Here is a 50,483-nt window from a genome sequence, read left to right on the forward strand (position 1 = left end):
GTGCTTGAACCCAACACCTACGTCACCGGTAACTACTGTTCGCGAGCAAGCTCGCTCCTACGAGAAGCCGTGCCCGTCCAGCTATCGCCCGAATCCACGACACCACGCGCCGAGCGCGGGGTTTTCCGTTAGAATCGCCACCACCCGGAGCCACGGAGCGGTTTCAGCTCGGCTGATGTCTGCCCGTCCGGGATTGCCGAACGCCCAGCGTTCATTCGATTACACCGCACCGGAGGCGGATGGCCTGTGTAGCCGTCACGCCCGTGGCTGATATGCAACAAACCCTGCGAATCACCGAGATCTTCTACTCGTTGCAGGGGGAAGCGCGCACCGTCGGACTGCCGACCGTGTTCGTGCGCCTGACCGGCTGCCCCCTGCGTTGCCAGTACTGCGACTCCGCCTACGCCTTCAGCGGCGGCGAGATTCTCAGCCTGGACGCCATCCTCGAAACCGTCGCCGGCTACCGGCCGCGCTACGTCTGCGTCACCGGCGGCGAGCCGCTGGCGCAGCCCAACTGCCTGCCGTTGCTGGAGCGCCTGTGCGACGTCGGTTACTCGGTGTCCCTGGAAACCAGCGGTGCTCTGGACATCTCCGGCGCCGACCGCCGCGTCAGCCGGGTTCTCGACCTGAAGACCCCGGGCTCCGGCGAAATGCGGCGCAACCGCTACGAGAACATCGCCGAGCTCACCGGCAACGACCAGGTGAAGTTCGTCCTCTGCTCCCGCGAGGACTACGATTGGGCGGTATCCAAGCTGATCGAGTACCGCCTCGACGAGCGCGCCGGCGAGGTGCTGTTCTCGCCGAGCCACCACCAGCTGGCGCCGCGCGAACTGGCCGACTGGATAGTCGCCGACAACCTGCCGGTGCGCTTCCAGATGCAGCTGCACAAGGTCCTCTGGAACGACGAACCGGGCCGCTGAGGCGCCGACGCGAAAGGTAATCACATGACTCAGAAGAAAGCCGTCATCCTGCTCTCCGGCGGGCTCGACTCCGCCACCGTGGTCGCCATGGCCAAGGCCGATGGCTACGCCTGCTACAGCATGAGCTTCGACTATGGCCAGCGGCATCGCTCCGAGCTCCAGGCCGCCGAACGCGTGGCCCGCCAGCTGGGCGTGGTGGAGCACAAGGTCATTGGCCTGAACCTGAATGGCATCGGCGGCTCGGCCTTGACCGACAGCAGCATCGCCGTCCCCGAGGCGCCGGGCGTGGGCATCCCGGTCACCTACGTGCCGGCGCGCAATACCGTGTTCCTTTCGCTGGCCCTGGGCTGGGCCGAGGTGCTCGGCGCGCGGGATATCTTCATCGGCGTCAACGCGGTGGACTATTCCGGCTACCCGGACTGCCGACCGGAGTTCGTCGAGGCCTTCGAGCGCATGGCCAACCTGGCGACCAAGGCCGGGGTGGAGGGCGACGGTTTCCGCATCCAGGCGCCGCTGCAGTTCCTGTCCAAGGCGCAGATCATCCAGGCTGGAGTCGCGCGTGGCGTCGACTATGCTCTGACGGTGAGCTGCTACCAGGCGGACGCCGCCGGCCGCGCCTGCGGCAAGTGCGACAGCTGTCGGCTGCGCGCTGACGGCTTCGCGGCGGCGGGGATGAAGGACCCGACGCCCTATTTCTGAAAATATTTTCCTATAGGTGTTGTTTTTGCGTTAGAAATCAGTATTATACGCCTCGCGTTGGGTCGTTAGCTCAGTTGGTAGAGCAGTTGGCTTTTAACCAATTGGTCGTAGGTTCGAATCCTACACGACCCACCATATCGCAAAGCCCCTGGCCATAGGCCAGGGGCTTTTTCTTTTGCCCGGCGAAAACTCAGAACGGCCGGCTGCCGCTCAGGCTGATGCGCTTCAGGCGCCGCCGCTCGCTGGCCGGGAAGGCGCTGCGGCCGTGCAGGGTGGCCTGGTTGTCCCACCAGACGATGTCGCCCACCTGCCACTTGTGCGTATAGGTCAGCTCCGGCTTCTGCAGGTGGGCGCGCAGGCGCTCGATCAGGGCCTTGCCCTGCTGCGGGTCGTGGCCGGGAATCTCCACTTCGGTGTGCACGCTGAGGAAGAGCACGCGCTTGCCGCTTTCCGGATGGGTGCGCACCAGCGGGTGCTCGGTGCCCTGGATCGGCTCGATGTCCGGGGTGCGGTAGGTGACGAAGCCGCCGGAGTAGCCGTTCTTCAGGCGCACGAAGGGGTTGTAGTTGATCAGCCGCAGGTCGTCGATTTCCGCGCGGCTGGCGGCGTCCAGGCTCTCGTAGGCCAGCGCCAGGTTGGTGAAGTGGGTCTCGCCGCCCTGGTTCGGTACTTCCAGCGCATAGAGGAAGGAGCCGGAGGAGGGCACCGGGGTCCACTGATGGTCGACGTGGGCGGGCAGCGCGAAGTTGCCCAGCTCGCCGTCGCCGGTGTTGGCCACCTTGACGATGTCCGGGGCCTTGCCGTCGGCGCCGGAGGACAGCACCGGAATGTCCGCCGGCGGCTGGAACACCGCGCCGAACTGGGTGGCGAAGCGCAGGTACTGCGCATCGTCGAGTTGCTGGTCGCGGAAGACCAGGATGTGGTGCTCGCGGTGGGCGCGCTTGATCGCCAGGATCTGCTCCGGGGGCAGCGGCCGGCTGGCGTCCAGGCCGCGTACTTCGGCGCCCAGCGGGGCGTCGAGGGGGACGATGGCGAAGGCCTCGGGGGTGATTTTCAGGGCGGCGGATTGGCTCATGCTTGGGTGCTCCGTATCAGGCTCTTGCTGTGCTTTCAGACTTTCTTGACGGTCCGGCTGCGCTGCCCATCGATCCCCACCGGCACTTCGCCGGCCAGGGTCACACGGCGCACGATGCGCGGCTGGGTGCCGTAGTCGTCGACGGCGTAGTGCTGGGTCGCGCGGTTGTCCCAGATGGCCACGTCGCCGGCCTGCCAGCGCCAGCGCACGGTGTTCTCCAGGCGGGTGACGTGGCTCTGCAGGACCGCGAAGAGGTGCTGGGAGTCGTGCTGCGACAGGCCTTTCAGGCGCTTCACGAAGTGCCCCAGGAGCAGGTTGCGTTCGCCGCTGACGGGGTGCACGCGGACCACCGGGTGCTCGGTCTCGTAGACCGTGGAGGTGAACACCTTGCGGTAGTGCTCCAGGCGCGCCGGGTCGGCGTTGGGCTTGGTGGCGGCGTAGTCGTACTCGTTGCTGTGTACCGCCCAGAGTTTGTCGGCCAGGGCCTTGAGCTCGTCGGTGAGGTCGTCGTAGGCGGTGGCGGTGTTGGCCCAGACGGTGTCGCCGCCGGCCTCCGGGGCCACCACGTTGCGCAGGATCGAGGCCTTCGGGTAGGCCTCGACGAAGGTCACGTCGGTGTGCCAGGAGTTGGCCCGGCGGCCTTCGGCGCCGTCCAGTTCGAGCAGGTACTCGGTGCCGTCGCGAACCGGCACCGTGGGGTGCGCCACCGGTTCGCCGAGCAGCTTGGCGAAGGCTTCCTGGCCCTGGTCGTCGAGCTGGGTCTGGCCGCGGAAGAAGATCACCTTGTGCTTCACCAGGGCGGCCTGGATGGCCTCGACCGTGGCCGCGTCCAGGCTACCGGAGAGGCTCAGCCCGCGGATTTCGGCGCCGATGCGCCCGGCCACCGGGTGGATGTCGAGCTGGACGGTGGGTTGTACGGCGTGTGCTGCGTTGCTCATGTGGTTTTCCTCATTGCTGTAGGTGGTACTGCAAGGGCCCGCGCGGCGTAGTGCCGCGCGGTGAGTGGGATCAGAAGTCGTAGCGGACCGAGGCGCCCAGGGTGCGCGGCTGGCCCACCGAGGCGGTGTAGGAGCCGTTGATGCTGGCGAAGGCGGCCAGGTAGTAGTCCTTGTCGAAGGCGTTCTTCAGCCAGATCGAGGCGTCCAGCTGGCCGTCGCCGAGGTCGTGGCGTACGCCGACGGAGAAGTTCGCCAGGCCGTAGCCGGGGATCTTCGAGAGGTCGGAGTCGTCCAGCGTGCCCTCGGCCTCGGAGCGGTACGAGTAGCCGGCGGTGACGTAGGGCTCGAAGCGGTTGGCCATCTGCCACTTGTATTCGCCGTTGAGGTTGGCGATCCATTTCGAGGCGCCGACCACGCGCTTGCCGGTGAGGTCGCAGGTGGCCGGGGCGCCGGCCTGGGTGCTGATCTCCGCCGGGCACGGGGCGTCCTTGAACGACAGGTAGGTGACGTCGTTGTAGGAGCCGTTGAAGTTCAGGGTCAGGCCACGCAGGGGCAGGGCGGTGGCTTCGAACTCCAGGCCGCGCGAGCGTACGCTGCCGGCGTTGGAGAGCACCTGCACCAGGCTGGTGGAGCCGGCCGGCTGGTAGTAGGTGGTGGCCTGGTAGCCGTGGATACCGGTCCAGAAAATGTTGGCGTTGAGCTGCAGGCGGCGGTCGAACAGGGTCGACTTGATCCCCAGCTCGGCGTCGTTGGCGCGCTCCGGGCCGACCAGCAGCGAGTCCGCCCCGGCGGTCGGCGCGCTGGCCACGGCCAGGTTCACCCCGCCGGACTTCTCGCCGTGGGACAGCGAGGCGTAGCCCAGCAGGTCGTCGGTGAACTGGTAGCTCAGGCTGAGCAGCGCCGAGGGGGCGAAGCTGTACAGGCTGAGGTCGCCGGAGTCGTAGGCGCCCAGTTGGCCGTTGCGCACCGCGGCGGCGGCGCCGCTCACGGCCGCGCCGCCGACCGGGGCGAAGCGCTGCACCTTGGCGTCCTTCTCCTCGTAGGTGCCGCGCAGGCCGGCGGTGAAGTCGAGCTTGTCGGTCAGATGCCAGGTGCTCTGGGAGAACAGCGCGAAGCTGTCCGTTTCGATCTTGCCGTTGGCCTTGCTGGAGGTGTTGTTCAGCGCGTTGAGGTTGCTGCCCAGCAGGTAGCTGTCGGCGACCGGGCCGTAGTCGGTGAAGGTCTTGTTGCCGAGGTTCTGGTTGAACGCGTAGGCACCGACCACGTAGTCGAAGGCGCCGCCGGTGGGCGATGCCAGGCGGATTTCCTGGGAGAACTGGCGGTCGCGCACCGCCACCCCGGTGTTGCGGATCGCCGAGACGTTGAGCTGTTCGTCGTTGGCCGGGGTGAAGTTCCAGAAGCGGTAGGCGCTGATGGAGGTCAGGGTGAAGTCGTTGGCCAGCTTCCAGTTGGCCTCCACCGAGCTGCCGCCCTGGTGCACGCTGACGTGCTGGCGGCCGTCGATGTTGACCTTGTGCCGGTCCGGGTCGGCGATCGGCGAGGCGCCGACCAGCGCGGCGCGCTGCCAGAAGCGAGGCGCGGCGCCGTAGACGACCATGCTGCCGTAGCTGGAGTCCTCCTCGTTGTACTCGTTGATCCAGCGCAGGCTGAAGTCTTCGTTCGGCTTGTACAGCAGCTGGCCGCGGATGCCCTGGCGCTCGCCGCCGTTGAGCTTGTTGCCGTCGTGGACGTTGGTGATGTAACCGTCGTCGCGGGTGCGGTAGGCCGAGACGCGCCCGGCCAGCTCGTCGGTGAGCGGCCCGGAGATGGTGCCGCGCCCCTGGAAGTAGCCTTCCTGGCCGCCGGAGACCTCGATGGTGCGCTCCGGGGTGAAGGTCGGCGCGCGGGTGCTGATGTTCAGCACGCCGGCGGTGGTGTTCTTGCCGAACAGGGTGCCCTGCGGGCCGCGCAGCAGCTCCAGCTGCTCGATGTCCAGCAGGTCGAACACCGCCATCCCCGGGCGGCCCAGGTAGACGTTGTCCAGGTAGATCCCGGCGGAACCTTCCAGGCCGTCGCTGGCCGGGTTGTTGCCGATGCCGCGCACCGCGATGCTCGACTGCCGGGCGTGGATGAAGGCGACGTTGACGCTGGGCAGCACCTGCTGCAGGTCCTGCACCTTGCTGATGCGCTGGCTTTCCAGGGTGGCGCCGTCCAGCACGGTGAGCGGGGTGGGCACTTTCTGCGAGTCTTCCTCGCGGCGCCGGGCGGTGACCGTGACCTTGCCCAGGGCGGCGGCCTGGCTGGTGTTTTCGCTGGTGCTCGGTGTGCTGTCCCGGGCCTCGTCCTGCTCGGCGGCCAGCGCCGGCAGCGCGCCGCCCAGGGCCAGCAGCAGGGCCAGGGCGTAGTCCGGGACGAAGCCTCGGCTGCGGCCGGGGCGGAGGGGGAACTGCGGGTACTGCGGGGTACTTCGGCTCATCGAATCTTCCTTGCATCAGGCTCTGCCCGGCCAAACGCGGGCAACAGGGGGCCGCGCCACGCGGAATGTGGCGAAGGCGGCTCTCTCGAAATCGCTGGGCGCCGCGTCGGGCGCCGGGGCTCAGCGGCTACAGCTGAGCGGCGGAAGCATTCGTGCCGGCAGCAGGCGCGGGGCGAAAGGGTGCAAGGCCATCGGGAGGCTCCTGGTCGAGGGGTATATTCTTATTTCTTAAAAGAATAAATTTAAGTTTTATTCTTCGTTGACGGAATAAGAGCTTGCATTTAAAACCAGCGCATCCCCGACGGCAAATGCCTTCGTCCAATATTTTCAATGCCGGTAAAGCATCATGGATCTGCGCCAACTGCGTTACTTCATCGCCCTCACCGAACACCGCAGTTTCGTTCGCGCGGCCGACGCCATGGGCATCACCCAGCCGGCGTTCAGCCGCAGCATCCAGGGTCTGGAGCAGGAGCTCGGTTGCCAGCTGGTGGACCGCGGCAGCAAGGAGCTGCGCCCGACCCCGGAAGGCCAGGTGGTGCTGCAGCACGCCCTGCGCCTGGTGCAGGGGGCGGCCAACCTGACCCAGGAAATCACCCAACTGAACAAACTGGACGCCGGCGAGCTGCGCTTCGGCAGCGGGCCGGCGCCGGCGCAGAAGCTGGTGCCCGACGCGGTGGCGCGGCTGATCCAGCGTCACCCGCGCCTGCAGATCGACGTGCAGGTGGACAACTGGGAGCGCCTGTCGCGCAGCCTGGTGCGCGAGGAGATCGAGTTCTTCATCGCCGACATCCGCCATTTCGAGGCCGACCCCGGCTTCCAGACCCGCCCGCTGCACCCGCGCCGCGGCCTGTTCTTCTGCCGCCCCGGGCACCCCCTGCTGAGCAAGGACAGCCTGTCGACCAACGACCTGTTCGCCTACCCGCTGGCCTCGGCGCGGATGCCGCCGGGCATCCGCAAGCTGCTGGCCAACCTCAGCGGCAAGAGCGACTTGCAGGCTAACATCCAGTGCGAGCACCTGGGCTCGCTGGTGCGCATCGTCAGCCAGACCGACGCCATCGGCGTGGGCAGCGAGGACGGCCTGCGCATGGCGCTGGCCAACGGCGAGGTGGAGCGCCTGCACCTGCGCAACCTGCCGCAGAACATCGACAGCCTGCAGGCCCGCTGCGGCATCGTCAGCCGCACCGGCTACCGCCTTTCGGCGGCGGCGCGGGCGCTGATCGAGACGCTGGTGGAACTGGACGCCGAGGAGCAGAGCGCGGTGGCGTGAGGTGTTTGCGGGGAGGGTGAGGCGGCGGATAACCGCGAACGGTTATCCGCCTGCGGTGGGCGTGGCGTAGGGCGAATAACGCTCCGCGTTATCCGCCGTTTGGCCTTGGTTCCTGGCGGTGCCGGGGGTGACCTGGGCGTTTCCGCGATTGAACTCCAGGCTGCTACGGCCTCAATTACTGCACCTGCGCCACCGGCTGCGCCGCGGCGAGCTTGGCAGCGGCGGCCAGGTAGTCCGGGCGGGCCCAGTCGGCGGCCTTGAAGTCGCGGCGGATCAGGCCGTACTGGTGGGCGGCCTGGATCGAGGCGTCCAGCTGGCCGAGGAAGCCGGCGTCCAGTTGTGGCGACAGGGCGTCGGCCAGCGGGCGGCCCTTGTACTCGGTCTGCAGGATGATTGGCGGGTAGCCGGCCTGGGTCGACACCAGGTCGATGAAGGCCGCGTGGTTCTGCTCGGCGCCGGCCCAGGCCAGGGCCTGCAGTTCGACCTTGAGCAGGCGCTGGGTGATTTCCGGATGGGCGTCGACGAAGGCGCCGTTGCCTACCAGCACCGCCTGCAGGGTGCCGGCGCCGCCGAGGTCGCGGGTGCTCAGGGGGATTTCCGCCAGGCCCTTCTCGCGCAGGGCGAACAGGCCGGCCAGGCCCCAGGTGGCGTCGATCTGCTTGGCCGCGAGGGCGGCGAGGGCGGCGTTGAAGTCCAGGCTGATGACCTTCAGGTCCTTCTCGGTCAGCCCGGCGCTGGCCAGGGCGTTGTCGAACGACAGCTGGCTGGCGGTGCCGCGGAAGATGCCGACGCGCTTGCCCTTGAGGTCGGCCAGGGTCTTGATCCCGGAGCCCGGCTGCACGCCCAGGTAGTGGTTGACCCCGCGCCCGGTGGCGGCCAGCAGGCGGGTGTCGAGGCCGCTGGCCTTGCCGATGATCGCCGCCAGGTCGCCGAGGTAGGCGAAGTCCACCTGGCCGTTGGCGAAGGCTTCGTTGATCACCGGGCCGGCGCCCTTGAAGTAGGTCCACTTGATCTGGATACCGTCGTTGGCGAATTCCTTCTCCAGCAGCTGGCGGGTGTAGAGCACGTCGACGATGCCGCCGCCGGAGCGGTTCTGCCCGGCGCCGACATCGGGCACGGCGATGCGGATTTCCTTCGGCGCCTCGGCCGCGCTGGCGAAGGGTACGTAGGCGCCGAGCAGCCCGGCGAGCACGGGCGCGGCGAAGAGGGACAGCAACTGGTGGGTGAGGGCCTTCATGGCGCCTGCCTCCTGCGGGGGATGGGAGGGGCACTAAGGCAGGTTGCGGAAGCTAAATAAAATAATAAAAACTTATTTTTTAATTACTTTAAGGGATAAGTCAGGCGCCATCCGCGTTGCCGGGGCGGATGCGGGAAAAGCATAAAAAATATTCGCCGAATGCATTGGCTGCACGGGGGGCGCTTCCCTTAAATGGGCTTTCTTAGCTCATAAATGCATTGAATGGTTTTTTCATATTCCAATGAAGAATATTTCTAAGGCGCTCGCCTTGCCTGTGCAGGTCTCCCCGCCGCTCGCCGCCCGCCAGCGTTTCGCGCAGCTGTTCCCGCGCCTTTTACCCTGGCTGTTGCCGCTGGCGCTGTTCCTCCTCTGGTGGCTCGCCGCCGAGCGGCGGTGGATGTCCGAGCAGATCCTGCCGGCGCCCGCGCTGGTCTGGCAGAGCGCTCGCGAGTTGCTCGCCGGCGAGCTCTGGCAGCAGCTGTGGGTCAGCCTGCAGCGCTTGACCTGGGGCCTGCTGGCCGGCATCGCCAGCGGCGCGCTGCTCGGCGCCTGGTTGGGCTTCAGCCGCAGCGCCGAGCGCTTCGTGCTGCCGACCTTCCTGGCCCTGGCGCAGGTGCCGACCCTGGCCTGGATTCCGCTGTTCATGCTGTTCTTCGGGATCGGCGAGCTGCTCAAGCTGGTGGTGCTGGTGAAGGCGGTGATAGTGCCGGTGGCGCTGCATACCCTGGTCGGTGTGCGCGACGCCCAGCCCAAGCTGCGCGAGGCCGCCGCCGTGCTGCGCCTGCCGCCGCCGCTGCTGGTGCGTCGACTGCTGCTGCCGGCCGCCTTGCCGGCGTTCCTCACCGGCGTGCGCCTGGCCCTGGCCCAGGGCTGGACCTCGCTGCTGGCGGTGGAGCTGCTCGCGTCCAGTGAGGGCATCGGCTACCTGATGGTGCAGAGCCGCCAGCTGTTCATGCTCGACGTGGTGTTCGTCTGCATCCTGGTCGTCGGCCTGGTGGGCGCAGCCATGGACCGTGGCGTCCAGGCCGTGGAGGGTCGCCTGGTGCACTGGCCGCAGCAGGCCGCCGGCGAGTTTCGCCGCAGCGCCCGTGGCCAGGGCTGGCAACGCCTGCAGCCGTGGCTGCTGCCGCTGGCGCTGATCGCCCTGTGGCAGGCGGCCAGCAGCGGCCAGTGGGTCGACCCGGCGATCCTCGCCAGCCCCGCGGCGGTGCTCCAGGCCACCTGGCAGGGGCTGCTCGACGGCAGCCTGGCCGCGGCCATGCTGGCGAGCCTGAAACGCTCGCTGCTGGGCCTGCTGCTCGGCGGCGGCGCCGGTTTCCTGCTGGGCCTGGCCCTGGGCCTGTGGCGCCCGGCGGAGCGCCTGCTCGGCCCGTCGTTCTCGGCGCTGCGCCAGGTGGCGATCTTCGCCTGGGTGCCGCTGCTCACCGCCTGGTTCGGCCTGGGCGAGGCGGCCAAGGTGGTGTTCGTCGCCCTGGCCAGCTTCTTCCCGCTGCTGCTGGCGACCCAGCGCGGCATCGCCAGCCTGCCGCCGCAATTGGGCGAGGCGGCCCGCGTGCTGCGCCTGTCGCCGCGGCAACGGCTGACCCGGCTGGTGCTGCCGGGGGCGGCGCCGTCGATCTTCGCCGGCCTGCGCCTGGGCCTGATCTACGCCTGGCTGGGCACCATCGGCGCCGAATACTTCATGCCCTCGGACGGCGGCATCGGCAGCCTGATGATCGGCGCCCAGCAGCTGTTCCGCATGGACCAGGTCAGCGCTGGGATGCTCCTGGTCGGCCTCACCGGCGCCCTGCTCGGCGCCCTCGGACAACGCATCGAAGCGCGCGCCACGCGCTGGAGACACGCATGAACGCTTTCACATCCCAGCCGCTGGTGAGCTTCCGCCAGGTCGGCAAGAGTTTCCCGGTGGACGGCCAGGAGCTCGAGGCCATCCAGCGCTTCGACCTGGACATCGCCGAGGGCGAATTCATCGCCATCGTCGGCGCCAGCGGTTGCGGCAAGTCCACCCTGCTGCGCCTGCTGGTCGGCCTGGACCGCGAGTACCGCGGCGAGATTCGCGTCGGCGGTGCGGCCATCGAGGGCATCGGCGGCGAACGCGGCATCGTCTTCCAGGAGCACCGGTTGTTCCCCTGGCTGACGGTGGAGCAGAACGTCGCCCTGGGCCTGGTCAACGAGCCGCTGAGCGAGGCGGGGAAGGCGCGCAAGGTCGTCGACTACCTCGAGCTGGTCGGCCTGTCGGCTTTCCACCGCGCCTATCCGCACCAGCTCTCCGGCGGCATGGCCCAGCGCGTGGCCATCGCCCGTGGCCTGGTGGCGAGCCCGCGCATCCTGCTGCTGGACGAGCCCTTCGGCGCCCTCGACGCGCTGACCCGCCAACAGTTGCAGGAAGAGCTGCTGCGCATCCGCGAACGCGAGCGCATCACCACCCTGCTGGTGACCCACGACGTGGAGGAGGCGCTGTTCCTGGCCGACCGTGTGGTGGTCATGGCGCCGCGCCCCGGGCGCATCAAGCGCATCGTCGAGGTGCCGCTGGCGCACCCGCGCGAGCGTGGCAGCTTCGATTTCCTGCGCCTGCGCGAGGAGCTGTTGCACGAGCTGACCGGCGACGGCGATTACCTCGCGCCGCAGCCCAAGCGCGTGGAGAACCTGCCGTTCGAGTTCATCGCCTGCTGAGCGCTGTGCATTCCCGGTAGGAGCGAGGTTGCTCGCGAACGGTTCGCGAGCAAGCTCGCTCCTACGTGAAACCTCCCAACCCACCCGAGTTTCGACATGAGCAAACGCCCCAACTTCCTGGTGATAGTCGCCGACGACCTCGGCTTCTCCGACATCGGCGCCTTCGGCAGCGAAATCGCCACGCCGCACCTCGACGCGCTGGCCAACGCCGGCCTGCGCCTGACCGACTTCCACACCGCGCCGACCTGCTCGCCGACCCGTTCGATGCTGCTTACCGGCACCGACCACCACATCGCCGGCATCGGCACCATGGCCGAGGCGCTGACGCCGGAGCTGGAGGGCAAGCCCGGCTACGAGGGCTACCTCAACGATCGCGTCGTGGCCTTGCCCGAGCTGCTGCGCGAGGCCGGCTACCAGACGCTGATGTCCGGCAAGTGGCACCTGGGCCTGAAGGCCGAGCTGGCGCCCCACGCGCGCGGCTTCGAGCGTTCCTTCTCGCTGCTGCCCGGCGCCGCCAACCACTACGGCTACGAGCCGCCCTACGACGAGAGCACGCCGCGCATCCTCAAGGGCACGCCGGCGCTGTACATCGAGGACGACCAGTTCATCGACCAGCTGCCCGAGGACTTCTATTCCTCCGACGCCTTCGGCGACAAGCTGCTGCAGTACCTGAAGGAGCGCGACCAGGCGCGGCCGTTCTTCGCCTACCTGCCGTTCTCCGCGCCGCACTGGCCGCTGCAGGCGCCGCAGGAGGTGGTGGACAAGTACCGTGGGCGCTACGACGCCGGCCCCGAGGCGCTACGCCAGGAGCGCCTGGCGCGGCTCAAGGCGCTGGGCCTGGTGGCGCAGGACGTCGAGGCGCACCCGGTGGTCGCCATCAGCCGCGAGTGGGAGGCGCTGAGCGACGAGGAGCGGGCCAGGTCGGCGCGGGCCATGGAGGTCTACGCGGCGATGGTCGAGCGCATGGACTGGAACATCGGCCGGGTGGTCGACTACCTGCGCCGGCAGGGCGAGCTGGACAACACCTTCGTCCTGTTCATGTCCGACAACGGCGCCGAGGGCGCGCTGCTGGAAGCCTTCCCGAAGTTCGGCCCGGACCTGCTGGGCTTCCTCGACCAGCACTACGACAACAGCCTGGACAACATCGGCCGCGCCAACTCCTACGTCTGGTACGGCCCGCGCTGGGCCCAGGCGGCCACTGCGCCGTCGCGGCTGTTCAAGGCCTTCACCACCGAGGGCGGCATCCGCGTGCCGGCCTTCGTGCGCTTCCCGCAGCTGTCGCGCCAGGGTGTGATCAGCGAGCAGTTCGCCACCGTCATGGACATCACCCCGACCATTCTCGACCTGGCCGGCGTGCGTCACCCCGGCAAGCAGTGGCGCGGCCGCGAGGTCGCCGAGCCGCGCGGCAAGTCCTGGCTGGGCTGGCTGTCCGGCGAGACCGAGCGCGCCCACGACGAGAAGACCGTGACCGGCTGGGAGCTGTTCGGCATGCGCGCCATCCGCCAGGGCGACTGGAAGGCGGTGTACATCCCCGCGCCCATCGGTCCGGCCAGCTGGCAGCTGTACGACCTGGCCAAGGACCCGGGCGAGATCCACGACCTGGCCGAGGCGCAGCCGGGCAAACTGGCCGAACTGATCGAGCACTGGAAGCAGTACGTCAACGAAACCGGGGTGGTGGAGGGCGTCTCGCCGTTCCTGGTGAAATGAGGCGCCAAGCGCCAACGACCAAGCCCCGGACAGCGATGCCCGGGGCTTTTGTTTGTGCGCCCGTAGGAGCGCGCCATGCGCGCGAATCGCGGGCGCGGCCCGCTACAGTGCATCAGGCTGGGTCCCCGCGTTCGCGGGGATGACAGTGGTGGCACCGCAACCCCTGGCCGTCACTCCCGCGAACGCGGGAGCCCAGCGTCTTTGGTGGTGGGCTCCCGGTGAGGTCAGGTGGCAGCGTTGTCCGCGATGATCGGTCAGAACCCCTCGGCCTTCAGCGTCCGCTGCACCGAGGGACGTTCGCGGTAGGCGGCGCTGAAGCGGGCCAGTTCGCGCAGCTGTTCGAACTCGCCGCCGATGCGGCCGATCCAGCCGGCGAACACGCCGAGGTAGGCGTCGGCGATGGTGAAGCGCCCGCCCACCAGGTAGTCCTTGCCGGCCAGGTGCCGGTCGATCGGCTCCAGGGCCTTGAACAGCTGGATGCGGGCCTGGGCGCGGATGCCCGGGTGCGCCTGTTCGTCGGCCGAGTAGCGTTCCGGGCGGTTCAGCGGGCGGAAGGCGGCGCTGTGCAGTTCGGTGGCGAAGTAGCCGAGCCAGGACTGGATCTGCGCGCGCTCGACGCTGCCCTGCTCGGCGAACAGCGGGGTGCCGGGGCGCAGGTCGGCGAGGAACGGCAGGATGGCGACGTTCTCGGTGATCAGGGTGCCGTTCTCCAGCTGCAGTGCCGGCACCCGGCCCAGCGGGTTGACCTTGAGGATGCTGGCGTCGGGCGTGCGCAGGGTCACGCTCTCGACCGGGATCGGCAGCTCCAGTTCGTGCACCAGGACGTGGGCGGCGAACGAGCAGGCGCCGGGGGCGATGTACAGGGTGGTCATGCAAGGGCTCCTTGGGGGGGGGATAAAAAAAGGCCGCTTTCCCCTGCCTGAGTTGAAGAAAGCGACCTTGAAGACGTGGGGTAACGCGATGAAACTCGGTCAGCGGGCGGTGATCACCGCCAGTTTGGTGATGCCGGCCTTCTCGATGGAGGCCATGGCCTTGGCCACCTGGCCATAGTTCACGCCCTCGTCGGCCTGCAGTTGCACACGCAGTTCGGGTTCCTTGGCCTTGGCCGCCGCCAGGTTGCCCTGGAGCAGTTCCGGCTGGATCTCATCCTTGTTGATGAACCACTTGCCGGCGCCGTCGATGCTCACCACCAGCGGGTCTTTCTGCTCCGGCGGGGCCACCGACTCGGTCTTCGGCAGGTTGATCGGGATGGCGTTGGTGAGCAGCGGCGCGGTGACGATGAACACCACCAGCAGCACCAGCATCACGTCCACCAGCGGGGTCACGTTGATCTCGGAGAGAACCTCGTCGCTGTCCTGGGTCGAGAAGGCCATCTCAGCTCGCCTCCTTCACGTTCTTGCCGGCCGCCGGCTTGCGCGCTGCGGCGGGGTGCACGATGACGCGGAAGGCGCTCTTCTGCGCGAGGCTGTAGAAGTCGTGGGCGAAGTCGTCGAGGTCGGCCGCGGTGAGCTTCAGGCGGCGCAGGAAGTAGTTGTAGATGAGCACCGCGGGGACCGCGACGGCGATGCCGACGCCGGTGGCGATCAGCGCCGAGCCGATCGGCCCGGCCACGGTTTCCAGGCTCGCCGAGCCGGCGGCGCTGATGCCCTTGAGTGCTTCCATGATGCCCCACACGGTGCCGAACAGGCCGATGAAGGGCGAGGTGGAGCCGATCGAGGCGAGCACCGCCAGGCCGGATTCCAGGGAGCGCCGCTCGCGCTGGATCTGCTGGCGCAGGGCGCGCTCCAGGCGGTCCTGGTGGTTGATCGACTGGGCCAGGTCGTGCTGGTTGCCGTCCGGCACCTGGATCGCGGCGAACCCGGCCTGGGCCACGCGGGCGCCGGCGCCGGGCTGCTCGGCGGACTGCTCGCCGGCCGATTCGAGGCTGGTGGCGCCCCAGAACTGCTTCTGGAAGCGCCGGTCCTGGCTCTTCTGGCGGCCGAACTGGATGCCCTTGACCAGGGCCAGGCTCCAGGTCAGGACGGAGAAGCCGGCCAGCAGCCAGATCACCGCGCCTTCGACGGATTCCACGGGGTTGAGGGGCAGACTCATGGTGTTATCTCCTGTGCGATCGGGTCGCTAATCAATTCAGCTTGAAGTCGATGGGCACGCTGACCCAGCCGTCCTGGGCCACGTCGCCGCGTTTGGCGGGTACGAATTTCCAGCGCTGCACGGCCTTGATCGCCGCCTGGTCGAGGGCCTCGCGGCCGCTGGAGGTCTGGATCTGGATCTCGCTCGGGCCGCCGCTGGCCAGCACGTGGACGCGCAGCAGCACCGTGCCTTCCCAGCCGCGTCGCTGCGCCAGGGCCGGGTATTCCGGCGCCGGGTTGTGCAGGTAGCCGGCGTGGGCCGACGGCGGCGTCACCGGGGCCGGCGCCGGCGGAGCCGGGGGCGCGGGCGGTGTTGGTGGGGCTTCCGCCTTGGGCGGCGCCGGCGGCTGTGGCACCGGCTTGGGAACGGGCTTGGCCACCGGTTTCGGCTTGGGCTTGGGCACGGGTTTGGGCGGCGGCGGTTTCACCGCGTTTTCGTCCACCACGGGCGGCGGCGGTTCTTCCACCACCGGCGGGGTCGGCTCGGGCGGCGGCGGTTCCACCACCGGCGGAGTGGGGGCGCTGAACTCGATGGTCATGGGCGGTACCTGCGGCGGCACCTCGGGCAGCTTCGGCGTCGGCTGCTGGCTCAGCCAGTAGGCCACGGCGCCGTGCAGGGTCAGGATCAGCAGGCCGAGCAGTACGGCCTCGCGACGGCTCAGCGCCGACGGCTTCGCCGGTACGTGGCGTACCAGTTGCAGCGGCGGGCGCAGCGGCCGGCCCAGCTCGACCATATCGCCGCCGGGCGCTGAGCGCCGGAGCAGCTCCTGCGCGGTGGCGTGCTGGGGATTGGCCATTGACGATCTCCTCGGTTTCCAGCGTGCTTGGCGCCTGCAAGTGGCGCGGTGTTCGGGCTGGATGATTGGCGGAGCGTCTTAGTTGTTAAAGTAATTGTTTGCCTTATTTAAATCTCATTTAGGAATAAGAGACTCGCCGGCATCGCTGCAGCCCGCGTGGCGCAAGGCCTTGCCGGGGCTGTGCCAGGTCCTCATGCCTGGCCGGCATGCAAAATATGCCCGCAGGGCAGGCGCGTGAGGCCCGCTGCAGAGCCTTCGCGACAGCCGCCGTCGCATCCGGTCAAGCCCTCGGCGGCCGGCTCCCTAGACTCGGGCCAATGGATGCGCGCCCGTCGGACGCGCCCGTCGCCGAGGAGCCGCCATGCACACCGAAGCCATCGCCTTCCCCGGGGCCCACGCCCAGGCCCGCGCCGAACTGGCCTGCGCCTTTCGCTGGGCCGCGCGCCTGGGCCTGCACGAGGCCATCGCCAACCACTTCAGCCTGGCCGTGTCGGAGGACGGCCGGCGCTTCCTGATCAACCCCTACGGCCGCCACTTCTCGCGCCTGCGCGCCGGCGACCTGTTGTTGCTGGACGCCGACGACCCCAGCGCGCTGGACCGCCCGGACGCCCCCGACATCACCGCCTGGGCCCTGCACGGCGCGCTGCACCGGCGCCATCCGCACGCGCGCTGCATCCTCCATGTGCATTCGAAGTACGCCACCGCGCTGGCCTGCCTGGCCGATTCGCGGCTGCCGCCGATCGAGCAGAACTCCATGCGCTTCTTCGAGCGCGTGGTCATCGACGAAGGCTTCGACGGCATGGGCCTGGGCGATGAGGCCGAGCGGGTCAGCCGCCTGCTGGGCGACAAGCCGATCCTGCTGATGGGCAACCATGGCGTGCTGGTGGCGGCGCCGAGCGTGGCCCAGGCCTTCGATGACCTCTACTACTTCGAGCGCGCCTGCGAGGTGTATCTCACCGCCCTGGCCAGCGGCCGCCCGCTGCGTGTCACCAGCGACGCGGTGGCGCGCAAGACCGCGCAGCAGTGGCTGGACTACCCGGACTTCGCCCAGCGCCACTTCGCCGCGCTGCAGGACATCCTCGAACGGGAAGAGCCGGACTACCGCAGCTGAGCCGGCAGCCGGTCGTGCGCCAGCGGCTGGCGCATGACCGGCGCTTCCAGGCTTTGCGAGCGGTCGCTGCTCGGCGGGCAACCGAAGCGCGCGCGGTAGGCGCGGGAGAAGTGCTCCATGGAGCCGAAGCCGGCGCTGGCGGCGACCTGGGCGACGCTCATGCGCGTCTGCTGGAGCAGGTTGTGGGCGCGCGCCAGGCGCAGCGACAGGTAGTACTTCAGCGGCGTCAGCCCGGTGTGCTGCATGAATTGCCGTTCCAGCTGCCGGCGCGACAGGCCGACCCGCGCCGCCAGTTCCTCGCAGCCCAGCGGCTCCTCCAGGTTCTGCTCCATCAGCGCGATGGCCCGCCCCAGGCGCCCGGCCTGGGCGTGCAGGCGGTGCTGGAAGCCGCTGATCTGGCTGGCCTGGGGTTCGCGCACGCGCTCCACCAGCATGTGCATCGCCACCTCGCGAGCCAGGCCGGCGCCGGCCACGCCCTCCAGCCAGCCCAGCAGCATGTCCAGCACGGCGGTGGCGCCGGCACAGGTCAGGCGCTTGCGCCCGGCCGAATAGAGCTGCGCGCGGGCCTGCACGCGCGGGTAGCTTTCCTGGAAGCCCTGCAGGTTGTCCCAGTGCACCGCGGCGGGGTGGCCGTCGAGCACACCGGCGGCGGCGAGCAGTTCGCTGCCGGTCTCGATGCCCATCAGCACCGCGCCGAACGCCGCCTGGCGCTTGAGCCAGGCCTTGAGCGCGGTGTCACGGGCGTGGCGGTGCACGTCGAAGCTGGCGATCACCGCGCAGACGTCGAACTCGCCCGGCTCGCCGATGCCTTGCTGGGCGGCGGCGAGCAAACCGTTGCTGGCCGGCACCGGCTTGCCGTCGAGCGACAGCAGGGTCCAGTCGAACAGCTTGCGCTGGGCCAGCCAGTTGGCGATCGACAGCGGCTCGATCAGCGCCGCCAGGCCGAAGTTGGAGAAGCACGGCAGCAGCAGGATGCCGATGCGCAGGGGCTCGCGGGCGAGGGGCGGCCAGTCGGCGCGCTCGGGGGTGTTCATGGCTGCATCCGGCACTCTGCTGGGCGCCGGCTGCATCGGCCGGCGCCGCGTGGATGGGAAAGGCCCACCGCCCTTATGCAAAGGCAGTGGGCCGGGTTTGGCAAGCGGCGATTCAGCGTTGGCACTCGCGCCAGCGCGGGTGCAGCCAGACCGCCGCGTCGCTGGGCGCCAGCGGCGGCTTGCCGAGGATCAGGTCGCTGGCCTTCTCGGCGATCATCACCGTCGGCGCGTTGGTATTGCCGCTGACGATCTCCGGCATGATCGACGCGTCCACCACCCGCAGCCCGCGCAGGCCGTGCACGCGCAGCTGGGCGTCGACCACCGCCTCGGGGTCGCCGGCCGGGCCCATCTTGCAGGTGCCGCTGGCGTGGTAGCCGGTCTCGGTGACCCGCCGCGCCCAGGCGTCCAGCTGGGCGTCGTCGAGCTGGTCGGCGCCGGGCACCAGTTCTTCGCCGGCGTAGGCGCGCAGGGCCGGCTGCGCCAGCACCTCGCGCACCAGGCGGGCGCCGGCGCGCATGTCCTCGCGGTCGCGCGCGGTCTTCAGGTAGTTGAAGAGGATGCGCGGCGCCTGGCGCGGATCGGCGCTGGCCAGGCTGACGCTGCCCAGGCTGGTCGGGCGCATCAGGTCGATGTGCACCTGGAAGGCGTGGTCTGGCACCAGGTCGACGCTGCCCGGCTGTACCGCCAGGGGCATGAAGGTCAGTTGCAGGTCGGGGTGCTCGACGCCGGCCCGCGAGCGGATGAACGCGCCAGCCTCGAAGTGGTTGCTGGCCGCCAGGCCATCATGGCGGGCGAACCAGCGCGCGCCCACCAGCCATTTGCCTGGCGCGCGGGTCCAGGGGTAGATGCTCACCGGGCGCTTGCAGCGGTACTGCACCACGGTGTCCGGGTGGTCGTTGAGGCGCTGGCCGACGCCGGGCAGGTCGCGCAGCGGGCGGATGCCCAGGCGTTGCAGCGCCTCGGCCGGGCCGACGCCGGAGAGCATCAGCAGCTGCGGCGAGTTGATCGCCCCGGCGCACAGCAGCACCTCGCGGCGCGCGCGGACCTGGCGCAGCTCGCCGTCCATCTCGAACTCCACGCCGCAGGCCGCGTCGCCGTCGAAGAGGATGCGCCGGCTCAGCGCCGAGGTCGCCACCGTGACGTTGCCGCCGGCCAGGGCCTCGGCCAGGTAGCCGCGCGCGGTGCTCCAGCGCTTGCCGTCGCGGGTGGTGCGGTCCACCGGGCCGAAGGCTTCCTGGCGCTGGCCGTTGAGGTCGGCGCTGTAGCCGTAGCCGGCTTCCTGGCCGGCGTCGAGGAAGGCCCGGCACAGGGGTGGCGAGGTGTCGCCGGGGGTGACGTGCAGCGGGCCGTCGCCGCCGCGATAGGCGTCGGCGCCGTCGCGGTGGGTCTGCGCGCGGATGAAGTAGGGCAGCACCTCGCGGTAGCTCCAGCCGTCGCAGCCGCGCGCGGCCCAGCCGTCGTAGTCGCGGGCGTGGCCACGGATGTAGACCATGCCGTTGATCGACGAGGAGCCGCCGAGGGTGCGCCCGCGCGGCGTGCCGATGCGCCGACCGTCCAGCCACGGCTCCGGCTCGCTGGTGTAGCTCCAGTTGTAGCGCGTGCCGCCGACCACGATGCCGACCGCCGAGGGCATGTCGATGGTCCAGCTGCGGTCCGGCGGGCCGGATTCCAGCACCAGGATGCGCAGCGCCGGGTCCGCGCCCAGGCGCCGGGCCAGCACACAGCCGGCCGAGCCGGCGCCGACGATGACGTAGTCGTACTCCTTGGCGAGCATGGCCTGTCTCCTCAGCGGATGCCGTTGAACACCAGCTTGTGGAAGTGGTGCACCAGGTGTTCGCTCTCGTTGCTGCGCTCGGCGTCGATCATGTAGCGGCCCTGGTCGTAGCCGAGCGAATGCAGGCCCTTCTGCACGGTGACGTTGAGCTCGATGTCTTCCGGGCCGAGTTCCTCGTTCATCCACTTCATGCAGGCGTGGGACACCGCCGGCACTTCCTCGTGGGGGCTGTAGTAGCCGAAGCGCAGCAGCGAGCGCTCGGCGTCCAGCGGGATCATCACGAAGGTGCCGAGGAACTCGGAGAACGGGAAGGTGTAGAAGGTGTTGTTCGGCCACAAGCCGATGTTGAAGAAGCGCTCGTTGGGGTTGCGCGGGCCGTTCAGCGGTACGCCGTAGGCTTCCTCGGCGGCGAGGTTGGCCGGAGCGATGTAGGTCCACCAGTTGTCGCGTTTGGTCAAGCGGTAGCCCTTGAAGTCGATCAGCTTGGCCAGGTCGATGTGGCAGGGCCCGGAGAGCTTGAAGTGATAGCCCTCGATGGAGTTGTCCATGATGACCTTCCAGTTGGCCGGGACTATCACGTCCTGCTCCTCGATCAGGCGCATCCGCCCGAGGTCGGGGAATACCTCGCGCATTTCCTGGTCGGCGCCGGGGAACAGCTCGGCCATCGACGGCGCCTCGGCGTCGAAGTTGAAGTAGACGAAGCCGCCCAGTTCCTCGACGCGCAGTTTGGGAATGTTGAACTGCTGCTTGTCGAAGGCGATCAGCCGCTCGCTGCGCGGCGCGCTGCGCAGGCTGCCGTCCATCTCGTAGCACCAGGAGTGGTAGGCGCAGCGCAGTACGCGGGTGTCGGCGCCGCGACGGACGTTCAGCAGGCGGTTGCCGCGGTGCTGGCAGACGTTGTGGAAGGCGTTGATCTTGCCGTCGTTGCCGCAGGCCACCACCACGCTCTGGTCGAAGATGTCGCAGACCACGAACTGTCCGGGCTCGGCGAACTCGTTGCGGTGCCCGGCCAGGTGCCAGGCGCTCATGAAGATGCGCTCGCGCTCGGCGGCGAAGATGCCCTGGTCGAAGAAGTAGCGCGAGGGGAGGGTGAAGGCCTCCTCCGGACGCTGCTCGGCCCAGCCTTCCACGGGAGTGCTCTGCTTGATCTGCTCGATGGATTGCATGTCTGGTCTCCTCCAGGCATCGCCCCTCGGAATGGGGGCTCGCTGCACAAGCAATCTAGGTGACGCCAAACGCTCGCTCTTGATGGAATGCGACAAGTTCACGCGGTCGGCGGGCGCTTGCCTCCCGGCGGCTTTCCCCGCAAGATCGCGCGCTCGCTGGCGCGGCGAGGTAGAATCGCCGCAAAGTGCAGTCGTACCCCGCAGGTGCAGTGAAGACATGACGCAGATTTCCGAACGCCTCCTGGTCCAGGCCCATCTCGCCGCCAAGCAGCCGCGCGTGCTCAGCGCCGCCGAGGAAGCCGAGTACCGCCAGGCCATCGCCGCCGAGCTCAAGGCGCAGAACGCCGTGCTGGTGGCGCACTACTATTGCGACCCGGTGATCCAGGCCCTGGCCGAGGAAACCGGCGGTTGCGTCTCCGACTCCCTGGAGATGGCCCGCTTCGGCAACCAGCACGCGGCGCAGACCGTGGTGGTGGCCGGGGTGCGCTTCATGGGCGAGACGGCGAAGATCCTCAACCCCGAGAAGCGCGTGCTGATGCCGACCCTGGAGGCCACCTGCTCCCTCGACCTGGGCTGCCCGGTGGACGAGTTCTCGGCCTTCTGCGACCAGCATCCGGAACGCACCGTGGTGGTCTACGCGAACACCTCGGCGGCGGTGAAGGCGCGCGCCGACTGGGTGGTGACCTCCAGCTGCGCGGTGGAGATCGTCGAGCACCTGATGGATAACGGCGAGCCGATCCTCTGGGCCCCGGACCAGCACCTGGGCCGCTACATCCAGCGCGAGACCGGTGCCGACATGCTGCTCTGGGACGGCGCCTGCATCGTCCACGAGGAGTTCAAGGCCAAGCAGCTGGAAGACCTCAAGGCGCTGTACCCGGACGCGGCCATCCTGGTCCACCCGGAATCGCCCGAGGCGGTGGTCGACCTGGCCGACGCGGTGGGCTCCACCAGCCAGCTGATCAAGGCGGCGCAGACCCTGCCGAACAAGCGCTTCATCGTCGCCACCGACCGCGGCATCTTCTACAAGATGCAGCAGCTGTGCCCGGACAAGGAATTCATCGAGGCACCCACCGCCGGCAACGGCGCGGCCTGCCGCAGCTGCGCGCACTGCCCGTGGATGGCCATGAACACCCTGGAGCGCACCCTGGCCTGCCTGAAGGAAGGCAGCGGCGAGATCTTCGTCGACCCGGCGCTGATTCCCCGGGCCATCCGCCCGCTCAAGCGCATGCTGGAATTCACCCAGGCGGCCAAGCTGAAGGTGGCGGGCAACGCCTGAGCCTTGCGGCGCACATGAAAAAGCCCGGCATCCGCCGGGCTTTTTCGTTTCCGTCACATAGGCCATGAGGCTTTCCCATAGGAGCGCGCCCTGGGCGCGAGTCGCGGGCATGGCCCGCTCCTACGGGATTGCATCCGGCAGCAGGAGGAACAGCGGCGCCCGGGGCGATGGCGGATAACGCCGTAGGCGTTATGCGCCCTACGGGGGCGTGGCGTGGGGGCGTAGGGCGAATAACCGTTCGCGGTTATCCGCCGCCCTGTGGGTAGGCTGCCACGCGCCGGCCGGTGCCTCAGCCGCGCATCATTTCCTTGAGGATCTTCTCCTGCTCGCGGAACGCCTGCTGGCGCGCGTCCAGCTTGGCCGCCAGGGTGAAGTTGCCGGCGGCGCGGCGCTTGGCGAAGTCCAGTTGCTCGATGGCCGAGGGGTAGTCGCCGGTCAGCGCCAGGTACTCGGCGCGCGCCTGGTGCACGCCGATGGCGTTGCCGTCGATGGTCCGGGCGTCGGCCAGGCGGCTCCACACGTCCGGGTCCAGCGGGCGGTCCTGGCTCAGCTTGAGCAGGATCTTCTCGGCCTCGGCGGCCTTGTTCTGCTTGAGCAGGATGTCGGTCTGGGCCTGGATCAGCGGGTAGTTGCCGGGGTACTGGCCAAGCAGGCGCTGGACCCGCGACAGGGCGTCGCCGAGCTTGTTCGAGGTGATGTCGAGATCGACCTGGGCGAGGTTGTAGGCGACGTCGTTGGGCGCCCCGGCCAGCAGCGGCTGCAGGGTGGCGCGGGCGTCGTTGAGCTGGCCGACGCGGATCTGCGACAGCGCCAGGCCGTAGCGCGCGGCGTCGAGCTTGGGATTGTCGTCGAGCATGGCGCGGAAACGCTTGCCGGCGATGCCCGGGGTCTCTTCGAAGATCAGCTGCACGCGGGCGCGCATCTGCTGGTAGCGCAGCGAGTCTTCCTTGCCGCCCTGCGGGTACTGCTCGGCGCGGTTGCGGGTGTCGGCGATACGCGAGTCGGTCACCGGGTGGGTGAGGAGGAATTCCGGCGGCCGCGCGTCGTAGCGGTACTGCCGCGCCAGGCGCTCGAACATGGTCGGCATGGAGCGCGGGTCGTAGCCGGCGCGGACCATGTTGGTCACCCCGACGCGGTCGGCTTCCTGCTCGTTCTGCCGGGAGAAGCGCAGCTGGTTCTGGATCGCCGCCGCCTGGGTCGAGGCGATGGCGGCGATGCCGGCGTCGCCGGCGCCGGCCGCCGCGGCGATGATGCCGGCGAGCATGGCCGCCATCACCGGCACCTGCATCTGTTTCTGCGCCTCCAGGCCACGGGCGAAGTGGCGCTGGATCAGGTGGCCGAGTTCGTGGGCCAGCACCGCGGCGTATTCGCCTTCGGTCTGGGCGTAGAGGAACAGGCCGCCGTTGACCCCGATGACCCCGCCGGGCGCGGCGAAGGCGTTGATCTGCGGGTCCTTGATCATGATGAACGCCAGGCGGTGGTCCTGCAGGTCGCTGGTTTCCGCCAGGCGATAGACGCTGGACTCGACGAAGTCCTTGAGCTGCGCGTCGTTGATGGTTTCGACCTGGTTGCGCAGCATGCTCAACCAGGCGCGACCGAGCTGGAACTCCTGTTCCGGGGAGACGATGGCCGAGCTGGAGTCGCCCAGAGCGGGCAGGTCGTCGGCCTGCGTGGGCATGGCCAGCAGGCAGGCAAGCGACAGCAGGGCGGGGCGCAGTACTTTCATGTACAGGGAGCTCGTTCCGGGAAAGCCACTACTTTAGCCGCAGCTCGTCGCCACTGCCTAGGTCGTGGCGGCGCGGGCGCGCCGTGGCTGCGCGCTACTTTCCTTGTAGGCCGCGAGCCTGAAGGTTTGCTTAAGGAAAGCGCGGGCGCGCCGGGTGGTCAGTTTTCCAACGGATTCGGTATCCTTGGGCGCCCAACGCGGAGCTTTCGCCATGCCATCTGTCTCGTCCGCCGAAATCCCTTGTGACGCGGAACTGGACGCCAGCGGTCTCAATTGTCCCTTGCCCCTGCTCAAGGCCAAGCTGGAACTCAACCGCCTGGCCAGCGGCCAGGTGCTCAAGGTCACCGCCACCGACGCCGGTTCGCAGCGCGATTTCCGCGCCTTCGCCCAGCTGGCGGGGCACCAATTGCTGCGCGAAGAGGTCGAAGACGGCCTGTTCCGCTATTGGTTGCGTAAGAAATAGCCCGCTTCCGGGCGCCCGGGATGGCGCCCCTTTCGTCCGCAGGAAACCCGATGCTCAAAGTTCTGCAAGGCTGGATGCAGCGCTACTTCTCCGATGAGGAGGCAGTGGTACTGGCCGTCATCCTGGCGCTTGGCTTCACCGTCATCCTGGCCTTCGGCAGCATGCTCGCGCCGGTACTCGCGGCCATGGTCATCGCCTTCCTGATCAAGGGCCTGCAGGGCCACCTGGAGCGCCTGCGAGTGCCCCGGCTGTTCGCCCTGTGGCTGGTCTACGTGCTGTTCCTGGGCATGCTCGCGCTGTTCCTGCTGGTGCTGGTGCCGCTGATCTGGAAACAGCTGTTCACCCTGCTCAACGAGTTGCCGCGGATGCTCGGCGAATGGCAGTCGGTGCTGCTGATGCTGCCCGAGCGCTACCCCTCGATGGTCACCGAGGAACAGGTGCTGAAGCTGATCGACACCGCCCGCAACGAACTCGGCCAGGTCGGCCAGTGGGCGCTCACGTTCTCGCTCTCGGGCCTGCCGGTGCTGGTCAACATCATGATCTACCTGGTGCTGGTGCCGATCCTGGTGTTCTTCTTCCTCAAGGACCGCCGGCGCTTCTACGACTGGTTCCACAGCTACCTGCCGCGCGAGCGCGGGCTGATGAAGCAGGTGTGGGCGGAGATGGACAAGCAGATCGCCAACTACATCCGCGGCAAGGTCATTGAGATCCTCATCACCGGCGGCGCCACCTACCTGGCCTTCGTCGTGCTCGGGCTCAACTACCCGGCGCTGCTGGCGCTGCTGGTCGGCCTGTCGGTGGTGGTGCCTTACATAGGCGCGGTGGTGGTCACGGTGCCGGTGGCGATGATCGCGTTCTTCCAGTGGGGCTGGGGCGACCAGTTCATCTACCTGATGGCGGTCCACGCGATCATCCAGGCGGTGGACGGCAACGTGCTGGTGCCGCTACTGTTCTCCGAGGCGGTGAACCTGCACCCGGTGGCGATCATCTGCGCGGTGTTGCTGTTCGGCGGCCTGTGGGGCTTCTGGGGGGTGTTCTTCGCCATTCCCCTGGCGACCCTGGTCAAGGCCGTGCTCGACGCCTGGCCGCGGCAGCCGGAGCCGCAGCCACAGGTCAGCCCGCTGATGTAAATGAAAAAGGCCGCTCTCGAGCGGCCTTTTGCATGCGGGCGGAACTCAGGCCTTGGCCAGTTCCTCGGCCGCGGCGAGCACCGCGTCCACGTGCCCGGGCACCTTGACCCCGCGCCATTCGCGGCGCAGCACGCCCTTGGCGTCGATCAGGAAGGTGCTGCGGTCCACGCCCAGGTATTCCTTGCCGTAGAGCTTCTTCAGCTTGATCACGTCGAACAGCTGGCAGAGCGCTTCGTCCTTGTCGCTGATCAGCTCGAAGGGGAAGCACTGCTTGGCCTTGAAGTTCTCGTGGGATTTAAGGCCGTCGCGGGAGACGCCGAAGATCAGGGTGTTGGCCTTGGCGAAGGCCTCGATCTTGTCGCGGAAGCCCTGGCCTTCGGTGGTGCAGCCGGGGGTGCTGTCCTTGGGATAGAAATACAGCACCACCTGCTGGCCCTTCAGGGCCGAGAGCTGCACCTGCTGGCCGCTGGTGGCCGCGGCCTGGAAATCGGCGACGGGTTGGTCGAGTTCGACAGCCATGGGGGTCTCCTGTTACGGGTGCTGCGGGCGCCAGGGTTCGATCAGTGCGTCGAGGTTCAGCGCGTCGGCGAAGTCGAGGAACTGGTCGCGCAGCCAGCTGATCTGGGTGCCGGCCGGCAGCGTCACGGTAATGGTGGCGTTGAGCATGCTGGTGTTGGTGTGCGGCGCCTGGTAGGTGTCGCAGGTCAGGTTCTCCAGCTCGATGTTGTGGTCGATGAAGAACTGGCACAGCTCGTTGAGGATGTCCGGGCGGTACACCGCGCTGACGTAGGCCACGTAGGGCAGCGCCTGGGCGCGGGTGACGTGGGCGTTGCTGCGGGTGACGCTGAGGGTGAAGCTGTGGCGTTTTGCCAGCGCCGGCAGGCCGCCTTCGAGTCGGGCCAGGGCGTCCCAGCTGCCGGATACCTGCAGGACCAGCGCGCTGAACTCGCCGTGGCGCGTCAGGCGGCTGCTGACAACCGAGCAGCGGTTGTCCACGCAGGTGCGGCAGAGCACGCTGGTCAGGTCCATGGGGTTGGGCCCCAGGGCGCTGATCAGCAGGAATTGTTCACGGGGGTGGGAGGCGGACATGCAGCTTTCCTGGGATGGGCGGCCAAGCGGGCCGCGTCGACAAAGGAGAAAGGGTAGCGAAAAGCGGCCGCCAGGGGAATGTCCGGCGTGCGCCAGGCGCCGCGCTCAGCTTGTGCAAGGCAGGTGGCACCAGTACCATTACGGCTTTCTTTTTCCGGCAGGAGCGGTTGCATGATTGCGGGCAGTATGGTGGCGCTGGTCACCCCCTTCGATGCTCAGGGTCGACTGGACTGGGACAGCCTCGCCAAGCTGGTGGACTTCCACCTGCAGGAAGGCACCAATGCCATCGTAGCGGTCGGCACCACGGGTGAATCGGCCACCCTCGACGTCAACGAACACCTCGAGGTCATCCGCCGCGTGGTGGATCAGGTCAAGGGCCGTATCCCGGTGATCGCCGGTACCGGCGCCAACTCCACCCGCGAAGCGGTCGAGCTGACCGAGGCGGCCAAGAGCGGCGGCGCCGACGCCTGCCTGCTGGTCACCCCGTACTACAACAAGCCGACCCAGGAAGGCCTGTACCAGCACTTCCGCCACATCGCCGAAGCCGTGGCCATCCCGCAGATCCTCTACAACGTGCCGGGCCGTACCGCCTGCGACATGCTGCCGGAAACCGTCGAGCGCCTGTCCAAGGTGCCGAACATCATCGGCATCAAGGAAGCCACCGGCGACCTGCAGCGCGCCAAGGAAGTGCTGGAGCGCGTGGGCCAGGACTTCCTGGTCTACTCCGGCGACGACGCCACCGCCGTCGAGCTAATGCTGATGGGCGGCAAGGGCAACATCTCGGTGACCGCCAACGTCGCCCCGCGCGCCATGAGCGAGCTGTGCGCCGCCGCCATGCGCGGTGACGCCGCCGCCGCCCGCGCCATCAACGACCGCCTGATGCCGTTGCACAAGACGCTGTTCATCGAATCCAACCCGATTCCGGTGAAATGGGCCCTGCACGAAATGGGTCTGATCCCGGAGGGCATCCGCCTGCCTCTGACCTGGCTCAGCCCGCGTTGCCACGAGCCGCTGCGTCAGGCCATGCGCCAGACCGGCATCCTGGCCTGATTCGAGGAAGATTGCGCATGAAGCGACTGGCAGGACTGACCGCGCTCGCCCTGGTCATTGGCAATACCTCCGGCTGCGGCTGGCTGTGGGGCAAGGATGGTTACTTCCGTGACCGTGGCACCGACTATCTCGACTCCCGTCAGACCGGGCCGATGAAGGTGCCTGAAGGGTTGCAGAGCAAACCGCTCGACCCGCTGCTGCCGATCCCGATGAACATCGCCGACAGCCACGAGAAGGCCGGCGAGTTCGAAGTGCCGCGCCCGGTGCCGCTGGCCAACGCCACCAGCTCCAGCGACTACAGCCTGCAGAAGAGCGGCGACTCGCGCTGGCTGATCGCCCAGCGCCCGCCGGCCGAAGTCTGGCCGGTGGCCCACCAGTTCTTCCAGGACAATGGCTTCAGCTTCGCCGACGAGCGTCCGCAGACGGGCGAGTTCTCCACCAACTGGCAGCCGCTGTCGCAGCTCTCCGCGCCCCTGGCGCGTCGCCTGGGCAGCCGCGTGGCCGGCGTCGACCCGAGCAGCGAGGCGCGCGTTCGCGTGCGCATCGAGCCGGGCGTGCAGACCAACACCAGTGAAGTCTACGTCCTCAGCGAAACCCGTCCGGCCGGCAGCAGCGCCAGCCAGGACTGGCCGAGCAAGCCGGCCGTGCCGGCGCTGGACGCCGCGCTGCTCGACGAAATGCTCGCCAACATGGCCAGCAGCGCCGAGAAGGGCGGTTCGGTGTCGCTGCTGGCGGCGCATTCGACCTACGACACCCCCGGCAGCGTAGTGCTGGAGAAGGACGGCAACGGCAACCCGATGCTGAGCCTGGACTCCGACTTCGACCGCGCCTGGGTCAGCGTCGGCCGCGCCCTGGAGCGCGCCGACATTCGCGTCGACGACCTCAACCGCAGCCTTGGCGTGTACTACGTCAACGTCGCCGAGGGCGCGAAGAAGCTGGAAGAGGCGAAGAAGCCGGGCTTCTTCAGCCGCCTGTTCGGCGCCAGCGAAGAGAAGGCCAAGGCCGAGGAAGACGCCAAGGCGCAGCGCTACCAGGTGCGCCTGACCACGGTGAACAACACCGTGCAGGTCACCCTCGACAAGGACATCAACACCTCCGCGCCGAACGATGTGGCGCAGAGCGTCCTGGAAAAACTCGAAGAGAGCATGCGCAATGCGTTTCGCGGTCCTGGGGAGCGGAAGCCGGGGCAATTCGGCCTTGGTGAGCAGCTCTGACACCCGGGTACTGATCGATTGCGGCTTTCCGCTGCGTGAGACCATCAAGCGTCTGGCTCGCCTGGGTGTGCAACCCGGCGAGCTGGACGCGATCCTGGTGACCCACGAGCACGCCGATCATGTCCATGGCGTAGAACTGCTGGCTCGACACCACGGCATTCCCGTGTACCTCAGCGATGGCACCCTGCGGGGGCTGCGCAAGCCGCTGCAACCGGCGGGGCTGCTCAAGGGCGGTGACCGCCTGCAGCTGAAGGGACTGGAAGTGACCGCGGTGGCCGTGGCCCACGATGCCCGCGAACCCCTGCAATACGTGATTTCCGATGGCCGGCGGCGGTTCGGCCAGCTCACCGACCTGGGCAGCGTCACCGCCGAGGTGCTGGAGTGCTATCGTGGCCTGGATGCCCTGGTAGTGGAGGCCAACCACGACAGCGAGATGCTTTCGCGAGGCCCCTATCCTTACCCGCTGAAGGTCCGCGTGGGCGGCCAGTGGGGACACCTGAACAACCGCCAGGCCGCCGAATTCGTCGCGGAACTGGGCTGGGAAGGGTTGCAGCACCTGGTGCTGGCCCACCTCAGCGAAAAGAACAACACGCCGCAGTTGGCCCGGCAATGTTTCGTCGACACCCTGGGGTGCGACCCGGACTGGCTGCAGGTAGCCGATCAGCATTCGGGGCTGGACTGGCGCGAGATCGCCTGACCCCCTACCAACCTAGCAAGCGGAGCCCATCATGGAAAAACGCGAAGAACTCTATCGCGGCAAGGCCAAATCGGTTTACACCACCGACGACCCCGACCGCCTCGTCCTGCTGTTCCGCAACGACACCTCGGCGTTCGACGGCAAGCGCATCGAACAGTTGGACCGCAAGGGCATGGTGAACAACAAGTTCAACGCCTTCATCATGCAGAAGCTGGAAGAAGGGGGTATCCCGACCCAGTTCGACAAGCTGCTGGCCGACAACGAAGTGCTGGTGAAGAAGCTGGCGATGATCCCGGTCGAGTGCGTGGTGCGCAACTACGCCGCCGGCAGCCTGGTACGCCGCCTGGGCGTGGAAGAGGGCCTGCAGCTCACCCCGCCGACCTTCGAACTGTTCCTGAAGAACGACGCCCTGGGCGATCCGTTCATCAATGAATCCCACGTCCAGGCCTTCGGCTGGGCGACCCTCGAGCAGCTGGCGCAGATGAAGGCCTACTCCTTCAAGGTCAACGAAGTGCTGAACAAGCTGTTCGACGACGCCGGCCTGCTGCTGGTCGACTTCAAGCTGGAGTTCGGCGTGTTCCACGGCCAGATCGTCCTCGGCGACGAATTCAGCCCGGACGGCTGCCGCCTGTGGGACAAGGAAACCCGCAAGAAGATGGACAAGGACCGCTTCCGCCAGGGTCTGGGCGACGTGATCGAAGCCTACGAAGAAGTCGCGCAGCGTCTGGGCGTCCCGCTCTGACCTGCCGCAGGCGCGCAAGCATCTGAAAGCACGCGAAAATTTCTCAAAAGAAAGCTTCGCGTTCTGCAATCAAGCTGGTATTATGCGCGCCGCACGGAGAGATGCCGGAGTGGTCGAACGGGACGGATTCGAAATCCGTTGAGTCAGCAATGGCTCCTAGGGTTCAAATCCCTATCTCTCCGCCATTATTGAAATGGCTGAAGCCCCTGAAACTCATAGAGTTTCAGGGGCTTTGTCTTTTCCGGGCAGGCGGTTTAGGGCAGGTTCAGGGCAAACGCTCCCTGGTCTTCCTTGGGCCGTGGTTGCTATTCAGTCTGAATTCGGACTACGCTGGCCGCTCACGCCTGCCTGGTTTCGTCTTGGGACATGTCCCTTGCTCGGCCGGCATCACGGGCGCTCGTCCTGCGGAGGTTCAGTCATGCGGGTTGAAACGATCAGCTACCTGAAGCGGCATGCCGCTGACCTCGAACTCGATGAGCCGATGGTCATCACGCAGAACGGTGTACCCACCCTGGTGGTGGAGTCCTACGCGGAGCGCAAGCGCCGCGATCAGGCGATCGCGTTGGTCAAGCTGCTGGCCATGGGCTCGCGCGAATACTCTGAAGGCAAGCATTGCTCCGCAGACGAGCTGAAGGCCCGTCTGGCCAGGCGACGTTCGCCAGCGTAGGTCCGATGCCAGTGCTCGATGTTCGCTTCACCGAGACGGCCGCTTTCAGTATCCAGGATCAGGAAGATCACCTGGCGCAATACCAGGACGCTGAAGAGGCGGCGGCCAGGATCGATGCCCTGATCGACGTCATCCTGGCAAGATTGCAAGCCGCTCCTGTCGGTTATCCGGTCAGCCGCCAGGCTGGGGATCTGGGCGTCACGCGTTACCGTGAGCTCAATTGCGACGGCTATCGCGTCTTCTACGAACTCTACGAGCACGACAACGCGATTGCTGTCGAACTGGTCCTCCGGCAGAAGCAGGACGTCGAGGCGGCACTCATCCGCTACTGCCTGATCGGCATCTGATACATCCTGCGCTACCTTCAATAAATAATGTCAAAACGCCGCCATGGCGCGTAGGCGCCCGCCGGGCGATCTGCTAGCGTGCTTACCTGTGGAAGCCAGTTTCAGGACGATGTATGGCTGTTGTCGCGGGTAAGGGGTTGTCGTTCGCCAGGCGCATTTATCTGCCGCGCATGGTCGGCCTGGGCATCGGGTTCTTTTGCGTGGCGGCGGCGCTGGAGCCTCTGTCGCGGCCGCTGTGGGCCTGGTTGCTGCTGGTGGGCAACGGTTTCCTCTGGCCGCACCTGGCCTACCAGGTGGCGCGCCATTCGTTCTCGCCCTATCACGCGGAGCGCCGCAACCTGCTGCTGGATTCGCTGTTCGGCGGTTTCTGGGCCGGGGCGATGCAGCTCAACCCACTGCCGAGCGTGACCATCCTGTCGATGATGGCGATGGACAACATTGCCGCCGGTGGCCTGCGTTTCTTCCTCAAGGGCTGCGTGGCGCAACTGCTCGGCGTCGCGCTGGCCTGGATGTGCTTCGGCGTAGCCTTCAGCGCGGTAGCCACGCCACTGCAGGTATACGCCTGCCTGCCGATGCTGGTGATCTACCCGTTGGCGGTCGGCGGCGTCAGCTTCAGCCTGGCCAGGCGGCTGTCCGAGCACAAGCAGGCGCTACGCGCGGTCAGCCGCACCGACAGCCTCACCGGCCTGCTCAACCACGGTTCCTGGATGGCGCAGCTGGAAAGCGAATTCCTCAAATGCCGCCAGCAGCACACCCGTGGCTGCGTCGTGCTGATCGACATCGACCGCTTCAAGGACATCAATGATCGTTTCGGCCATGTGCTGGGCGACATGGTCATCACCGAGCTCAGCCGCATGCTCACCCACACGCTGCGCGAGTCCGACACCCCGGGGCGCTACGGTGGCGACGAGTTCTGCGTGATCCTGCCGGGCACCACGCAGAGCCTGGCGGTGGAGATCATGCAGCGCCTGCGGCAGAGCTTCGCCAACAAGCGCTACGAGCTGGCGCCGGACCTGGCCGTAGGCCTGAGCATCGGCGTGGCGCCGTACAGCCCCTACCAGGTGGACGCCAGCGCGTGGCTGAACGAGGCCGACAAGGCGCTCTACCGGGCCAAGAGCGAAGGGCGCAATCGCGTGCTGGGCGCCGAGCCCAGCGTTCAGCCGCAGTAGCCGTCCATCTTCTGGCGGTTCTTCTCGCTGGGGTCGACCTGGTACTGCTGGCGCCAGAACTGGCAGGGCGCGCTGTTGAAGCGTTTGTCGCGTTCGCTGCGCTCGGCCTGCTGGTTCTGCTCGGCCTGCAACTGCCGCTGGTTCGCCAGGTACTGCTGGAACATCGCCTCGCTGGCGTCCTTCTGCGGCGTTGGCGCCGAAGGCGGCGCCACCCGGCTGGCCACCTGCGCGGGCAGTTCCGGCAGCCAGCGATAGAGCAGGGCGGCGCTCAAGGCGACGGCGGCGCAGCCCAGCCAGATACCGAGGGCGACGCCGAAGGTGAGTTTCCAGAAGCTGGGAGTGGGCGCGGACATGGCGGCTCATCGTGGGGCGGGTGCGCCACTGATAGCGCAATTCCGCCGGCGGATAAAGCCTTGTCCGCGCCGCGCTTCAGGCCTGCGACTGTTCGTAGGCTTCCAGCGCGCGCAGCGAATAGACGTAGGCCGCGCCGGCGTTCATGGCGATCGCCGTGGCCAGCGCCTGGGCCACTTCGGCTTCGCTGGCGCCAGCCTTGCGCGCGGCCTCGGCGTGCACGCCGATGCAGCCGTCGCAGCGAGTGGTAATGGCCACCGCCAGGGAAATCAGCTCGCGGGTCTTCGCGTCCAGGGCGTCGCCGTCGACCGCGGCGGCGTCCAGCGCCTGGTAGGCGGCGATCATCTTCGGGTGCTTCTTGCCCAGGGCGCCGAAGGCTTTCTTCACCGCGGGCACGTACTCGGACCAGTTGAACAGCATGATGGCGTCTCCTCATGAGGTCGGCCGCCAGGCGGCGGCTGGCCTAGGAGCTTAGTCCGGGATTCGCCGGGGCGTGGCGCGTCAGTGGACGCTGACGATCTCGTAGGTCTGCCGCGCCGCGCCCTGGCCGACCGCCACCTCGTCGCCCGGCAGGCGTTGCAGCAGGGCGCCGCCCAGGGGCGAGCGCGGGGTGATCACCAGCACTTCGCGGCCGTCCAGCTGGAGCTTCAGGCCGGCCGCCTCGGGACCGAGGAACAGCCACTTGCGGCGATCCTCCGGGTCGGCCAGCTCGACCAGGGCGCTGGTCTGGATGCCTTGCTCGGGGTCGAAGTCGCGCAGCACCAGGTTCTGGAACAGCGCCAGGGCCTGGCGGATCTCCTCGACCCGGCGCGATTGCCCGGCAGCCAGGTAGGCGGCCTCCAGGCCCAGGGTGTCGTACTTGTTCTCGGCGACGTTTTCCTCGTGGGTGGCCGTTTCGTGGGCCGTGCGCGCGGCATTCAGCGCCACGTCGAGGTCGGCGGCGAGGCGGGCGAGAATCAGTTGGTGAAGCGGGTTCTTGTCCATGGCGACGCGGGATGGGGCTGGAGGGGGCCTATCCTAGTGGCTTTGCCGGGGATGGGTGAATTTCTTTCAAGGTATTCCTACGAATGTCGATACAAAAGCGTACATCCGAAAAAGGAATATCGGGCATGAGCCTTTCCCTCACACCCGCCAGTCAGGTCTACGTCGGCCAGTTGCGCACCGCCGGTGGCGATGGAAGCGCCGCGACTGCCAGCGCCAGTGCGAGCGCCGGTACGAGCCAGGGCGAAGCGGGGCAGACCCACTCCGCCGGCCGCGTCGGCGGTGCGGACAAGAACGCCACCACCACCGCCAGCGCGGGCAGCGATGCCAGCGACACGGTGAAGCGCTTGCAGGATCGCCTCAAGGAGCTGCAGAAGCAGCTGCAGGAGGCCCAGCAGCAGTTGGCCCAGGCGCAGGCGCGGCAGTATTCGTCCGATGCCGAGCGCACCGCCGCGATGATGGCGATTCAAAGCCGCATCGCGACCATCAGCGCGGCGATGATGTCCACCGCCGCGGCGTTGGCCGAGGCCATTCGCAACAGCGGTGGCGGCGCCGGCTCACTGGTCAGCACCAGCGCCTGAGTGGGCCGCGCCAGCTCAGTAGCCGGCGAGGATGTTGACGATCACGCCGGTGGCGATGGCCATCAGCACGTAGTCGCCGTTGACGTATAGCCAGCGATGGTCGCGCGGCGGGGCGTACAGGTGGCGGGCGCGCCAGTCGGTCACCCAGTAGCGGTCGCCACGGTAGGCCTGTTCCACCACGCGGCCGCGTTGCCACTGCTGGTGCGGCACCGGCATGCCCGGCTGCGGGCGGTATCCCGGATTGCGGTAACCCTGCGAGTGGCCGTGCCCCGGGCGTGCCTGGGACTGCGGGCGACCCTGCTGTTGCGGCCGGGATTGCTCGTACGGGCGACCTTGCTGCTGGCCGCCTGGGCCTTGACCCTGGCCGGGGCCCGGCTGGGCGAAGCTGGCCAGCGGCGCGCCGATCATCAGCGCGGCGCAGAGCGCGGCTACGGTTTTCTTCATGGACGGTACTCCTCTGCATGTTCACGCCCGGTGGGCGCTCGCGGAGCGCCCCGTCCCGTTCTCGGGATATCTGGTGCGATTACTGAATCAGACAGCCGTATGAATCGAAAAATCACGACCCTGGGGTAAAGGTCCGGTAAAGAGTCGAGTTGTTTTGTAAGGCTTTTCATACATTTTCGAGGCATTGCAGGGCGTTCCGGGTGACGGCCTGCTTTGTGTGATTACGGCATTTGATGGTAGATTTGCCATACATGCACGAAAGTGAGGTGTGCCATGAGCGCCCTGCTCCAGGAATCCCCATCGGCCGACATGGTTCTCGCCAAGGCGGTGCTGGCGGCCCGTGAACAACTGGCCATGACCCAGCAGGAACTGGCGGCTATCGTCGGCGTCGACCGCAGCGCGGTGAGCCGCTGGAAGAGTGGTGGGCTGCGGGTGAACAGCAAGACCGGCGAACTGGCGCTGCTGCTGGTGCGCGTCTATCGCGCGCTCTTCGCCCTGTTCGGTGGCAGCCTGGAAGACATGCGGCATTTCCTGCGCACCGACAATCACCACCTGGGCGGCGTGCCGCTGCAACTGATGGAGCAGGTGCAGGGACTGGTGCAGGTGGTGGAGTACCTCGACGCCATTCGGGGCAAGGTCTGAATGGCTGCCGACGCCGGCGCCGAACTCTGGCGTGAGTGCCAGGGTGAGCGAGCCATCGCCCCTCTGCGCGGCAAGCTGGTGCGCCTGGTCGAGAGCCAGGAGCAGGTGGCGACCATGCAGTTGGTGGAAACCCTCGAAGAGCAGGCCCTGCTCGAAGCGTTGATCGAGGCCAGCAAGCCGCGCCTGCCGCCGGCCAGCGAGGCGCTGCACTACCTGCTGAAGACGCCGTTTCGCTACCCGCCGCTGCGCTGGGGCTCGCGCTTCGGCCGGCGCCATGAGCCGAGCCTGTTCTATGCCGCCCTGCGCCTGGAAACGGCGATGGCCGAGACAGCCTACTACCGCTTCGTGCTCTGGGCGGGCATGGCCAGCCCGCCGCCCAGCGGGCGCATCCTTTCCGAGCACGCGTCGTTCGAGGCGCGCTTCCAGGCCACGCGCGGCGTGCGCCTGCAGGCGCCGCCGTTCGACGTCCACGCCGCGCGGCTGGAAGACAAGCGCGACTACCGTCTGACCCAGGGCCTGGGCAGTGCCATGCGCGCGGCCGGGGTGGAGGCATTCGAATATCGCTCGGCGCGTTGCCCGCTGGGTGGGTTGAATGCCGCGCTGTACGTGCCTTCGCTATTCATCGACAAGCGTCCGCGTAACCTGATGCCCTGGCTGTGCGAGACCACCGTCGACTACGTGGCCTTCAAGCACGCCCAGGTGCCCGGCGCGCCCTTGCTGTTCCCTCGCGAGGCCTTCCTGGTCGACGGCGACCTGCCGTTTCCGGCCTGACCGTCCGTCGTACCGTGCGTTCGCCGACGGGCGAACGCGCTAATTTATTGCGCTGGCCAAGCAATGGAGTGCGCCATGGAAATTCGCCTGGAAGCCCATCCCGATGATCACCGCCAATGGCGGGTGTATCTCAACCAGTACTTCTTCCAATACCCCAGCAAGGTCACCGCGCAGCGCATGCTCGAACGTATGCAGGTAGCGCTCGGCCAGGCTTCCGCAATGACGCCACAGGCGACGTCGGGCGCCGGCGGCGAGCGGCGGCGGCGCTGCCGGGCCTGCGTTTGAGCCAGCGCTGACAACCCCTTCGAAATCCCCCGGCTGCCCCCAAATGAGGCGGCCCGGCTGTGCCGGGCGCAAACTTGTGCACAATGATCGCGCCTGTTGTCAAGAACCGGAAACATTCTCGCGTAAGCGTTTGATTTTTCGTTGCACGTTTTTAAATTATTGATTATAAAGACTTTTTTCTATTGGTGAAAAAATCACCAATCTGACGGGCGAGCCCATGGGGCAAGGCGTATAAGACGTTTTCATCATCTTATCCACGCGGTTATCCACAGCTTCTGTGGATTGTCCCAAGCGCTTGCTTTCCCGCGCCTTGTCAAGGGTTTCAGCGGCCATTCCTGCACTTCATTCTCACGTGCGACTGCTACCATGGCGCGAATTTCCCCGTGACCGCCAGCCCCGGAGCGCCCCATGCCGATCGACCTGCCCAACCTGCTGCTCGGCGTCCTCGCCGCTGCCTTGCCTCTGGCCTGGCTGGCCTGGCAGTTGCGCGAGCGCAGCGCGCGGCAGGAGAGCGAGCTGGGCCTGTTGCGCGAGCGCCTGGGCACCGCGCAACTGGCCCAGGACGGCCTGGGCGCGCAACTGGAAGCCGAGCGCGAAGCCTTCCAGCGCCTGAGCGGGCGGCACGGCGAGCTGTCCGCCGAGGCTGCGGCGCTGCGCCGCGAGGTGGAGCTGAGCCGCGCCGAGCGCGAGCGCCAGCTGCACGCCGAGCGCGAATGGCTGGGCGAACGCGAGGACCGCGAGGAAGAACTGCGCCGCCTGTCCGCCGAGCGCGCCTCGCTGGCCGCCGAGCTGCGCGAGCAGCAGGAAGGTCACCAGCGCCGCCTGGACGATCTGCAGGCGGCCCGTGACGAACTGCGCGCGCAGTTCGCCGAGCTGGCCGGGAAGATCTTCGAGGAGCGCGAACAGCGTTTCGCCGAAGCCAGCCAGCAGCGCCTCGGGCAACTGCTCGACCCGTTGAAGGAACGCATCCAGTCCTTCGAGAAGCGCGTCGAGGAGAGTTATCAACAAGAGGCCCGCGAGCGCTTCTCGCTGGCCAAGGAGCTGGAGCGCCTGCAACAGCTCAACCTGCGCCTGGGCGAGGAAGCCACCAACCTGACCCGCGCGCTCAAGGGTCAGAAGACCCAGGGCAACTGGGGCGAACTGGTGCTGGAGCGGGTGCTGGAACACGCCGGCCTGGAAAAGGGCCGCGAGTACGAGACCCAGGTCAGCCTGCGCGCCGCCAACGGCGAGCGCTTCCAGCCCGACGTGCTGATCCGCCTGCCGGGCGACAAGCAGGTGGTGGTGGACGCCAAGGTCAGCCTGACCGCCTACCAGCAGTTCGTCGCCGCCGACGACGAGGTGATCCGCCAGCAGGCCCTGAAGCAACACGTGCTGTCGCTGCGCAGTCACGTGAAGGGCCTCTCCGACAAGGATTACCGGCGCCTGGAGGGCCTGCACAGCCTGGACTTCGTGTTGCTGTTCATGCCCATCGAGGCGGCGTTCTCGGCGGCCCTGCAAGCCGAGCCGAACCTGTTCCAGGAAGCCTTCGAGCGCAACATCGTGATCGTCAGCCCGACCACCCTGCTGGCCACCCTGCGGGTGATCGACAGCCTCTGGCGCCAGGAACGGCAGACCCAGAACGCCCGCGAGATCGCCGAGCGCGCCGGGGCGCTGTACGACAAGTTCGTGCTCTTCGTGCAGGACCTCGACGAGGTCGGCGCGCGCCTGCAGCAGCTGGACAAGGCCTACGCGGCGGCGCGCAACAAGCTCTGCGAGGGCCGTGGCAACCTGATCAGCCGCGCCGAACAGGTCAAGCTGCTCGGCGCCCGGGCCAGCAAGAGCCTGCCCAGCGACTGGCTGGAGCGTGCGCTGGGGGATGAGCCGCAGGTGCTGGAAGACGAATAGCGCCAGCGCTCCGTTCCCACTGTAGTTTCGGTCGCGAGCAAGCTCGCTCCTACGAGAGCCGAGTTGTCACCGCGCCTTCTCAGAACAGCGAATACGGCTTGCCCGCCGTGCGGTCGGCGAAGCGCCGCAGGCGGAACGCGTGCAGGTCGAGGCCCGGCTGGCCGTCGAGCAGCCATTGGCTCATCAGCTGGCCGACGATCGGCCCCATGGCGAAGCCGTGGCCGCAGAAGCCGGTGGCCACCAGCAGGCCGCGAATCTCGCTCGGTGCGTCGAGCACCGGGATGCCGTCGGGCAGCACGTCGATCATCCCCGCCCAGCTCTCCACCACGCGTACATCCCTGAGGGCCGGGAAGGCCTCGCCCAGGGCTTTCTGCGCGGCGAAGACGCGGCCCTGGTTCACCGCCACCTGTGGATCGCGCTCGCCCAGCGCCGGGCCGTTCACCCGGCTTTCCGAACCCGGCAGGCGCTGGCGCAGGTCGTGGAGCAGGGCGCCGTTGAGGCGGAAGGAGAAGCTCGCGCGGTTTTCCGGCAGCAGCGGCAGGTACCAGTTGGCCGCGCGCAGATAGCCGAGGCTGAGGTCGATGTCGGCCTGGGTTTCGTCGGCCAGGTTGAGGCTGCCGTCGGCGCGCTGGCGGAAGCCGATGCGGTGGCCGATGAAGCTCTGCGCGCCGACCGCCGGGCCCGGGCTGGTGCGCGACACCGTGCAGCGCACGCCCTGCTGCGGTAGCTCCAGGCCCAGGGGTTGCAGCAGGCGCCAACTGCTGGCGCCGGCGGCCACCAGCACCTGGCGGGTCTTCACGTAGCCGCGCTCGGTCTGCACGCCGCAGATGGCGCCGGCGGCGACGTCGATGCCGCTTACCCCGCAGCCCTCGACGAACAGCGCGCCGCGCTCGCGGGCGCGCAGGGCCAGGGCCGGCGCCACCCGGCGCGGTTCGGCCTGGCCGTCGTTGGCGGTGTAGAGCGCGCCCAGGCCGGCGTCGGCGAGCCCGGGCAACTGTTCGCGGACGTCCTTCGGCGAGAGCAGGCGGGTACCCAGGCCGAACTGCGCGGCGACCTTCAGCCAGTCTTCGTGGCGGGCCAACTGCTCGGGCGTTTCGGACAGGTACAGGCAGCCGCCCTGGCGCCACTCCAGCGGCAGCTGCAGGTCTGCCTCGAGGCGTTCCCAGAGCGGGATCGCCGCCATCATCAGCGGCACTTCGGCGGGGTCGCGGGCCTGCTGGCGGACGAAGCCCCAGGCGCGCGTGGATTGCTGGCTGGCCAGCCCGGCCTTGTCGCAGACCAGCACGCGCAGGCCGCGCCCGGCCAGTTGCCAGGCGGTGGCGCAGCCCATGATGCCGCTGCCGGCGATGACGATATCGACTTCCTCGGGCAGGCGCGGCGCGGCACTGGCGAGGGCGGGGTGCAATGGATAGGTTCCCGTCGGCATAGGCTGTCCCTGTTGTGGCCCGTGGCGAAAGGGCCAGTATGCGCAAGGGAGGCCGCGCCCATCCATGGGCGCGGGTCCGCGGGGACTCAGGCGCGGGCGGCGCGGCTGGCGGCGGGGGAGCGCGCCAGGTAGTCGAGGGCTTCCTGGGTGTTGGCTTCGTGGTCGGGGTGGTACCAGGGCTTGAAGTAGCGCAGGAAGCTGCTGGCCAGCGACATGCGACGCGGCAGCAGGCCGCGCTTTTCGCTGTCGCGCCAGATGCGCCCGAACGAGCGCGGCTTGCCCAGGCTCGGGTCCTGGCGGGCGAGGGTGCGGGTGCCGAAGGCGAATAGCCAGATGATCAGCGGCCAGACCACGAACATCCACGCCTGGCGGCTGACGAAGCTGCCGCCCAGGTGCACGTGCAGATCATGGGCGACGTTGCGGTGCTCGACTTCCTCGGCGCCGTGCCAGCGGAACAGGTCGAGCAGCACCGGGTCGGAGCCGGCGCGGTCCAGCGCTTCGGCCTCCAGCACCCATTTGCCGAGCACGCAGGTGAAGTGCTCTACGGCGGCGACGATGGCGCAGCGCTGGCCGATCCACCAGCGACGCAGCCAGGGCGTTCTGTTGAACAGTTGCAGCCCCAGAGGGGTGTCGCTGAGCAACTGCTCGAACAGATAGTCCATGGCCTTCAGGTAGCGGCTGGAGTCGATGCCGTGCACCGTCAGGTAGCGCTCCACGGCGCCGGAGTGGGCGCGCGCGTGCATGGCTTCCTGGCGGATGAAACCCTGCACGTCGTCGCGCATGCGCGCGTCCTTCACGAAGGGCAGGGCCTTGTTGTACAGGCGGCAGAACCACAGCTCGCCGGCCGGCAGCATCATGTGGATGACGTTGATGACGTGGGAGGCCTCGGCCTCGCCGGGAATCCAGTGCAGCGGCGAGGCGCTGTAGTCGAACTGCACCTTGCGCTGCACCAGGCGGTGATGATGGTCGGTCATGGCGAAGCCCTCAGGAGGTCAGGTCGAAACGTGCGAACAGGCGCGACAGGCCGGGCAGCAGGCGCCATTGCCAGCGCGCCAGGTGCACCTCGGTGCCGGCGGCGGCCACCGGCTGGTTGCGGCTCACGGCCTGGACGATCGACTCGCCGACCGTGTCCGGGCTCAGCCGCCGGCGCCGGTAGAAGCGCTGCACCTTGGCCCGCCGGCGCGCCTGCTGCTCGTCGCTGAGGCCGGCGAAGCGGGTGGCCTGGACGATGCCGGTGTCGACGAAGCCGGGGCAGGCGGCGCTGACGCCGATGCCGTGGCCGGCCAGTTCGGCGCGCAGGCATTCGCTGAGCATCAGCACCGCCGCCTTGCTGGTGGCGTAGGCCGGGTAGTTGCGCGACGGCGCGAAAGCCACGCCGGAGGCGACGTTGACCAGGTGACCGGGTTTGCCGGCCGCGACCATCTGCCGGCCGAACAGGCGGCAGCCGTCGATGACGCTCCACAGGTTGACCCGCAGCAGGCGCTCCCAGTCCGCCGGGGTGGTGTCGAGCATGGCGCCGGCCAGGCCGATGCCGGCGTTGCTGACGACCACGTCGGGCACCCCGAGGCTACCCTGCACCCAGCCGGCGAAGCGCTCCATGGCGGTGCTGTCGCCGACGTCCACGCAGTAACTGAAGGCGTTCGCGCCCAGGTTGCGGGCCAGCTCGGCGCTGGCCTCGGCGGCGGCCGGGTCGATGTCGGCGGCGAGCACGCAGGCACCCTGTTCGGCGAAGCGCAGCAGGGTCGAGCGGCCGATGCCGCCGCCGGCGCCGGTGACCACCACCAGCTTGCCGGCGAAGGGGCCGGCGCCGGGCTTCTGCACGGCGCGCTGCAGCGGCTGGCTGGCCTCGCCGCCGTCGATATGGCGGGCGAATTCGTCGATCCAGCCGGCCAGCTGTTCCGGCTCGGCGAGCAGTTTCCAGTGCCCGGCGGTGACTTCGCGTCGCCACAGGCGCGGGGCCCACAGCGAGAGTTGCTGGAACAACTGCTGGCCGACGTAGCGGTCGCGGGTCGGCACCACCAGTTGCACCGGCACTTCGGTGTGGCGTTTGCGCGGCTTGAAGATCGAGGTGATGAAGTTGGCCCGGTAGAGCTTCACACCGTGTACGCCGTCGCTGGCCTGGTGCGGGTTGCGCGCGGGGTTGCGCACGCCCTCGACCTTGCGCAGGTACCGCGGCCACAGGCGCGCGGCGCCCAGGCGCCAGGACAGCGCCGGCAGCAGCGGCAGGTGGAAGTAGTAGATGTACCAGGAGTGCAGCAGTTGGCTGAGCACCTGCAGCAGGGCGGCCGGGCGCTTGCGCCGCAGGCGGTCGCGCATCCAGAAGCCGACGTGGTCCAGGCAGGGCCCGGAGATGCTGGTGTAGGAGGCGATGCGCTGGCGCAGCGCGGGGTCGGTGACGCTTTCCCAGGTCTGGATCGAGCCCCAGTCGTGGGCCACCAGGTGCGCCGGGCGCTCGGGGCTGACGGCGTCGAGCACCGCCTGCAGGTCGCGGCTGAGCAGTTCCAGGCGGTAGTCGCGGGTACGCCGGGGCTTGTCCGACTCGCCGGCGCCGCGCACGTCGTAGGCCACCACCTGGTAGCGGCCGAGCAGGCGGGCGATCAGCGGCAGCCAGACCTCGTGGTTGTCCGGGTAGCCGTGGACGAACAGCAGCAGCGGCTTGTCGGCGTCGCCCCAGCGGTACACGGCCAGGCGCACGTCGCCGGAGCGCACGTCGAGACGCTCGGCCGGCGGCAGGCCGGGGTGTTCCAGCATGGCGTTCATGCGCGCCCCCTTGCCTGGGGTGTGAGCGGGGAAGGGCGGTGGGGCTGCCGGGTGCCTCGGGGCATGACGTTCTCCAGGCCATTGTTGTTATGGAAACGACCGTGACATCGATGGATGTCACAATCGATGCTGACCGATCCGTCCCCGCCGCGCCATGCCGGGGAAGGGTGTTACCAATGCGGTCAGTGGCCTGGAACGCCGCAGCCATGCGGGTTTCGGCCGCATCACCGGCGCCCGTCCGGTTGCAAGTCCCGCCTTTGGTTGGGCGTTTCGTCGGGCGGCCCGGTCGCGCCGGCGCGGTTGTGGGCGGCGCCGGCCAGTGGCTATGATCGCCGCCATGAGCACGCCCCTGAGTCTCCTGCAGCGCCTGCTCCAGCGTCCCGAGGAAAGCCCGCGGGAACTGGAGGACGAGCGCGAATTCAGCGTCGACGAGCTGGCCCGCGAGGCCGGCAGCACGGTGCGCAACGTGCGCGCCTACCAGGATCGCGGGCTGCTGCCGCCGCCGGAGCGGCGCGGCCGCAGCGGCGTCTACTTCGCCAGCCACCTGCGCCGGCTGCGCCTGATCGGCGGGCTGCTGGAGCGCGGCTACGGTCTGTCGAACATCAAGGAACTGCTGGACAGCTGGGAGCGCGGCCACGACCTCGACCATGTGCTCGGGCTCGACCAGGCCATCCTTGGCGCCTGGAACCTGGAGACGCCGACGCAGATCGGTTTCGACGAATTGCAGGCGATCTTCGGCGACGAACTCGACGACGACGTCATCGAGCGCGCCTTGGCCCAGGGGCTGCTGCAGTTCGACGGCGAGCGCATCAGCGTGCCCAGCCCGCGGCTGTTCAACGCCGGCGTCGAGCTGTACCGCTCCGGCATCCCCCTCGCCGCGCTGCTGGAGCACCTGGCGGTGCTGCGTGGCGACACCGAGCACCTGGCCGCCGGCATCGTGCGCCTGGTGGTCACCCACCTGGTGGACAAGCGCGGCGCCGAGCTGCTGCCGGGCGCCGCCGACCTGGGGCAACTGGCCGAGGTGTTCATGCGCTTGCGCCCGCTGGCCGAGCAGGTGGTGCTGGTGGAGCTGGCGCGTGGCCTGAAGCTGTCGGCCAACGAGATGCTTGGCGAGCGGGTCGGCGAGATCCTTCGCCAGTTCGAGAAGCCGCGCCCCTGACGCGCTGCGATTACACCAACAGCAGGGTCAGCAAGCCGGCGCCGAGGCCGGCGATCATCACCGGCACGCTGCGCAGGGCCAGGTCGCGGCCGCCGATCAGGGCGATCAGCGCCGCCTTCACCAGGCTGTTGCTGGCCACCGCGAGAACGATGCCGCGGCTCGCCACTTCCGCGTCCAGCCCGCCCAGGGCGTTGCTGGCCAGCGACAGGGTAATGGCGTCGACATCGGCCAGCCCGGACAGCAGCGACACCAGGTACACGCCGACGTCGCCCAGGTAGCGGCGGCCCGCCTCGACCAGGAACAGGATCAGCGCCAACAGCGCGCCGAAGCGTAGCGCCGGACCCAGTTCGAAGGGGTTCTTCAGCGGTGGTTCGCCGGAGGCGGGGGCCTGCTCCTGGCTGGCGCGGCGCCAATACAGCAGGGCGCCACCGGCGTAGACCAGGGGGGCGACCAGCAGCGGCGGTAGCAGACGCGGCAGCAATTCGGCGTTGACCAGGCCGACCTCCAGCGCCACGCGCGGGAACATCAGCGCCGAGGTGGCCAGCAGGCCGGCCGCCAGCAGCGGTTGCAGGCGGCGCTGCTCGTGCATGCGGGCCAGGGTCATGGTCATTGCGGTGGACGACACCAGGCCGCCGAGCAGCGCGGTGATCAGCAGCCCGTGGCGGGTGCCGGTGAGGCGCACGGCGACATAGGCGGCGAAGCCCAGGCCGGCGATCAGCACCACCATCCACCAGCTGGCGTAGGGGTTGAACACCTGCCACGGACCGTAGCCCTGGTCGGGCAGCACCGGCAGCATCACCACCGAGATGAACAGCAGCTTGAAGGCCGCCGACAGCTCGCGGGCGTCGAGGTGCTTGAGCACCGCGTGCAGGGATTCCTTCAGGCTCAGCAGCAGCGCCACCACCACGCCACCGCCGGCGGCCAGCAGGCGGCTGTCGGCCACCGCCAGGCTGCCGAGAAGGAAGGTGGCGAGCAGCGCGACCTCGCTGGTCATGCCCTGGTCGCCGCTGCGGCGCACGTCGGCCAGGTAGCCGGCCACTGCCAGCAGGCCGACTAGCAGCGCCATCACCGCCCAGGCCCAGACGCCGAAATGCCCGGCGAGCAGGGCGCTGAAGCCGCCGAGCAGGCCGGCCAGGGTGAAGGTGCGGATGCCGGCGGCCTGGCGGATGTCCTCGAAGTCGCGCTCGCGCCAGCCGCGCTCGGTGCCGATCAGCAGGCCGATGGCCAGGGCGGTGGTGAGGTCGAGGACGAGGTCCAGGTGGTCCAGCATGGCGGCGCGGTTCCCTGCGGTGATGCAGGGAGTCTAGAAGGCGCTGGCGCGCGCGGGCTGCGCCAGATCAATCCGGCACCGCGCAGGAGCGGCGGAGCGCTCGGATCGCAGGGCGGATAACCGTTCGCGGTTATCCGCCGTTGGCTCGCGGAGAGCGGTGGCGGATAACGCCGTAGGCGTTATGCGCCCTACGCCTCAGCGCAGGCTCAGGTGGCGGCTCAGCAGCGCGCGCAGCGCCGCCGGCTTCACCGGCTTGGCGAGGAATTCCAGGCCCGCCGCGTGCACCTGCGCCACCAGCTCGGGGCGGGCGTCAGCGCTGATCACCACGCCCGGCACCGGCTCGCCCAGGCGTGCACGCAGCCAGGCCATCAGCTCGGCGCCGGTCTCGCCGTTGTCCAGGTGGTAGTCGATCAGCGCCAGTTCCGGGCGCGCGTCGCTGTCCAGCAGCTGTTCGCACTCGGCCTTGCTGCGCGCGGTGAGCACGCGGCAGCCCCAACGGCTGAGCAGGCTGTTCATGCCGATCAGGATGCTGTCTTCGTTGTCCACGCAGAGCACCTGGGCGCCGTTCAGCTCGGTCGGCGCCTCGGCCTTGTGGCCATTGAGCTCGGCCGGCGCCGGCTGCCGCGCGAGCGGCACGCTGACGCTGAACACGCTGCCCTTGCCCGGCCAGGAGCGCACCTGCAGGCGGTGGCCGAGCACCTTGCACAGGCGGTCGGCGATCGCCAGGCCCAGGCCCAGGCCCTTTTCGGCGCGGGTCTGGTGGCTGTCCAGGCGCTTGAACTCCTCGAAGATCACGCTGAGCTTGTCTTCCGGGATGCCCGGCCCGCGGTCCCACACTTCCAGGCGCAGGTGCCCCGGCTCGCGGCGCACGCCGAGCAGCACGTGGCCCTTGGCGTAGCGGAAGGCGTTGGTCAGGAAGTTCTGCAGCACCCGGCGCAGCAGCTTGATGTCGCTGTCCACGCGCAGCTTGCTGCCGCGCAGGTGGAAGTCGATGCCCTGTTCCTGGGCCAGGGCGCGGAACTCCGCGCCGAGCGGGTCGAACAAGGCACTCAGCGGGAAGGCCGCGCGCTCGGCGCTGACCCGGCCGCTTTCCAGGCGCGAGATGTCCAGCAGGTCGGTGATCAGGTCCTCGGCCGAACGCAGCGAGGAATCCAGGTGGCGCACCAGGTCGGCGGCGTCGTCGCGCAGTTCGCTCTGGTGGGCCAGGGCGGCGGAGAACAGCCGCGCGGCGTTCAGCGGTTGCATCAGGTCATGGCTGACGGCGGCGAGGAAACGCGTCTTCGACTGGTTGGCGGCCTCGGCGGTGCCCTTGGCCTCGGTCAGTGCCTGGTTCAGCTGCGAGAGCTCCTGGGTGCGCGCCTCGACGCGCTGCTCCAGGCTCTCGTTGGCCTCCTTGAGGCCGTGCTCGGCGTCGCGGAACGCGGTGATGTCGGTGAAGCTCATGACGAAGCCACCGCCGGGCATGGGGTTGCCGATCAGCTCGATGACCCGGCCGTTGGGGAACAGCCGCTCGGAGGTGTGCGGGGTGCCCTGGCGCATCCAGTACAGGCGCTTGGCCACGTGCAGGTCGGGGTCGCCGGGCCCGCACAGGCCGCGCTCGGCGTTGTAGCGGATGATATCGGCGATCGGCCGGCCGACCTGGATCAGCCCGTCGGGGTACTCGAACAGCTCGATGTAGCGATGGTTCCAGGCCACCAGTCGCAGCGACTGGTCGACCACGCTGATGCCCTGGGTGATGTTCTCGATGGCGCCCTGCAGCAGCGCGCGGTTGAACTGCAGCACCTCGGAGGCTTCGTCGGCGATCTTCACCACGTCCTCCACCTGCATCTCGCGGCCTTCGATGGCGGCCTTCACCACCGCGCGGGCGGACGATGCGCCGAGCACGCCGGCGAGCAGGCGTTCGGTGTGGGCGATCCACTCGTCGTTGGCGTTCTGGCTGGGCACGAAGCCCTTGCCCTGGCGGTAGGCGAAGCGGATGAAGCTCTGCCGCGCGCGTTCCTCGCCGACGAAGCGCGCGGCGAGCATCAGCAGGTCTTCCAGCTGCACCGCGAGCATCGAGCGCGAGCTGAGCTTCTGCGAGATTTCCTGGCCGATGAAGCGGCTGGCCTGCCAGTGCTCGGAGACGCGGGTGCGGGAAAACACCGAGACCAGGCCGAACAGCGCGAAGTTGCCGATCAGCGAGAGCAGCACGCCGAGGGTCAGCGGCTCGATGTTCACGCCGAACGGGCGGCCGGCCAGCCAGGTCAGCCCGGGGAAGTGTTCCAGCGGCCAGCCGAGGCTGCGGGCGATCACCGGCAGCACCAGGGTGTAGGCCCAGAGCGCGGAGCCGGCGGCCAGGCCGGCGAACACGCCACGGCGGTTGGCCTGCTTCCAGTACAGCGCGCCGATCATCGCCGGGCCCAGCTGGGCGATGGCGGCGAAGGCGATCTGGCCGATGGTCGCCAGGCTCGCGGTGGAACCCAGCAGGCGGTAGCTGACGTAGGCCAGCAGGAGGATCAGCGCGATGCTCACCCGGCGCACGGTCAGCAGCCAGTGGCGGAACACCTCGAACGGCTGCTCGGCGTCGGTGCCCTTGCGGCGGAGCAGCCAGGGCAGCAGCATGTCGTTGGAGACCATGGTCGACAGCGCCACGCTGGCGACGATGACCATGCCGGTGGCCGCCGAGGCGCCGCCGATGAACGCCAGCAGGGCCAGCGCCGGGTGTGCCTCGGCCAGCGGCAGGCTGATCACGAAGGAGTCGGGGATCACCCCCGGCGGCAGGTGCATCTGCCCGGCCAGGGCGATCGGCACCACGAACAGCGCCGCCAGCACCAGGTAGGTGGGGAACACCCAGCGCGCCAGGCTGAGGTCGCGCGGCTCGATGTTCTCCACCACCAGCACGTGGAACTGCCGGGGCAGGCACATGATCGCGGTCATGGCCACGCCGGTCTGCAGCAGCATGGCCGGCCAGTGCACGGTTTCCTGCCAGTATTCGGCCAACTGCGGCGCGTCGCGGGCCTTGTCGAGCAGGTCGCCGAAGCCGTCGTAGAGGCCGAAGGTGACGAAGATGCCGACGGCGAGGAAGGCGGTCAGCTTGACCAGCGACTCGAAGGCGATGGCCAGGACCATGCCGCGGTGGTGTTCGGTGACGTCGAGGTTGCGCGTGCCGAAGACGATGGTGAACAGCGCCAGGATCAGCGAGACGATCAGCGCCGTGTCCTGCGCGCGGCTGCCGCCGGAGTCGGCGCCGGCGCCGATCAGCAGGTTCACCCCGAGGACGATGCCCTTGAGCTGCAGGGCGATATAGGGCAGCACGCAGACCACGCAGATCAGCGCCACCACCACCGCCAGGGCCTGGGACTTGCCGTAGCGCGCGGCGATGAAGTCGGCGATGGAGGTGATGTTCTCCTGCTTGCTGATCATGATCATCTTCTGCAGCACCCAGGGCGCGAAGAGCATGAGCAGCACCGGGCCGATGTAGATCGGCAGGAATGACCAGAGCTGGCCGGCGGCCTGGCCGACGGCGCCGAAGAAGGTCCAGCTGGTGCAGTAGACCGCCAGCGACAGGCTGTACACCCAGGCGCGCAGGCGCGGCGACAGCGGCGCGCGGCGGCGGTCGCCATAGAAGGCGATGGCGAACAGGACCGCCATGTAAAGGAGGGCGACCGTGGCGATCAGCCCGCTGGACAACGACATGCGAACTCCGAATTGACTCGCTCCCCCGCAGGAGCTGCTCGATGCAGTTTCGCACCAAAGCGGCGCGCTGTCAGAGCCCCTGCTACCAAGGTCTCAGAGGCCGCTTGCCGCACTGGGAAAGCGCTGGTAGCTTTGCCGGCCTTTTCGCCCGGCCCCCGCCCGTCGCGCCCTGGCGCGGCTGTGGCACTATTGCCGGGCGCCGGGTTCGGATAGGAGCCGGCGGAAAGTCGAGGTACGAGGAGGGGCCATGTTCAGACCGTCACCCATCACCCTGCAGCGCGGCGCGCTGCGCCTGGAACCCATGGTCGAGGCCGACGTGCCGGAGCTGGTGGCCCTGGCCGAGGCCAACCGCGAGGCGCTGAAGTTCATGAGCGCGCCGCAGCGTCCGGACTGGTACCGCAACAGCCTTGCCGAACAGCGCGAGGGCCGCGCCCTGCCGCTGGTGGTGCGGCTGGGCAACCAGCTGGTGGGCACCACCCGCTTCATGGACTTCCTCCCGGCGTTGCCGGCCTGCGAGATCGGCGGCACCTGGCTGGACGCGACGCAACACGGCACCGGGCTCAACGCCAGCATCAAGTACCTGATGCTGCGCCAGGCCTTCGACAACTGGAAGATGGTTCGCGTGCAACTGAAGACCGCCGCCAGCAACCTGCGCGCGCAGCGCGCCATCGAGAAGCTCGGCGCGGCGCGCGAAGGCGTGCTGCGCAACCACCGGCGGCTGGCCGGCGGGCGACTCGACGATACCGTGCTGTACAGCATCACCGACCTGGAGTGGCCGCAGGTGAAGGCCGCCCTGGAAGCCGGTTTCCTCGGCTGACGCCGCCGGCATGTCCCTCGACAGCGGCCACGGCGAGCGCACGCGCTTCTGGCGCGCCCAGGAACTGGGCGGCCTGGAGTTGCTGCACGCGCGCTTCATCGAGCAGCGTTTCGCGCCCCACGTCCACGAAGGCTTCGCCCTGGTGCTGATCGAGCAGGGCGCTCAGCGTTTCCGCCATCGCGGCGCCGAGCACCTGGCGCCCACCGGCAGCCTGGTGCTGATCAACCCGGACGAGGTCCACACCGGCTCCAAGGCGCACGACGCGGGCTGGCTGTACCGGGGCTTCTACCCGGAAATCGAGCAGGTCGGCAGCGTGCTCGACGAACTGGAACTGGGCGGCCGAGGCCTGCCGACCTTCGACGCCAGCGTGCTGCACGACCCCGAGCTGGGGCGCGCCTTCCTTCATGTGCACCGTCTGCTGGAGTCCAGCGCCAGCGCCCTGGAGCGCCAGACCTGCTGGCGCGAGGCCCTGCTGTTGCTATTCCAGCGCCACGCGCGGGTGCCCGATGCGCGCCCTGCCGGGCAGGAACCGCTGGCGGTGGCGCGGGCCCGCGATCTGCTGGCGGCGCGGTTGATCGACCCGCCGTCGCTGGAAGAATTGGCGGCGACGGTGAACCTGTCGCCGTTCCACTTCGCCCGGGTGTTCCGCAAGGCCACCGGCCTGCCGCCCCACGCCTGGACCAAGCAGCGCCGCCTGGAGCAGGCCCGCGCGCTGCTCAAGGGCGGCTGCGCGCCGGCCAGGGTGGCGGCGCAGCTGGGTTTCGCCGACCAGAGCCACCTCAGCCGCCAGTTCAAGCAGGCCTACGGCGTGGCGCCGGGGGAGTACCGGCTGGCCTGCGGACGCTCCGGCGCAGAAGGGCAACTATCGTAGGAGCGGCGTAGACGGGG

The 50,483-nt window shown here is 68.5% G+C and carries 49 protein-coding genes and 2 tRNA genes; 27 read left to right on the forward strand and 24 right to left on the reverse strand.

The window, feature by feature from the left end; all coding sequences use genetic code 11:
* The first annotated feature begins 272 nt into the window (after positions 1 to 272).
* The 3 genes from queE (at position 273) to P3W75_RS24615 (ending at position 1,754) form a co-directional block, all read left to right on the forward strand.
* A complete protein-coding gene (gene queE / locus P3W75_RS24605) occupies positions 273 to 920 on the forward strand; it encodes a 7-carboxy-7-deazaguanine synthase QueE (protein ID WP_276229929.1) in 648 nt (215 codons plus the stop codon).
* Between the two features lie 24 nt (positions 921 to 944).
* Entirely contained in the window at positions 945 to 1,619 is a 675-nt protein-coding gene (queC, locus tag P3W75_RS24610) for a 7-cyano-7-deazaguanine synthase QueC (RefSeq protein WP_276229930.1), read from the forward strand.
* A 59-nt stretch (positions 1,620 to 1,678) separates the two neighbouring features.
* Positions 1,679 to 1,754 (forward strand) — tRNA-Lys (locus P3W75_RS24615).
* A 55-nt stretch (positions 1,755 to 1,809) separates the two neighbouring features.
* On the opposite strand, the gene P3W75_RS24620 is transcribed toward P3W75_RS24615, so the two are convergent.
* The 3 genes from P3W75_RS24620 to P3W75_RS24630 form a co-directional block, all read right to left on the reverse strand.
* Positions 1,810 to 2,694: a TauD/TfdA dioxygenase family protein gene (locus P3W75_RS24620; RefSeq protein ID WP_276229931.1), complete on the reverse strand. Its 885-nt coding sequence runs from the start codon at positions 2,692 to 2,694 to the stop codon at positions 1,810 to 1,812.
* A gap of 35 nt (positions 2,695 to 2,729) precedes the next feature.
* Entirely contained in the window at positions 2,730 to 3,632 is a 903-nt protein-coding gene (locus P3W75_RS24625; RefSeq protein WP_276229932.1) for a TauD/TfdA dioxygenase family protein, read from the reverse strand.
* A gap of 70 nt (positions 3,633 to 3,702) precedes the next feature.
* Complete coding sequence (locus P3W75_RS24630; RefSeq protein ID WP_276229933.1) at positions 3,703 to 6,087, reverse strand: TonB-dependent receptor; 2,385 nt, start codon at positions 6,085 to 6,087, stop codon at positions 3,703 to 3,705.
* 346 nt (positions 6,088 to 6,433) lie between these two features.
* Here P3W75_RS24630 and P3W75_RS24635 point away from each other — a divergent pair, with 346 nt between their 5' ends.
* On the forward strand, positions 6,434 to 7,354 hold the full coding sequence (locus P3W75_RS24635; protein WP_276229934.1) for a LysR family transcriptional regulator: 921 nt from the start codon (positions 6,434 to 6,436) through the stop codon (positions 7,352 to 7,354).
* A 175-nt stretch (positions 7,355 to 7,529) separates the two neighbouring features.
* On the opposite strand, the gene P3W75_RS24640 is transcribed toward P3W75_RS24635, so the two are convergent.
* Positions 7,530 to 8,591, reverse strand: coding sequence for an ABC transporter substrate-binding protein (locus P3W75_RS24640; RefSeq protein WP_276229935.1), 1,062 nt, complete (start codon positions 8,589 to 8,591; stop codon positions 7,530 to 7,532).
* Between the two features lie 241 nt (positions 8,592 to 8,832).
* On the opposite strand from P3W75_RS24640, the gene P3W75_RS24645 reads away from it, so the two are divergent.
* From P3W75_RS24645 to P3W75_RS24655, 3 genes are all read left to right on the forward strand, one after another.
* Positions 8,833 to 10,437: an ABC transporter permease gene (locus tag P3W75_RS24645; protein ID WP_276229936.1), complete on the forward strand. Its 1,605-nt coding sequence runs from the start codon at positions 8,833 to 8,835 to the stop codon at positions 10,435 to 10,437.
* On the forward strand, positions 10,434 to 11,261 hold the full coding sequence (locus P3W75_RS24650; protein ID WP_276229937.1) for an ABC transporter ATP-binding protein: 828 nt from the start codon (positions 10,434 to 10,436) through the stop codon (positions 11,259 to 11,261). Before P3W75_RS24645 ends, P3W75_RS24650 begins: the two co-directional genes overlap by 4 nt.
* A 96-nt stretch (positions 11,262 to 11,357) precedes the next feature.
* The gene (locus P3W75_RS24655) at positions 11,358 to 12,968 is read left to right on the forward strand and encodes an arylsulfatase (protein WP_276229938.1); all 1,611 of its coding nucleotides are present in this window, start codon (positions 11,358 to 11,360) and stop codon (positions 12,966 to 12,968) included.
* Positions 12,969 to 13,222: 254 nt separating this feature from the next.
* On the opposite strand, the gene P3W75_RS24660 is transcribed toward P3W75_RS24655, so the two are convergent.
* The 4 genes from P3W75_RS24660 to P3W75_RS24675 all read right to left on the reverse strand — a co-directional run bounded on the left by P3W75_RS24660 (position 13,223) and on the right by P3W75_RS24675 (position 15,894).
* Complete coding sequence (locus P3W75_RS24660) at positions 13,223 to 13,840, reverse strand: glutathione S-transferase C-terminal domain-containing protein (RefSeq protein WP_276229939.1); 618 nt, start codon at positions 13,838 to 13,840, stop codon at positions 13,223 to 13,225.
* Between the two features lie 99 nt (positions 13,841 to 13,939).
* Positions 13,940 to 14,341, reverse strand: a complete 402-nt coding sequence (locus P3W75_RS24665; protein ID WP_276229940.1) for an ExbD/TolR family protein — start codon at positions 14,339 to 14,341, stop codon at positions 13,940 to 13,942.
* Between the two features lies 1 nt (position 14,342).
* On the reverse strand, positions 14,343 to 15,059 hold the full coding sequence (locus tag P3W75_RS24670; RefSeq protein ID WP_276229941.1) for a MotA/TolQ/ExbB proton channel family protein: 717 nt from the start codon (positions 15,057 to 15,059) through the stop codon (positions 14,343 to 14,345).
* 31 nt (positions 15,060 to 15,090) lie between these two features.
* Positions 15,091 to 15,894, reverse strand: a complete 804-nt coding sequence (locus P3W75_RS24675; RefSeq protein WP_276229942.1) for an energy transducer TonB — start codon at positions 15,892 to 15,894, stop codon at positions 15,091 to 15,093.
* A gap of 361 nt (positions 15,895 to 16,255) precedes the next feature.
* Between P3W75_RS24675 and P3W75_RS24680 the strand changes: the two genes are divergently transcribed.
* On the forward strand, positions 16,256 to 17,005 hold the full coding sequence (locus P3W75_RS24680; RefSeq protein ID WP_276229943.1) for a class II aldolase and adducin N-terminal domain-containing protein: 750 nt from the start codon (positions 16,256 to 16,258) through the stop codon (positions 17,003 to 17,005).
* On the opposite strand, the gene P3W75_RS24685 is transcribed toward P3W75_RS24680, so the two are convergent.
* The 3 genes from P3W75_RS24685 to P3W75_RS24695 form a co-directional block, all read right to left on the reverse strand.
* Positions 16,993 to 18,039 (reverse strand): GlxA family transcriptional regulator, encoded by a 1,047-nt coding sequence (locus P3W75_RS24685; protein ID WP_276229944.1) that lies wholly within the window; start codon positions 18,037 to 18,039, stop codon positions 16,993 to 16,995. The genes P3W75_RS24680 and P3W75_RS24685 overlap by 13 nt on opposite strands.
* A 112-nt stretch (positions 18,040 to 18,151) precedes the next feature.
* Positions 18,152 to 19,813, reverse strand: a complete 1,662-nt coding sequence (locus tag P3W75_RS24690) for a choline dehydrogenase (protein ID WP_276229945.1) — start codon at positions 19,811 to 19,813, stop codon at positions 18,152 to 18,154.
* Between the two features lie 11 nt (positions 19,814 to 19,824).
* Positions 19,825 to 20,979 carry an aromatic ring-hydroxylating oxygenase subunit alpha gene (locus P3W75_RS24695; RefSeq protein ID WP_276229946.1) on the reverse strand — a complete coding sequence of 385 codons (1,155 nt, stop codon included), beginning with the start codon at positions 20,977 to 20,979 and terminating at the stop codon, positions 19,825 to 19,827.
* 217 nt (positions 20,980 to 21,196) lie between these two features.
* On the opposite strand from P3W75_RS24695, the gene nadA reads away from it, so the two are divergent.
* Positions 21,197 to 22,255 carry a quinolinate synthase NadA gene (gene nadA, locus P3W75_RS24700; RefSeq protein ID WP_276229947.1) on the forward strand — a complete coding sequence of 353 codons (1,059 nt, stop codon included), beginning with the start codon at positions 21,197 to 21,199 and terminating at the stop codon, positions 22,253 to 22,255.
* A gap of 289 nt (positions 22,256 to 22,544) precedes the next feature.
* On the opposite strand, the gene P3W75_RS24705 is transcribed toward nadA, so the two are convergent.
* Entirely contained in the window at positions 22,545 to 23,981 is a 1,437-nt protein-coding gene (locus P3W75_RS24705; RefSeq protein ID WP_276229948.1) for a M48 family metalloprotease, read from the reverse strand.
* Positions 23,982 to 24,192: 211 nt separating this feature from the next.
* Between P3W75_RS24705 and P3W75_RS24710 the strand changes: the two genes are divergently transcribed.
* Both P3W75_RS24710 and P3W75_RS24715 read left to right on the forward strand, forming a co-directional pair.
* Positions 24,193 to 24,444, forward strand: a complete 252-nt coding sequence (locus P3W75_RS24710) for a sulfurtransferase TusA family protein (protein ID WP_276229949.1) — start codon at positions 24,193 to 24,195, stop codon at positions 24,442 to 24,444.
* Positions 24,445 to 24,494: 50 nt separating this feature from the next.
* Positions 24,495 to 25,574 carry an AI-2E family transporter gene (locus tag P3W75_RS24715; RefSeq protein WP_276229950.1) on the forward strand — a complete coding sequence of 360 codons (1,080 nt, stop codon included), beginning with the start codon at positions 24,495 to 24,497 and terminating at the stop codon, positions 25,572 to 25,574.
* Positions 25,575 to 25,619: 45 nt separating this feature from the next.
* Here P3W75_RS24715 and P3W75_RS24720 read toward each other — a convergent pair whose 3' ends face one another.
* Complete coding sequence (locus tag P3W75_RS24720) at positions 25,620 to 26,093, reverse strand: peroxiredoxin (RefSeq protein ID WP_276229951.1); 474 nt, start codon at positions 26,091 to 26,093, stop codon at positions 25,620 to 25,622.
* Positions 26,094 to 26,105: 12 nt separating this feature from the next.
* The gene (locus tag P3W75_RS24725) at positions 26,106 to 26,663 is read right to left on the reverse strand and encodes a glycine cleavage system protein R (protein WP_276229952.1); all 558 of its coding nucleotides are present in this window, start codon (positions 26,661 to 26,663) and stop codon (positions 26,106 to 26,108) included.
* A 171-nt stretch (positions 26,664 to 26,834) separates the two neighbouring features.
* Here P3W75_RS24725 and dapA point away from each other — a divergent pair, with 171 nt between their 5' ends.
* From dapA to P3W75_RS24765, 8 genes are all read left to right on the forward strand, one after another.
* Positions 26,835 to 27,713, forward strand: coding sequence for a 4-hydroxy-tetrahydrodipicolinate synthase (dapA, locus tag P3W75_RS24730; RefSeq protein ID WP_276229953.1), 879 nt, complete (start codon positions 26,835 to 26,837; stop codon positions 27,711 to 27,713).
* A 17-nt stretch (positions 27,714 to 27,730) separates the two neighbouring features.
* The gene (gene bamC / locus P3W75_RS24735; RefSeq protein WP_276229954.1) at positions 27,731 to 28,927 is read left to right on the forward strand and encodes an outer membrane protein assembly factor BamC; all 1,197 of its coding nucleotides are present in this window, start codon (positions 27,731 to 27,733) and stop codon (positions 28,925 to 28,927) included.
* A complete protein-coding gene (locus tag P3W75_RS24740; RefSeq protein WP_276229955.1) occupies positions 28,866 to 29,624 on the forward strand; it encodes an MBL fold metallo-hydrolase in 759 nt (252 codons plus the stop codon). Before bamC ends, P3W75_RS24740 begins: the two co-directional genes overlap by 62 nt.
* A gap of 31 nt (positions 29,625 to 29,655) precedes the next feature.
* Entirely contained in the window at positions 29,656 to 30,366 is a 711-nt protein-coding gene (purC, locus tag P3W75_RS24745) for a phosphoribosylaminoimidazolesuccinocarboxamide synthase (RefSeq protein WP_276229956.1), read from the forward strand.
* Between the two features lie 95 nt (positions 30,367 to 30,461).
* Positions 30,462 to 30,551, forward strand: a tRNA-Ser gene (locus P3W75_RS24750).
* A 233-nt stretch (positions 30,552 to 30,784) separates the two neighbouring features.
* Positions 30,785 to 31,033, forward strand: a complete 249-nt coding sequence (locus P3W75_RS24755) for a type II toxin-antitoxin system Phd/YefM family antitoxin (protein ID WP_276229957.1) — start codon at positions 30,785 to 30,787, stop codon at positions 31,031 to 31,033.
* A 5-nt stretch (positions 31,034 to 31,038) separates the two neighbouring features.
* The gene (locus P3W75_RS24760) at positions 31,039 to 31,380 is read left to right on the forward strand and encodes a type II toxin-antitoxin system RelE/ParE family toxin (RefSeq protein ID WP_276229958.1); all 342 of its coding nucleotides are present in this window, start codon (positions 31,039 to 31,041) and stop codon (positions 31,378 to 31,380) included.
* Between the two features lie 113 nt (positions 31,381 to 31,493).
* Positions 31,494 to 32,549 carry a diguanylate cyclase gene (locus P3W75_RS24765; RefSeq protein ID WP_276229959.1) on the forward strand — a complete coding sequence of 352 codons (1,056 nt, stop codon included), beginning with the start codon at positions 31,494 to 31,496 and terminating at the stop codon, positions 32,547 to 32,549.
* Here the strand turns inward: P3W75_RS24765 and P3W75_RS24770 are convergent.
* The 3 genes from P3W75_RS24770 to P3W75_RS24780 all read right to left on the reverse strand — a co-directional run bounded on the left by P3W75_RS24770 (position 32,537) and on the right by P3W75_RS24780 (position 33,884).
* Complete coding sequence (locus P3W75_RS24770) at positions 32,537 to 32,902, reverse strand: hypothetical protein (RefSeq protein ID WP_276229960.1); 366 nt, start codon at positions 32,900 to 32,902, stop codon at positions 32,537 to 32,539. The two genes, P3W75_RS24765 and P3W75_RS24770, sit on opposite strands and share 13 nt — an antisense overlap.
* Positions 32,903 to 32,978: 76 nt before the next feature.
* Positions 32,979 to 33,320, reverse strand: a complete 342-nt coding sequence (locus P3W75_RS24775) for a carboxymuconolactone decarboxylase family protein (protein ID WP_276229961.1) — start codon at positions 33,318 to 33,320, stop codon at positions 32,979 to 32,981.
* An 81-nt stretch (positions 33,321 to 33,401) separates the two neighbouring features.
* Positions 33,402 to 33,884, reverse strand: a complete 483-nt coding sequence (locus P3W75_RS24780; RefSeq protein WP_276229962.1) for a GreA/GreB family elongation factor — start codon at positions 33,882 to 33,884, stop codon at positions 33,402 to 33,404.
* Between the two features lie 125 nt (positions 33,885 to 34,009).
* Between P3W75_RS24780 and P3W75_RS24785 the strand changes: the two genes are divergently transcribed.
* Complete coding sequence (locus P3W75_RS24785; protein WP_276229963.1) at positions 34,010 to 34,462, forward strand: hypothetical protein; 453 nt, start codon at positions 34,010 to 34,012, stop codon at positions 34,460 to 34,462.
* 15 nt (positions 34,463 to 34,477) lie between these two features.
* Here P3W75_RS24785 and P3W75_RS24790 read toward each other — a convergent pair whose 3' ends face one another.
* Positions 34,478 to 34,906, reverse strand: coding sequence for an RcnB family protein (locus tag P3W75_RS24790; protein ID WP_276229964.1), 429 nt, complete (start codon positions 34,904 to 34,906; stop codon positions 34,478 to 34,480).
* 273 nt (positions 34,907 to 35,179) lie between these two features.
* Between P3W75_RS24790 and P3W75_RS24795 the strand changes: the two genes are divergently transcribed.
* From P3W75_RS24795 to P3W75_RS24805, 3 genes are all read left to right on the forward strand, one after another.
* On the forward strand, positions 35,180 to 35,548 hold the full coding sequence (locus P3W75_RS24795) for an antitoxin Xre/MbcA/ParS toxin-binding domain-containing protein (protein ID WP_276229965.1): 369 nt from the start codon (positions 35,180 to 35,182) through the stop codon (positions 35,546 to 35,548).
* Positions 35,549 to 36,319, forward strand: coding sequence for an RES family NAD+ phosphorylase (locus P3W75_RS24800; protein WP_276229966.1), 771 nt, complete (start codon positions 35,549 to 35,551; stop codon positions 36,317 to 36,319).
* Positions 36,320 to 36,394: 75 nt separating this feature from the next.
* Positions 36,395 to 36,604 (forward strand): hypothetical protein, encoded by a 210-nt coding sequence (locus P3W75_RS24805; protein ID WP_276229967.1) that lies wholly within the window; start codon positions 36,395 to 36,397, stop codon positions 36,602 to 36,604.
* A 156-nt stretch (positions 36,605 to 36,760) separates the two neighbouring features.
* Here P3W75_RS24805 and P3W75_RS24810 read toward each other — a convergent pair whose 3' ends face one another.
* On the reverse strand, positions 36,761 to 36,937 hold the full coding sequence (locus P3W75_RS24810; protein WP_276229968.1) for a hypothetical protein: 177 nt from the start codon (positions 36,935 to 36,937) through the stop codon (positions 36,761 to 36,763).
* 189 nt (positions 36,938 to 37,126) lie between these two features.
* On the opposite strand from P3W75_RS24810, the gene rmuC reads away from it, so the two are divergent.
* On the forward strand, positions 37,127 to 38,488 hold the full coding sequence (rmuC, locus tag P3W75_RS24815) for a DNA recombination protein RmuC (RefSeq protein ID WP_276229977.1): 1,362 nt from the start codon (positions 37,127 to 37,129) through the stop codon (positions 38,486 to 38,488).
* A 79-nt stretch (positions 38,489 to 38,567) separates the two neighbouring features.
* On the opposite strand, the gene P3W75_RS24820 is transcribed toward rmuC, so the two are convergent.
* The 3 genes from P3W75_RS24820 to P3W75_RS24830 form a co-directional block, all read right to left on the reverse strand.
* Positions 38,568 to 39,893, reverse strand: coding sequence for an NAD(P)/FAD-dependent oxidoreductase (locus P3W75_RS24820; RefSeq protein ID WP_276229969.1), 1,326 nt, complete (start codon positions 39,891 to 39,893; stop codon positions 38,568 to 38,570).
* Positions 39,894 to 40,000: 107 nt separating this feature from the next.
* A complete protein-coding gene (locus tag P3W75_RS24825; protein ID WP_276229970.1) occupies positions 40,001 to 40,888 on the reverse strand; it encodes a metal-dependent hydrolase in 888 nt (295 codons plus the stop codon).
* A 10-nt stretch (positions 40,889 to 40,898) separates the two neighbouring features.
* Positions 40,899 to 42,674 (reverse strand): SDR family oxidoreductase, encoded by a 1,776-nt coding sequence (locus P3W75_RS24830; RefSeq protein WP_276229971.1) that lies wholly within the window; start codon positions 42,672 to 42,674, stop codon positions 40,899 to 40,901.
* Positions 42,675 to 43,131: 457 nt separating this feature from the next.
* Between P3W75_RS24830 and P3W75_RS24835 the strand changes: the two genes are divergently transcribed.
* A complete protein-coding gene (locus P3W75_RS24835; protein ID WP_430765412.1) occupies positions 43,132 to 43,833 on the forward strand; it encodes a MerR family transcriptional regulator in 702 nt (233 codons plus the stop codon).
* Between the two features lie 10 nt (positions 43,834 to 43,843).
* On the opposite strand, the gene P3W75_RS24840 is transcribed toward P3W75_RS24835, so the two are convergent.
* The gene (locus P3W75_RS24840) at positions 43,844 to 45,103 is read right to left on the reverse strand and encodes an MgtC/SapB family protein (protein ID WP_276229973.1); all 1,260 of its coding nucleotides are present in this window, start codon (positions 45,101 to 45,103) and stop codon (positions 43,844 to 43,846) included.
* Between the two features lie 195 nt (positions 45,104 to 45,298).
* Positions 45,299 to 48,778 (reverse strand): hybrid sensor histidine kinase/response regulator, encoded by a 3,480-nt coding sequence (locus P3W75_RS24845; RefSeq protein WP_276229974.1) that lies wholly within the window; start codon positions 48,776 to 48,778, stop codon positions 45,299 to 45,301.
* Positions 48,779 to 49,025: 247 nt separating this feature from the next.
* On the opposite strand from P3W75_RS24845, the gene P3W75_RS24850 reads away from it, so the two are divergent.
* Both P3W75_RS24850 and P3W75_RS24855 read left to right on the forward strand, forming a co-directional pair.
* Positions 49,026 to 49,595: a GNAT family N-acetyltransferase gene (locus tag P3W75_RS24850; RefSeq protein WP_276229975.1), complete on the forward strand. Its 570-nt coding sequence runs from the start codon at positions 49,026 to 49,028 to the stop codon at positions 49,593 to 49,595.
* Positions 49,596 to 49,605: 10 nt separating this feature from the next.
* Positions 49,606 to 50,466, forward strand: a complete 861-nt coding sequence (locus tag P3W75_RS24855) for an AraC family transcriptional regulator (protein ID WP_276229976.1) — start codon at positions 49,606 to 49,608, stop codon at positions 50,464 to 50,466.
* Positions 50,467 to 50,483: the final 17 nt, after the last annotated feature.

Source organism: Pseudomonas citronellolis (genome assembly GCF_029335315.1).
Classification (GTDB): Bacteria; Pseudomonadota; Gammaproteobacteria; order Pseudomonadales; family Pseudomonadaceae; genus Pseudomonas; species Pseudomonas citronellolis_A.

Coding starts and splice junctions, on each gene's coding strand:
- queE (WP_276229929.1), top strand. CDS start 273: ATGCAACAAACCCTGCGAATCACCGAGATCTTCTACTCGTTGCAGGGG.
- queC (WP_276229930.1), top strand. CDS start 945: ATGACTCAGAAGAAAGCCGTCATCCTGCTCTCCGGCGGGCTCGACTCC.
- P3W75_RS24620 (WP_276229931.1), bottom strand. CDS start 2,694: ATGAGCCAATCCGCCGCCCTGAAAATCACCCCCGAGGCCTTCGCCATC.
- P3W75_RS24625 (WP_276229932.1), bottom strand. CDS start 3,632: ATGAGCAACGCAGCACACGCCGTACAACCCACCGTCCAGCTCGACATC.
- P3W75_RS24630 (WP_276229933.1), bottom strand. CDS start 6,087: ATGAGCCGAAGTACCCCGCAGTACCCGCAGTTCCCCCTCCGCCCCGGC.
- P3W75_RS24635 (WP_276229934.1), top strand. CDS start 6,434: ATGGATCTGCGCCAACTGCGTTACTTCATCGCCCTCACCGAACACCGC.
- P3W75_RS24640 (WP_276229935.1), bottom strand. CDS start 8,591: ATGAAGGCCCTCACCCACCAGTTGCTGTCCCTCTTCGCCGCGCCCGTG.
- P3W75_RS24645 (WP_276229936.1), top strand. CDS start 8,833: ATGAAGAATATTTCTAAGGCGCTCGCCTTGCCTGTGCAGGTCTCCCCG.
- P3W75_RS24650 (WP_276229937.1), top strand. CDS start 10,434: ATGAACGCTTTCACATCCCAGCCGCTGGTGAGCTTCCGCCAGGTCGGC.
- P3W75_RS24655 (WP_276229938.1), top strand. CDS start 11,358: ATGAGCAAACGCCCCAACTTCCTGGTGATAGTCGCCGACGACCTCGGC.
- P3W75_RS24660 (WP_276229939.1), bottom strand. CDS start 13,840: ATGACCACCCTGTACATCGCCCCCGGCGCCTGCTCGTTCGCCGCCCAC.
- P3W75_RS24665 (WP_276229940.1), bottom strand. CDS start 14,341: ATGGCCTTCTCGACCCAGGACAGCGACGAGGTTCTCTCCGAGATCAAC.
- P3W75_RS24670 (WP_276229941.1), bottom strand. CDS start 15,059: ATGAGTCTGCCCCTCAACCCCGTGGAATCCGTCGAAGGCGCGGTGATC.
- P3W75_RS24675 (WP_276229942.1), bottom strand. CDS start 15,894: ATGGCCAATCCCCAGCACGCCACCGCGCAGGAGCTGCTCCGGCGCTCA.
- P3W75_RS24680 (WP_276229943.1), top strand. CDS start 16,256: ATGCACACCGAAGCCATCGCCTTCCCCGGGGCCCACGCCCAGGCCCGC.
- P3W75_RS24685 (WP_276229944.1), bottom strand. CDS start 18,039: ATGAACACCCCCGAGCGCGCCGACTGGCCGCCCCTCGCCCGCGAGCCC.
- P3W75_RS24690 (WP_276229945.1), bottom strand. CDS start 19,813: ATGCTCGCCAAGGAGTACGACTACGTCATCGTCGGCGCCGGCTCGGCC.
- P3W75_RS24695 (WP_276229946.1), bottom strand. CDS start 20,979: ATGCAATCCATCGAGCAGATCAAGCAGAGCACTCCCGTGGAAGGCTGG.
- nadA (WP_276229947.1), top strand. CDS start 21,197: ATGACGCAGATTTCCGAACGCCTCCTGGTCCAGGCCCATCTCGCCGCC.
- P3W75_RS24705 (WP_276229948.1), bottom strand. CDS start 23,981: ATGAAAGTACTGCGCCCCGCCCTGCTGTCGCTTGCCTGCCTGCTGGCC.
- P3W75_RS24710 (WP_276229949.1), top strand. CDS start 24,193: ATGCCATCTGTCTCGTCCGCCGAAATCCCTTGTGACGCGGAACTGGAC.
- P3W75_RS24715 (WP_276229950.1), top strand. CDS start 24,495: ATGCTCAAAGTTCTGCAAGGCTGGATGCAGCGCTACTTCTCCGATGAG.
- P3W75_RS24720 (WP_276229951.1), bottom strand. CDS start 26,093: ATGGCTGTCGAACTCGACCAACCCGTCGCCGATTTCCAGGCCGCGGCC.
- P3W75_RS24725 (WP_276229952.1), bottom strand. CDS start 26,663: ATGTCCGCCTCCCACCCCCGTGAACAATTCCTGCTGATCAGCGCCCTG.
- dapA (WP_276229953.1), top strand. CDS start 26,835: ATGATTGCGGGCAGTATGGTGGCGCTGGTCACCCCCTTCGATGCTCAG.
- bamC (WP_276229954.1), top strand. CDS start 27,731: ATGAAGCGACTGGCAGGACTGACCGCGCTCGCCCTGGTCATTGGCAAT.
- P3W75_RS24740 (WP_276229955.1), top strand. CDS start 28,866: ATGCGTTTCGCGGTCCTGGGGAGCGGAAGCCGGGGCAATTCGGCCTTG.
- purC (WP_276229956.1), top strand. CDS start 29,656: ATGGAAAAACGCGAAGAACTCTATCGCGGCAAGGCCAAATCGGTTTAC.
- P3W75_RS24755 (WP_276229957.1), top strand. CDS start 30,785: ATGCGGGTTGAAACGATCAGCTACCTGAAGCGGCATGCCGCTGACCTC.
- P3W75_RS24760 (WP_276229958.1), top strand. CDS start 31,039: ATGCCAGTGCTCGATGTTCGCTTCACCGAGACGGCCGCTTTCAGTATC.
- P3W75_RS24765 (WP_276229959.1), top strand. CDS start 31,494: ATGGCTGTTGTCGCGGGTAAGGGGTTGTCGTTCGCCAGGCGCATTTAT.
- P3W75_RS24770 (WP_276229960.1), bottom strand. CDS start 32,902: ATGTCCGCGCCCACTCCCAGCTTCTGGAAACTCACCTTCGGCGTCGCC.
- P3W75_RS24775 (WP_276229961.1), bottom strand. CDS start 33,320: ATGCTGTTCAACTGGTCCGAGTACGTGCCCGCGGTGAAGAAAGCCTTC.
- P3W75_RS24780 (WP_276229962.1), bottom strand. CDS start 33,884: ATGGACAAGAACCCGCTTCACCAACTGATTCTCGCCCGCCTCGCCGCC.
- P3W75_RS24785 (WP_276229963.1), top strand. CDS start 34,010: ATGAGCCTTTCCCTCACACCCGCCAGTCAGGTCTACGTCGGCCAGTTG.
- P3W75_RS24790 (WP_276229964.1), bottom strand. CDS start 34,906: ATGAAGAAAACCGTAGCCGCGCTCTGCGCCGCGCTGATGATCGGCGCG.
- P3W75_RS24795 (WP_276229965.1), top strand. CDS start 35,180: ATGAGCGCCCTGCTCCAGGAATCCCCATCGGCCGACATGGTTCTCGCC.
- P3W75_RS24800 (WP_276229966.1), top strand. CDS start 35,549: ATGGCTGCCGACGCCGGCGCCGAACTCTGGCGTGAGTGCCAGGGTGAG.
- P3W75_RS24805 (WP_276229967.1), top strand. CDS start 36,395: ATGGAAATTCGCCTGGAAGCCCATCCCGATGATCACCGCCAATGGCGG.
- P3W75_RS24810 (WP_276229968.1), bottom strand. CDS start 36,937: ATGGCCGCTGAAACCCTTGACAAGGCGCGGGAAAGCAAGCGCTTGGGA.
- P3W75_RS24825 (WP_276229970.1), bottom strand. CDS start 40,888: ATGACCGACCATCATCACCGCCTGGTGCAGCGCAAGGTGCAGTTCGAC.
- P3W75_RS24830 (WP_276229971.1), bottom strand. CDS start 42,674: ATGAACGCCATGCTGGAACACCCCGGCCTGCCGCCGGCCGAGCGTCTC.
- P3W75_RS24840 (WP_276229973.1), bottom strand. CDS start 45,103: ATGCTGGACCACCTGGACCTCGTCCTCGACCTCACCACCGCCCTGGCC.
- P3W75_RS24845 (WP_276229974.1), bottom strand. CDS start 48,778: ATGTCGTTGTCCAGCGGGCTGATCGCCACGGTCGCCCTCCTTTACATG.
- P3W75_RS24850 (WP_276229975.1), top strand. CDS start 49,026: ATGTTCAGACCGTCACCCATCACCCTGCAGCGCGGCGCGCTGCGCCTG.
- P3W75_RS24855 (WP_276229976.1), top strand. CDS start 49,606: ATGTCCCTCGACAGCGGCCACGGCGAGCGCACGCGCTTCTGGCGCGCC.